Raw genomic sequence first — 40,680 nt, forward strand, 5'->3', positions numbered from 1 at the left:
CAGATGGGGTAGAAGTGGAGTCCAATCGCGTTGGAAGAGGGAACAACCGCACCAGAGATGATGTTGTTTCCGTAGAGTAGAGAACCAGCTACAGGCTCGCGAATACCGTCGATATCTACAGGAGGAGCGGCGATAAAGGCGATGATGAAGCAGGTGGTGGCGGTGAGCAGGGTGGGGATCATGATCACACCGAACCAGCCGACATAAAGACGGTTGTTGGTGCTGGTAATCCACTGGCAGAACTGCTCCCACAGGGAAGCGCTCTCGCGCTGTTGTAAGGTGGTGGTCATTGGTTTATGAGTGCGGTTTTATTGATTTATGATGTTCTCATCTTAAGGGTAATGTAACGGTTTGTAAAGAAGTTTGACGATATTGTTACTTATGCTATTGATAAGCTGAGGTTATGTTAGGTTAGTTGGTCGCACTACCGACAATGAACTATGAAGCACCTTTTGTTTTAAGCCGGATGCGATCGCTTGTCCCGTTCGATCTTACCAGCGATCGCATCTAGTCTTGCTTTGATTCTGGTCATCCACTGGTTAAACTCGGCCGATTGCCGATTGATCGCTTCCTTGCGTTGTCTTATCTCATCGGTTGTTTTTTCGGGGGCCTCTAACCGGATATTTAATTCTGTAATCATCATTGCCTCAAGTATCCATGGATTCTTTACGGCAGGGAACTTGACATATTAATCAATGGGAATCACCCTCTTTACGGAAATTTTGCCGTTGACATCCTCACCACCTTAAAATGGACGGCAATACCACCCAAAAACCATGAAGCGCCTTTTCCTTTTAGCCGTAGGGTGCGTTCCCTAAGATGGCTCATACTACTCCACCGATAGATTTTTGGGAACGCACCCTGCACATTCATTGAAGCTGTGAGTTTAAGTGCGGTCGCTGATCTTATAGCGTTTCCTGTTCGCAAGAGGTACATTATCGATGTTGAAAAGCTTAATTAGCAAAGGTTTAAATGTGCCACACAGGTGTGAGAACTGATATAATAAGCTACATTAACAACAATACTTAAAGAAAAGGCTTAAAGATGATCAGTAACAAGGGTAAAAAAACAAGTCGCTCCTGGTGTTTTTGCCCGACGATAGGCTCTCTTGGGTTTGGTGGGTAAAATGTATTCTAAGATACAGTCCTGCGGGCGAGCGAGTGAAACGAACCACAAAGACACAAAGGACACAAAGATTGATCGCTCTTATATAATTTAAACTTATCACACAAGGTCGAGAAGAGCCGACGATATTGCAGATTATAATTAATGAAACAGGTTTTGTTGCTATAGGGATTCGTTTTGTCCAACCATTACCGATGAAGATGATTGGCAACCTTGCCAGGAATTAGTGGTACAATTACCAAATAAACAGTAATTTTTTCCATAAGTATCTAAGCACAATTAATTACACATCTAAGCCACTACTCCGTCAGACTTCTGCTGTGAGTAAACAGTGAACTGAAAACTCAAATCCGATCCCTAATAGCTTTATCCCGTCTCCCATCTCCCGTCTCCTGTCTCCTGTCTCGACTAGGAAATTAATTTTGCACGACTACTTAACCCTAATCCCTCACCCCCAATAGGATTATGATGCACGGTTTTATTCCCCCTCATCGTTATTTTCCCTATCTTACTTGGACCGATATAGATTCAATGCTGGATAAGGAAAATGTGGTAATTATTCAACCCATCGGTGCGATCGAACAACACGGACCCCATCTCCCTATTGCTGTCGATGCTGCCATTAGTTTAGGGGTTTTAGGCAAAGCTTTCGAGAAATTAAATACAAATGTTCCCGCCTTTGCTTTACCCTGTCTCTACTACGGAAAATCTAACGAACATTGGTCTTTCCCCGGCACGATTACCCTCTCGGCAGCCACCTTATTAACCCTCATTCAAGAGATAGCTGAAAGTCTCTATCGTTCGGGGTTTCGCAAGTTAGTATTAATGAACTCTCACGGCGGACAACCGCAAGTTATGGAAATTGCCGCTAGAGATATTCACCAACAATATACCGATTTTTTAGTATTTCCTTTTTTCACTTGGCGAGTTCCCCACAATGCGGCTGAATTATTCTCGGAATATGAATTAGAATACGGTATTCATGCAGGAGATGTGGAAACTAGCATTATGTTATCATTACTGCCAGAACAGGTCAAAATTGAGCGGGCTGTCCGAGAATATCCCCAGGGTTTGCCAGAAAATAGTTTATTAACTATGGAAGGAAAATTACCCTTTGCTTGGTTAACTAAGGAATTAACTAAAAGTGGAGTGATGGGAGATGCTACTAATGCAAGTAAAGAAAAAGGCGATCGATTATTAGAATCCGTTGCTAATGGTTGGGTACAGGCGATCATTGATGTTTATCGATTCCGTCAACCGAAGTTATCTTAATAGAAGATTAATCAGAATTGTTAATAAGCTGTACTGCACTTAAACTGCCTATTCGTAATTTTCTTACAAAGGATAAAACTCCATCTTCCTTCTCCTTTGATTCGAGCATTTGATCACTATCTTCTATTAGCATCAACAGAGGAAATTTTAACCAGACTTCTGGTGGTTTTTAGCATAACTATATAATCTCAATTATGAGCTTTATTTTTGAGATTTTAGAAATTTTGTAACCAGTAATAAAAAGAAAACAAACGACATTTTTTACCATATTTTTTGTACAGGATAAGAATCGAAAACAGAATCAACACCCAGGATAATTAGGTTTTCTGTAATTGCTTGAGAAATCAATAAACGATCAAACGGATCTTTGTGATAATAAGGTAAGGTGTCTAATGTCCAAATATGAGATAATTTCAGGGGTAAAATCTGCACATCATTAATTTTAGTTTGATCTTTAACTATTTCCGAGAGAGAAATATCTAAATTTAATTTGCCTAACTGTACTTTGATCTGTATTTCCCAGACACTGACCAAACTCAAGAAAAGAAGATTATTTCTATCTTCTAGTATCTTAATTGCTGATGAGGAAAGCTGAGGAGAATTCTGGGAAAATTAGATTAAAGTGTGACTATCTAAGAGAATATTCATGAGTCAAAATTCCAGAAATTATCGGGTAAGGGTTGATTGAAATCATCACTCATCCAAATTTTTCCCTGATGCAACCCAAAGACTCGTTTTTTAGGGGAAGATAAAGGCTCCTTTTCCTCCGTGAGAGCTTCTACATATTCTAAGATTTGTTTTTGTTTATCTAGAGGAATTTCCTGTAGCTTGTTAATAATGCTTTCTGTAATTTTATTGCCAGAAATAGTCATGGTTTTCTCAATATATACTGAAATCTACGATGCAAGCTTCATGATAGCATTTTAAACATAAATAAAGTTAATTTTTGTAGAACCACTTCCCCAACTTGTTTAAGAGAGTTCCTGCAAAAATCAAAAATCTTCCGTGAGGAGACTCCGAGACAGTCCAGAGGAGGAGAAAAAAGACAAGAAACAACTATCCCGTCCATAAAACCCAAGATTATGTCAAATTTATCTGAGGTTTTCGATATTTTGAGCCGATAGCACCTCGAAAACTTACTTTTACAGGAGGTTTAAGCTAAATTAATCCTATTGTTAAGGATATTAGCCACAGCAGTTATCTTAATGAGCAGGTACGAAGTTTTCGTTTTCGGGAGTCGGTCTTCCATACCAAATTAGATTACACTTCATCTTTATGAGAAACACTGTAACAGACAGAAATTAGCTGTTTCAGTCCACTAGGGCTGCTGACTTAGAAAAAATTGCGTTAGAATTAAAGAAATATTACAAGTGATTGACAAAAATGAGCAAGCCTGATATAGAAACCATTGCCCTGCAGTTAGAAAGCAGCAACTCCAAAGATCGTCTGCTGGCCTTGGCATCCCTGCGAGAAGTGACCCCGGAGGAAGCTGTACCCTTGATCAAAAAAGTCCTTTATGATGAAATGCTGCCAGTGCGATCGATGGCTGTCTTTGCTTTGGGAGTCAAACAAACCGAGGAATGCTTTCCTATCCTCGTGGATTTGTTAGCCAATGATGCCGATTATGGCATTCGCGCCGATGCTGCGGGGGCCTTAGGTTATTTAGAAGATATTCGCGCTTTTGAACCCCTACAACGAGCTTTTTACGAAGATACGCAATGGTTAGTCCGCTTCAGTGCTGCCGTCGCTTTGGGCAATTTACGCGATATTCGGGCTAAACAGGTGTTATTATCGGCTCTCGATAGTAACGAAGCGGTTATTCAACAGGCCGCTATTGCCGCTCTTGGGGAAATCAAAGCAGTGGAAACCGTCGAGAAGCTTTTAACCTTTGTTAACTCCGATGACTGGTTAATCCGGCAGCGATTAGCGGAAGCTTTAGGCCAGCTTCCGGCGGAAAAAACGATCGCAGCCTTAAAATTTTTGGTCAAGGACGAACATCCACAAGTGCGGGAAGCAGCCCGTTTATCTTTGCAAAAATTGGCCAACGTCTAGGTATAGGATAGAATAAATAATCTATTCTTCCAGAGCGATCGATCTTTGCCTACAGCCATTCATGGACATTCAAGAATTTATTAATCTCTGTGCGGGTAAATGGTTTTCTCAGCGCACCAGTTATCAATTAGCTGCCCAAAAAGTTGCCAATAATAAAGCAGAAATCACCATCGATTTGCTGGCTGCCGATGCTGCCGATGTGGTGCAATTATGTTTAGGAAATAACTGTCAGTCCCACACCAGTCTAGGGGGATGGAAAACGACTTGGGATAATTCCGTGGACTATGGACAACCGAAAAAAATCGGTTCTAGCTATTTAGTTTGGCTACCCTCAGAAAATTCTTGGCAAGGAAAATTAATCACAGCGGTCGGTAAATCGGCAGCGCTGGGAGAATATCATCTCAGAAGCGATCAAGCTTTAACTTTAACCATCGAGGACAATCACCATCGTATCGAGGAAAGAATCTGGTTTGCTAGTCCTAATCTGAGATTGCGTACCAGTATTATTCAGTCGGCCAATGGCGATCGCCAAACGGTTTTCTATTCGGAAATTCGCAAAATGGTTGCTTCTTAAGTAGCTGCCATCCCCAATCTCTGAGGTGGGGAAGACAGGATTAATCTTCCACCACTCCAGTCAAATCCTCCTAACGTCGGCCGCGTCTGCTGCTGCCGAAACCACTGCGACTAGGGGTACGACGGGAACCAGAGGAACCGAAACTAGGAGAACGTTTGACATTATCAGATTTACCCGAATTCTTCAGGGTACTGGAACCATAACCAGAACCACTGGGTTTTGTGGTGGTGGTGCTGCTGCGATTGGGACTAGAGGGAGTATTGCTAGGATAACGACGTAAATTGCCGGTAGAACGGAGAGTTTGCCGGTTTTTGACTGCCGGAGGTGGACTATTATGTTTAGTCCGGTATTGATCCACTGCCTGATTATAGGTGGAACCGTAACCACCAAAACCGGTCATCACACCCCCCGGAGTATAGAGGGGAGGAACGTAATATTGAGGACGAAAGAGCAAACTACCCAAAGCTTGACCAGCAACAGCACCGAAAAAAGGACTCCAAAAACTCGATTCTTGTCGAATCACCACGGTTTCCTGTTGTCCGGTTTGGGGATTGTTCCGCACTTCCGTGACATTATGGACATACTCAATTTTAAAATCTTCGGTCATGTACAGGGTAGCCTGATCACCGTTGATTTCCACCGCAGTTTTTTCCCCTTTAGCGATAGCTTCATCGCTTAATCTAGCCATTTGCAGGTTAGTGGTGCGAAAGAGGGGAGAAGTCCCCCCGGGGGTGTTTAACAGCATTAAGGTATAAGTGCCATCTCCGTCATCGTAGGTAGCTTGTTGCACCTCGTAGCGACCGCTACTAACCTGATTGGATTCTCGTCTTACACTACTGTTATTAGCTGACGGTGACTGAGTTTGATTTGACGACGAACCACAGGCCACCGTTGTGCAACAAAGGGTAAGAATTAAAAAAATTGTCGTTACTTGGCGCAGCATAAGGGCAAAATTAAGACTATAAAGGCAGCAATTCGGGGAAATTGAGTAATAGTTGCTCATTGGTCAATTCATCTCCCAATTGAGCAGGAGAAAAATGTACCTGAATCGCACGCAGCCGACCTTGGTAGTGAAGGTTAATTATTGATTTTAAACCATCTTCCAGGGCCTCTCGATCGGCTAGGCTAGTTTCTAAAGCAGCACTCTCACCCTCGAAGGCTATTGTGATCATAACAACTAAGTTATCGGTGACGGGTAAAGTTAAGGGTTCGTTTTCCCCCAACTGTGAAGACACCGATTCACTTAGGTATCTGGCCGCGGAATCGGTAAACAGTTCGTTAACGTAGTCTCCCGCTTCCCCCTCATGCCAAAAAACATCGCCCTCATTAGCCACAGAAAACCAATAGAGGTTCATCTGCAGCAGATTTTGACAAATTTCTACTAAACCCTCTCCCATGACCTCTAAATCGCCTTCGGAATCGATCGCCTCCCGGCCGGCACGATTAAGAATACCGATCAGCGGTGCGATTTCTTGGCCGTAGAGATGCAAAAATAAGCGACAGACCACATAGCGAGTTCTACCCGCAAATTTCTTGAAGCGATCGCCTAAAGAACTCATAATAGACCTCTGGTAAAAATCAAAAATTGTCGTTAAGGTTAGGAGTCAGTAGTCAGGAGATAGGAGACTTTTTTTTATTTATTCTTCCCAATTCCCACTTCCCACTTCCCACTTTCAAGTCAGTAGTCTTGAAGCCATCAGCTAGATCAAGATGATAATCAAGTAAACAGCCAAAAAAGCCACCAGCTTTTATTTATTTTGCCATTTTCTAGGGTTCTATGCCTTGATGTCCTGTTAACAGTCTATAATGACTTAGAATCCTATTGGTGTGAGCAAATGGCTGTCCAACTACAACAAGCTTTAGTGGTTGCTTCCTATATCTTGAAACAGCGTCTAGCAGGAAAAAAGCGTTTTCCCTTAGTTTTAATGCTAGAACCCCTATTTCGCTGTAATTTAGCCTGTACTGGCTGCGGCAAGATTCAACATCCCCCGGAAATCCTCCGCAATCATCTTACCCCAGCAGAATGTTTCGCAGCGGTGGAAGAATGCGGAGTTCCCGTGGTTTCCATCCCCGGGGGTGAGCCGCTTTTACATCCACAAATCGATGAAATTGTCAAGGGGTTAGTGGACAGAAAAAAATTCGTCTATCTGTGTACCAATGCCCTGTTATTGGAAAAAAGCCTAGATAAATTTACTCCTTCACCCTATCTTACCTTTAGTGTCCATCTGGATGGTCTCAAAGAACATCACGATCGCTGTGTGGATCGAAAGGGAGTATTCGATAAGGCAGTAAAAGGGATTAAAGCGGCGAAAGCGAGAGGTTTTCGGGTTACTACTAATACCACGGTTTTTGAAGGCACAGATCCGCGAGAAATGCAGGAATTTTTCGATTTTCTTGCTACTTTGGGCATCGATGGCATGATGATTTCCCCCGGTTACAGTTATGAGTGGGCCCCGGATCAAGATAGTTTCTTGAAACGGGAGCAAACTAGAGCTTTATTCCGAGAAATTCTCTCACCCTGGAAATCAGGTCAGAAAAAGTGGAATTTTAACCATAATCCTCTCTTTCTCGATTTTCTCATCGGTGAACAAGACTATGAATGCACCCCTTGGGGTAGTCCTAGCTATAGTCTTTTAGGATGGCAAAAACCCTGTTATCTGCTCAACGAAGGTCATTACAAAAGCTTTCGGGAACTTTTAGCAGAAACCAATTGGGATAACTACGGTCGGGCTAGTGGCAATCCTCAATGTGCCGATTGTATGGTACATTGCGGCTATGAACCGACCGCGGCCATGGCAGCTTTTAAACCGGCTAATATGAGACGTGCCATGCAGAGTTTAATCGGAGTCTAATCTAGGGTCTGCTGAATAAATCTAAAAACCTTGTTGGATAAGAATTTTAGACTTTTTTCCCATCAAAAAGTGCCAGACCTTGGGGGGATCGGGGGGGGAAATTTAGGCTCTTTTTCCCTGAAAATTAGGTAATTGACCCCCTGAAAATGGGTAAAACCCCACACCCCACACCCCACACCCCACACCCTACCCCCAGGAAAAACTTTTTCAGCAGACCCTAATCCTAAACTGATTCTAACCAGACGGCGGGGACTTGACTAGGGCGATCGGGTAATTGCATCCACCCCATTTCGCACAGACGAATTACCGAACTTAATTTTTCTACCAAAGCGGGATCGAAACGAATCCCGCTATAATTTTGACAGCGCTCTAGGGCCTCTCCTAAATCTAGAGCTAGTCGGTCGCCTCGCGGTTGAGTTAATTCCTGAAAATAGGCTGATAATCCTAAAATTCGCGACTCTAGGCTGATTTCTTCCCCTTTTAAACCGTTGGGAACCCCGCTACCATCCCAGTATTCAAACTCATGGTAAATAATCTGTTGAATTGGGGCTAATTCGGGCATAGTGGCGAGTAATTGTGCGCCTAACACCGATCGATCCCGCCAAAATAACGCATTTGCTCCCTCTAACTGACTGGCACGCTGTCTAAAAACTTCGATCGGAGCCTCCGCTAGACCGATGCGGTATAATAAACCAGCTAATCGTAAGCGTCGTAATCTCAGGGTGGGTAAATCGAGCAATTGTCCCAACATTTCCGCTAAAGCGGCCACCTGTAGGGAAGCAAGGGGATTATCAATATCTCTTTCATCGACTTTTTGGGCCATTCTTAGAAAAGCTTGCAGTTTATTAGCGGCTAAATTTTTATTTAAACGGGATGCTTGTCCTTCTAAGTCGCTTAATTCTCGCGCTTGTCTGCTGACGGTGACTAACTGCTGTTGACTGGTTTGCAGATAGGTGACAATGCGAGAGACTACTCCGGTTAAATCCGTGGGAATGGGATTAATATTTTGACTAATTTCCTGCTGTTGTCTGCTTAAATCGGCCGCTAGACTGGGATTATAGGGATGCAGACGCTCAATTAAGATCCTAGCGGCTTTTTCAACTAAATCGCGATCGAATGTCCATAAACCGTAGAATTTTCGCTCCGTGTCTATTTGGGGTTGACTATCGGACCGGTATTCTTCTGGGGATAACTCATGACAGAGTACCATGGAGGCGTAATCGGGGGAAAGAATGATTAAATTCCACTCATTCACCAAACTATCGCTATTATCTAAGTTCACTAGCGAAACATTCTCTAAACTGCCGGTTTTATGCTCAGAAAAACCACTATCGGCCACGGCAGCGATCGCAATATGACGAGAAGAGCGAGCAATATCTAAATAGCGCTCTGCTTCCTGTAAATACCATTTTCCCTGTTGAAAGGTGACTAAAACCAGTGGTTTATTTGTACTGTCTGGGCTGCTAGTTTGCAAAATATGATCTTCAAGAGCATGACAGAGGGCCACCAGGGTATTCTTAAAATAGACCCCGTAACTGCTGGGTAATCTTCCCGATGAAGCTATTTTTAACTGTTGTAAGCTGGATCCTACGGTCATAAGTGGCAAGATTAGGGGGAGTGGGGAGTGGGGTGTGGGGAGTGGGGAGAATAAATAAAAATAATCTCCTGATTTCTGACTCCTGATTACTGATGACTGATGACTGACTCCTCATAGCTTTTTACTTAATTTTATCTCAAATGTCAGGGACTCTTAACAGGTAAATTGGAGGCTTAACAGTTTACTTGGGCCCCTAGGGTATCTAAAGCCAAAATTTTGGCACTGGAGTTAATCCCCACTTCCTCCCAAGCATTGGTCATCTCTGTGGCTGTTTTTTGGGCATTGTCGGGGTTAGTTAAAGCTAATAGGCTCGGACCTGCGCCACTAATTACCATCCCGTAAGCACCCCCATTAATGGCGGCTTTTTTCACCTTTTCGTAACCCGGGATCAAAGATTGGCGATAGGGTTGATGCAGTTTATCCTCTAGGGCAATTCTCAGCCAATCGCCGTTACCCGTCTCTAATCCCCGCAATAATAAACCCAAGCGGGAAATATTGAAAATAGCCTCCTGACGGCTAATTGTTTCCGGTAAAACCGCCCTAGCTTTTGCCGTAGCCAGTTCAAAATCGGGAATCGCTAGGACGGGAATGAGATTTTTTTGCCAAAATACTTGACAAATAGCCCAATTTGTGCTATCACCTGCCGATAGCTGACAGTTGCCCCGTAAAGCCGGCACCACATTATCTGGATGGCCCTCCAAGGCGATCGCTAATGCTTCGATTTCCCCCATAGATAAAGGATTGCCCGCGCATTGATTGGCAGCCACTAACCCACCGATAATAGCAGTAGCAGAACTACCTAAACCTCTAGCCAGGGGAACCCCTAAACCGATCTCGATGGCGATAGGGGGCGGATTCTGTCCTATTTTTTGATAAACTTGCAAAAAAGAAGTGTAGATTAAATTATCAGCACCTTGGCTAACTTTAGCTGATTCAGTCCCCTTGACAATAATGCTGACAGGGTTAGCTGTCGTTGCCGGCAGCAGGGTAAAAGTAAACTGATTATATAGGGTTAAGGCCGCTCCGAGACAATCGAAGCCGGGCCCAATATTAGCAGTGGTAGCGGGAACTGTTACCGTAAAAGTTGTCATGGTTAAGCTTTTGCCTGAAGATAGCGGCGATTTACCTCCTCCCAGTTAACCACATTCCACCACTGTTTTAAATACTCAGCCCGTTGATTACGATATTTTAAGTAATAGGCGTGTTCCCAAACATCATTGCCCATAATTGGCTGTAATCCCATCATTAGGGGGCTATCTTGGTTAGCAGTGCTGATAATTTCTAGTTGTCCTGACTTATTTAAAACCAACCATGTCCAACCACTACCAAAAAGTTTAGTACCTGCTTGGTTGAAAGCGTTTTTAAATTCCTCGAAACTGCCAAATTTAGCGATTATTGCCGCTCCTATTTCTCCTGTTGGTTCGCCACCGCCATCGGGGGACATAATCTGCCAAAACATCGTATGATTAAGATCGCCGCCGCCATTATTGCGGACAGTGGTGCGAATATCGGCGGGTAAAGAGTCAAGATTTTTAATCAATTCTACTACTGTTTTTTTCTGCAATTCTGGATATTTTGCCACTGCCGTGTTGAGATTATTAACGTAGGCTGCATGGTGTTTATCGTGATGAAATTGCATCGTTTCCTTATCGATATAAGGTTCTAGGGCATCATAGCTATAGGGTAGGGCAATAAGACCATAGGGACCAGTAGCAGCAAAGGCCGGAGGCTTCAAACCAGCAAGAGTGGCTGTGCCAAGGGTGGCACCTAAAAGATAAAGAAATTGACGGCGATCGAGAGACATATTCTCAGAGCAGATGTTACAATGATCAATTATCCTATCGATCGGTACTTCGGGAGACAAAAATTTTTATCGACAGACTCCCAGAAGTAATCAGAATCTAGTGGTAGTTCTCCCTAATTACCATAAACGATAAAAATTTTTCAACAAATGCGGCGGAATTTTTAGATAATAACCAATAATTATTAATTGATTAACTAAGGTAGTTTTGCCAACTCCTAATTTTTGCCAACGTCTTGCTGAGGTAATCACCGCAGTAGAAACTATGGCTATTTTACCCCTTTTTTTCAATCTTTGTATTAATTCAAAATCTTCCATAATTGGTAACTCAGGAAACCCCCCTAAATCGGTCAATATTGAGGCTTTTAAAAATATTCCTTGATCTCCGTAGGGAAGAGAAAACCAGTGAGAACGCCAATTAACTAATTTTTCCACTAAACGCAGGTTTTTTTCCTCTCCATCAATTTTTAATTCAAAAGCCCCCGCTACTATCCCAGATTGAGATAAAGTATTGATAATTTGCTCTTGATAATTTTGGGAAAGTAAAGTATCTCCATGTAGAAATAACAAAATATCTCCTTTCGCTATTTTGGCTCCTAAATTCATCTGAAATGCACGACCTTTACTCGGTGAAATAATTACTTTTGCTCCCAATTTTTCAGCTATTTCTCTGGTTTTATCTGTACTTCCCCCATCGACAACAATAATTTCTACTCCTTCACCTATCTGTTTTAACGTTGCTGCAATTCTTAACTCCTCATTAAGAGTCGGAATGATAACACTAAGATAATTCATGAGGTTTTGTACTAACTAAAGTCAGAGGATTTAGGGGCAACCATCGGGTAAATTTTCCTACAGATACCGAGGAATTGATTGGGATTGGTAATAACTGTTTTTCCGATATAAAAGTTAAACATTGCTGCCAGTTCTCCAGAGGGGCTAAAGCTGCAGTTAAAAGTCGATACCAAATTAGGTTACACTTCATCTTTATGGGAAACGAAACTCTGTTCTAAGATAGGTGGGACAATGCCGAATATTAAAGGAGACGATGGTGCGCTCAAAACCATTTTCAGCAATAGTAAAATTATCGCAGTGGTGGGGCATTCTGAGAAATCGAGTCGCGCCAGCTATCAGGTAGCCAAATTTCTGCAAGCGGTGGGTTATCGAGTCTATCCTGTCAATCCGATGGTCAAGCAAATTGATGGTCAAAGGTGCTATCCTTCTCTAGAGGCTATCCCTGAACCCGTGGATATTGTTAACGTTTTTCGTCATCCTGATTATCTACCTGAAATTGTCGAGTCAGCTATTGCTATTCAGGCTGCTACCCTTTGGACACAATTGAAAATTTATCACCCAGTTGCGGAAAAAAGGGCGATCGAGGCGGGTTTAAATGTGATTATGGATGCTTGTATCCAGATAGAATATCAGCGTTTAGGGATTTCCCAAAAATAAACTATAGCGGTTCTCGTACCTGTACGGCACATTTAAACCTTTGCTGATTAAGCTTTTGAACATCAATAATGTACCTCGTGCGAATAGAACACGCTATATACTTTTTGAAAAATGGTATTATCGGGGCTTGGTTGTCAGTCGTTTGAGCGCTGTTGTATCAAGCTTTTTTTGTTTGTGGTCTCTCCTTGGAAAAATTTGCTATGATGTAGAGACTTGTTTAGTATTTGGTAAAAATAACCATAAATCTCACCGTGTTCACAACTGTTCAACCCGCAAATCGATCGAGCTTACCTGATGACCTATTTACGGCAATTAAAGAGCTTAAAAGGGAATTAAACGCCGTTATTCTGGCTCACTACTATCAAAATTCTGACATACAGGATATAGCTGATTATATTGGTGATTCTCTAGGTTTATCCCAGCAGGCTGCCCAAACGCCAGCAGATGTAATCGTATTTGCGGGGGTTCACTTCATGGGAGAGACAGCTAAAATCTTAAATCCGGATAAGTTGGTATTGCTGCCGGATTTAGATGCGGGATGTTCTTTAGCTGATAGTTGTCATCCTGAAGATTTTGCTCGTTTTAAAGCCCAATATCCCGATCATATCGTGATTTCCTATATCAATTGCAGTGCAGAAATTAAGGCCATGAGTGATATTATCTGCACCAGTTCCAACGCAGTCAAAATAGTGAATCAAATCCCTGTCCATCAACCGATTATCTTCGCTCCTGATCGCAATTTAGGCCGTTATGTCAGTCAGCAAACTGGCAGAGATTTAGTTCTCTGGCAGGGTAGTTGTATTGTCCATGAAACTTTTTCCGAACGCAAGATAATAGAATTAAAAGTTGCCCATCCAGAAGCAAAAATTATCGCCCATCCTGAGTGTGAATCATCGGTTTTACGCCATGCCGATTATATTGGTTCCACGACGGCACTATTAAATTATTCCCTGAAAAGTTCCGAAAAAACCTTTATTGTCGTCACAGAACCGGGGATTATTCACCAGATGCAAAAATCCGCGCCAGAGAAAGCATTTATACCCGCACCAGCTTTAAATAACTGTGCTTGTAATGAGTGTCCCTATATGAGACTGAACACTCTCGAAAAATTGTATCTCTGTATGCGAGATAAAACTCCAGAAATTACTATTTTTGAAGATTTAAGAGTTAAGGCACTGTTGCCGATTCAAAGAATGTTAGAAATGTCTTAATCAGTTATCAGTGCGCCAATTCAAAAACGAAAAGCATCAACCCCAAGAGTTAGCTCTTCTGGTGTTTGTCTGGAAGGAAAAAGAATAGGGATAATTTGGGTTAACCACAGAAACCAAAAACCTACCTAAAGCCTTTTAAAGTTACTCATTTCTGTAGCTAGATAACTAAAATAAGTAACTTTGGCCACCGATAGATTTTAAGAACGTTATCAGGTATAATCAAGATATGAAGGTAGTTGAACGTCATATTATCAGTCAAAACCATCCCTTATGGTCAGAAATCGACCATTATGCCTTCTTGTCAAAAAATTTGTTCAATCTAGCTAACTACCATTATCGCCAATATTTCTTTGAAAACTCCCAAAAACTGAGTTTTAATCAACTCTATCATCTGGTATCTAAAACCTCTTAGCTTCACCATGAGTGATTATTGTTGACTGATCACTGAAAAATCTCTCCAACCTCCCACTTAAAAAGGGAAAGAGCTATGCTCTTCCCCTTTTTTTAAGGATTTATTCAAGATGATTGTAGATGCACAGCAGTCGAGGCCGAAATTACATTAAGCCTAACTGAGCAAGGATGCCTTTGTGGGTTAAGTATTCCGTAGCTACGCCAATAACGAAACCGAGCATGGCTAAACGACCATTCCAGTTTTCAGCGAAAGCGGTGAAACCGAGTTTGTTTTCTTGCTTATCCATGGTGAATTGCCTTCCTATAAGAAAATTGCGCTTAAGTCAAGTGCTTGATATTTAATGTAACATAACTTTCCAGACTATGCAACATTTCTTTACATAAATTTTATTGATGTTGGCCATAAACTTTTATGGGGGTAGGGTCAAGGGTGGGCAATGGCGGCCGAAAATCAAGCCTGATCCTAGTTCTCAGACTAAATAACGGTTTTCCCATCCCTGACCGAAAAAGATTACAATCAAGCGAAAGGTCAAGAATCGATCGCCGTCGAGCGAGGAGTGAATATGCGTGCCTTACTGATTTATCCCGTTTTTCCGCCGACTTTCTGGTCTTATAACAAAATTCTGGAATTAGTCGATCGCAAAGTCTTACTTCCTCCCCTGGGTATGGTGACGGTGGCGGCGATTCTACCCCAGGAATGGGAATTTAAACTGGTCGATCGCAATATTCGGGCAGTGACAGAAGCAGAATGGGACTGGGCTGAAATAGTCATTCTTTCGGGTATGATCGTCCAACGTCAAGATTTAATCGAGCAAATTCACGAAGCCAAGCAACGGGGTAAACTGGTGGCCGTGGGGGGTCCCTATCCCACTTCTATCCCCCACGAAGTTGCTGAGGCCGATTTTCTGATTCTCGATGAGGGAGAAATCACCATCCCGATGTTTGTGGAAGCATTGGCAAAAGGAGAAACTAAAGGTGTTTTCCGCACCACAGAAAAACCCGATGTGACAATTACCCCGATCCCCCGCTACGATCTGCTCGATTTTGAAGCTTATGATTCCATGTCGGTGCAGTTTTCGCGGGGCTGTCCCTTCCAGTGCGAATTTTGCGATATTATCGTTCTCTACGGTCGTAAACCCCGCACCAAAGCCCCCGCACAATTATTAAAAGAATTAGATTATCTCTACGAATTAGGTTGGCGCCGGGGCGTGTTCATGGTGGATGATAATTTTATCGGCAACAAGCGCAACGTTAAATTACTCCTCAAAGAATTAAAAGTTTGGCAAGAAGAACACCAGTACCCTTTCCGGTTTAACACGGAAGCATCGGTGGATTTAGCCGCCGATCCCGAATTAATGGAAATGATGGTCGATTGTTATTTTGACGCGGTCTTTTTAGGGATTGAAACCCCCGACGAAGAAAGTTTACAATTAACCAAAAAATTCCAAAATACCCGTAGTTCCTTAACCGAGACGGTAGAAAAGATTATTAAAGCCGGATTGCGCCCCATGGCGGGATTTATCATCGGTTTTGATGGCGAGAAAAAAGGAGCGGCCGATCGCATTATTAATTTTGTCGAAGAAGCGGCCATTCCCACGGCTCTCTTCGGAATGTTACAAGCTTTACCGAATACCGCCCTATGGACTCGCTTGGAAAAAGAAGGACGACTACGATTAACGGGGAAACAGGACATTAACCAAAGTACCCTGATGAATTTCGTTCCCACCCGGCCGATCGAAGATATTGCCACAGAATATATTGAAGCCTTCTGGAAATTGTACGATCCAGAGGTATTTCTCGATCGCACCTATCGCTGTTTCCTGAAATTAGGCGCACCTAAAGCTAAACCAGCCTTTAAACTGCCTCGTCGGGCCGATCTCTATGCCCTAGCGGTAATTATCTGGCGACAGGGCTTTAAACGTTCCACTCGCTGGAAATTCTGGCAGAATTTATTCGGTATTTTGCGCCATAATCCCGCCAATGCCGAACACTATATCACTGTCTGCGCCCACAACGAGCATTTCCTGGAATACCGTCAGATTGTTCGGGATGAAATTATGGCACAATTAGCCGAATTTCAACGCCAAGAGGCATTAATAGCGGAAAAAACTGCCATAGCGGCCTAATTATTCCGAGGATGGGTTATTTACCCATCCTGAACATTTTCTGTCCTGATGGTGGGCGATCGATAAATCAATAATATTCCTAGTTTTCTGGTTAAAAATTCCCTCAATCTCTGCCAAAGCAATTCAGTATAATTTCTTAATTTTCTAGATATAATTACATTTTTTCCCTAAAATGTTAGCTGGAATACTGAATAAATCGAGAAAATCTGGATAAAGCCAGTATTTTTAGTTCCTTAACCCTATCAATCAAGCTAAAATCAATGATTACTCGTCAAGAACTTAAGAAACTACAATCCCTAACTCAAATACCCGCCCTTTCCATTCTCTTACCTACCCATCGCACCTCACCGGATAACAAACAAGACCCTATTCTCGTTAAAAATTTGGTCGATGAAGCAAAGCACCGATTATCGGAAGAATTCTCTAAGCGTGAAATCGAACCTTTGTTCGATCGCCTCGATAGTCTAGTAGCTGAAATAGATTATCCTTATACTCTAGATGGATTAGCTCTCTATATTGGTCCGGATATTGCCAAGCTTTATAACCTGCCTTTTTCTGTCCAGGCAAGAGTTATCATCGATAAAACCTTTGCCACACGGGATTTAGTTTATGGATTACATCGAGAACAACCCTATTGGCTGTTACTATTAAGTCAGGGTTCTACTCGTTTAATCTCAGCTACAGGAGAAACTCTTGAAGAAATTCGCGATCAGAATTTTCCCCTAGAAATGACTGGACCGGGGGCCACCGCACCACTGCCCTTTGATGCCGATACCAGTTATCTAGATGATAGAATCCGGCGATTTTTCCAACAGGTAGATAATGCTCTGGGTGAATACATTGACATTGATGATTCTTCCCCTTTGATTGTGGGTGGAGTGGTTCGTCAAATTTCCTTCTTTCAAGAAGTTTCACAGTACACATCAGCAATTGTTGGCACTTTAACCGGCAATTTTGACAAAACCTCACTGCCAGAATTAATTCCGCAAGTATTGCCGATTATGCATTCAGTGCGTCAGAATCAAAAAACTGAAGCTCTGCAAGCTTTGGATGCGGCAGTCAGCGCTCAAAAAGTTATCTCTACCCTGGGAGAAGTGTGGCGTTTAGCGCAGGAAGGTCGAGGAAAATTGTTATTAGTGGAGAAAAATTACCATGTACCCGCAGTTTTAAGCGAAAATGGTGACTTGATACTGGTGGAAAACGTCGGTGGTACGGAGGTAATTGATGACGCAGTGGATGAAATTATCGAAGTGGTATTGGCCAAGGGAGGACGTGTAGCTTTAGTCGAGGAGGATTCCTTGAACGATTACCAAAAAATTGCCTTGATTTTACGTTATTAGACCTAACACTCCGTTTCACAGGCCCCAATACTAACCCATTGACTAGAACCATCAGACCAGTATTCTTTTTTCCAGATGGGGGCATTATGCTTGAGAGTATCAATAGCATAACGACAGGCTGCGAAAGCTTCCCCTCGATGGGGACAACCCACCGCTACTAAGACGCTAATTTCACCGATTTTGAGCTTACCAGTGCGATGGTGAATGACAACTCGATTGGTATCGGGCCAGGTTTGCCGAATTTGCCGAGCAATTTGCCGGAAAACCTCCATCGCCATGGGTTCGTAGGCCTGATAATCAAGATAAATAACTGGTTTACCGTCGGTTTGCTCCCGTACAGTACCACTCATTAGTACAATAGCCCCATTAGCCCCATCATCGGCTAATTGATATACTTCCTGCAAAGATAAAGGAGCAAAACTGATGCGAAAACTATCTTGAGTCATGGATGAGGTGATGGGGTGTGGGGGAATTATGAATTATGAATTATGAATTATGAAGTGGGAAGTGGGAAGTGGGGTGTGGGGAGAACAAAGCTGCCTTTTGCCTTTTGTATCCTGACGACCGTATCCTGACGGCCGAGAGCTATATTAATCGAGGGTGCAACGAATTTGAAGACAGCACCATTCTTGACGTTTCCACAGGGCAGCCACTGTCCAGCCTTGGGGTTCTAAAATATCTGTAACTGCTTGTGCTTGGGTGACAAGAATGCCGCTTAAAATTCCCCAAGTGGTGGGTTTTGCCAGACGGGTGATTTCGGGCATTAAAGCGATAATTGTCTCGGCTAAAATATTACAAACGATGCCATCAACACCATCGGGAATTAATTCTAATAACTCCTCGACACTACCCTGATTAACAGCTAAATTTTCGGGGTTAATCCCGTTGAGATGGCGATTACTGTACGTCGCATTCACCGCCAGGGGATCTATATCGACAGCATAAACTTTTTTAGCCCCCAATAAAATCGCCCCGATCGCCAGTATGCCGGAACCACAACCGATATCGGCGATAATTTTATTCTCTGGATTGCTACTTAAAAGCATTTCTAGGGATTCTAGACATAATTGGGTGGTGGGGTGGGTTCCTGTGCCGAAAGCGGAACCGGGGTCAATTTTAATCACCAATCTCCGGTTATTTTCCGGGGGATTTAACCAAGCAGGACAGATCAAAAAGCGATCGCCGATCTCGCTAATTTGCCAATGTTGTTTCCAACTGCTGGCCCAGTCTTCCTCGTCCATTAACTGCCAATAGCTGACAGGTTCAGAAAAACCTAAAATCAAAGCATCCTGCTTTAACCAGAGGCTTAGTGCCTCTAAATCGGGCAATTGCGCTTTAATTTCTGGTATATAGGCCTTAACCTCTAAAGAGGATTGTTTTTTAGCAGTGGCCGTTCCCGAACAGCCAAAATCTTCCAGTCTCCAGAAAACCGTTTCTTCGAGACTAGGTTCGCACAAAACCGTAATTTCCCACCAACTATTAGACATATATCAGTTATCAGCTTCTGAAGGCAAGAGGCAACAGGCAAGAGGCAAAAGACAGAATCTGACAATTCTCCTACCTAAAAAGAAGGTTAGAAACTAAGCACATCAAAGCTTTTAGCTTAACCAATTAGGTCTGAGATTCGGCCCTTGTTATCAGTTATCAGTTATCAGATTTGGGTTTTCAGTCAACAGTATTAAGTGGCAAGTGCAGAGCTTTCCTTTCACTGATTACTGTTGACTGTTTACTGATAACTGATTTAATCTAGAGTTTCACTGTGTAAGCATCGCGGATACCGGGGACTTTAGTAATTTCCGAGAGAAGACCTTCCGGTAGAGGATCATCGAGACTCAGGGCCATAACTGCATCACCGCGAATAATTTTGCGTCCTACCTGCATACTGGCGATATTGACATTAAAACTGCCTAAAAGTGCGCCAATTTTGCCGATAATACCGGGCATATCCTGGTGAAGGGTAAATAACATATGATTACTCGGTGGCACGTTAATGGGGAACTCATCGAGGTCAGTAATGCGGATTTCTCCCGTACTTAACAGCGCTCCGGTGACGGAATGGGTACCCATGGAACCATTAGCTTCCAAATGAATCGATCCCGAATAGTCGCGGGTGGAAGCATCCCGGGTTTCGATTACCCGGATACCGCGTTCCTTAGCTTCGATCGCCGCATTAACATAGTTTACCCGTTCCCGGAGGGCTTGGGAAAGTAAGCCCTTAATTGCCGCTACCACCAGAGGTTGACTGTCTTTAGTGGCCAATTCTCCCTGTAAACGGACATTTAACGAGTCACAGCGACCTCCTGCCAACTGACTGACAAGATTACCCATAGTTTCCGCTAATTGCAGGTAAGGGCGCAGTTTTTCCATAACATCGGGAGTTAGTCCGGGGATATTAACGGCCGAACGCGCTGGCAAACCGAGGAGGACATCGCGAATTTGTTCGGCCACATCAACAGCTACACCCACCTGTGCTTCCGTAGTCGATGCACCTAGGTGGGGAGTGAGGATGACGTTAGATAATTCTCTTAATCTAGATTCGCCTAAAGGTTCCTGTTCAAATACATCCAAGGCTGCCCCGGCGATTCTACCGGATTCGAGGGCTTCAATTAAAGCCAACTCATCGATAATGCCGCCTCTGGAACAGTTAATGATGCGAACCGTGGGTTTCATCTTAGCGATGGTTTCCCGACCGATGAGATGCTGGGTTTCGGCAGTTTTCGGGACGTGGAGAGTGATAAAGTCGGACTCAGCAAAGAGTAATTCTAGATCCACCAGGGTGCAACCGAGTTGATCGGCGCGTTCTTTGGAAATAAAGGGATCGTAGGCGAGAATTTTCATGCCTAGGGATCTAGCAACGGTGGCGACGTGGGAGCCAATTTTACCTAAACCGACGACTCCTAGGTTCTTTTTATAAACTTCTGTGCCGATAAAGCGATTTCTTTCCCATTTATTCGCTTTTACCGACTGATTGGCATTGGGAATATGACGGGAAAGGGATAACATCATGGCCAAGGCGTGTTCGGCAGCGGCGATCGTGTTACCTTCGGGAGAGTTAACGACAATAATACCCTGACGAGTGGCCGCAGGAACATCGATATTATCGACTCCTACCCCCGCGCGGCCGATAATTTGCAGTTTGCTGCCCGCTTCGACGATTTCTTTGGTGACGCGGGTACTGGAACGGAGCATCAGTGCGTCGTATTCGGGGATAATTTGAATGATTTCCTCAGCGGATAGTCCTGTTTTCACGTCCACTTGGGCAACCTGTGACAGAATTTCTACTCCTACCGGATCGATCGAATCGGATACCAGAACTTTGGCCATAATCTTTATAACGTGCTTTTTTCAGTCTACGGGCAAATGCTAGACCAATATTGGTATCTAGCCGCAATAGCCCATTTTAGAAGCAAAGGGTGCAGTCTATGGCAAAATTAGCGAAAAGATTTTAGGTTGTTATTCTTAATTGTCGTCCATGGGGTTGATGTCAGGCTCTTGCCGTTGTCACTGAGATATGCCTAATTTAATCACGGTGGCGATCAAGTTTTTCGCTCCTTTTTCTAAGGCTTTTTCTAGGGCTGTCATTGCTTCTATTTGAAAATTTCTAAGTAGCTGGTTATGATTAAATTAAAAATGGATTTTAAGTTCGATCCCCCCTGCCCCCCTTGATAAGGGGGGTTTCTGATAATTTTTAACGCCTACCTACTTATGATGTTCACACAGTAGAGAAAAAGCCAAAAACCTCCGTTATACTTAACGGAGGCTGGTTAATTAATTAACAATTTTCAGCTACAATTTCGCCCCACATTCAGGACAGAATTTATTATTCCAACTGTTAACCGCGCCACAACTGGGACAATTGTGCATTTCACAACCCCCGGTGACAATTTTCGGTAAACCAATCATACGGGCATTACTTTGGCCGGGGGCAACCATGGGATAACAATTTTCGTCTTTAGTCACGATCGCATTGACCAAAACTGGACCATCATGGGCCAACATTTCGGCAATTTTTGCGGCTAATTCATCTCGATGGCGAATAGTAATCCCTTTAATGCCGTAAGCTTGGGCTAACAGTTCCACATTTGGCATTCCCGCTTCCATATTGGAATTAGAATAACGTTCCCCATAGAAAGCTTCTTGCCATTGACGTACCATACCCTGCCAACCATTATTAATAATAATCGTCTTGGCATGAATATTAAATTGGGTTAGGGTGGCCAATTCCTGTAGATTCATTTGGAAACTGGAATCACCACTAATACAGATGACCTCCTCATCGGGAATAGCCACCTTTACCCCCATCGCAGCGGGTAAACCGAAACCCATCGTCCCCAATCCCGCGCTAGAAATCCAACGTCGGGGGCCATTTTTGAGGAATTGGGCCGCCCACATCTGATGCTGGCCCACATCGGTGGTATAGTAGGCGTGGGGTGCCTGACGGCCCACCTCAACGATTACTTCTTGGGGGGAAAGTCTGCCTTCCGGTAGGGGGACTTGCAGGGGATAATCTTGGCGCCAGCGCTCGATCTGGGCTAACCAAGCTTGGGTGCGATCGGAATTAGTGGGATAATCAAATTCTCTGGCTTTTTGGAGTATTTGTTCTAAAACTACCCGCACATCCCCGACAATCGGCACGTCAGGGGCGCGATTTTTGCCCACTTCCGCCGGGTCGATGTCCACATGAATTACCTTAGCTTTTGAGGCGAATTCGTCCAATTTCCCCGTTACTCGGTCATCAAAACGAGCGCCGACGGCAATTAATAAATCACACCCGGTCACGGCAAAATTAGCGTAGGCAGTGCCGTGCATTCCTAACATTCCCACCGAGAGGGGATGATGTTCATCAAAAGCACCGATCCCCATTAACGTGGTGGTGACGGGTAACTGAAAACGCTCGGCAAACTCGGCAATTTGGGCGTGGGCATTAGCCGCGATCGCACCTCCGCCAACGTAAAGTAAGGGTTTTTCGGCGGTTTCCAAGAGGTGCAAAGCGGCCTCGATTTGACGGCGATTACCCTTAACCGTGGGACGATAACCGGTTAGTTTCACATCTCCCGGTTCGACGGGGATATAATCGCATAGTTCTAAACCGACATCTTTGGGAATATCGACTAAAACCGGTCCCGGTCGTCCTGTACTGGCGATGTGGAAGGCTTCAGCGACGATTCTCGCTACTTCCCGGGCATTTCTAGCCACATAGGAATGTTTAACAATCGGGAGAGTAATACCATAAATATCGGTTTCTTGGAAAGCATCGGAACCGATGGCCGCCCGGCTGACCTGACCGGTGATAATTACCATCGGGATGGAGTCCATGTGTGCGTTAGCGATGCCTGTCACCAAATTGGTCGCCCCGGGGCCGGAAGTACCGAAACAGACCCCGACTTTGCCGGTGGCCCTAGCGTAGGCATCGGCGGCATGGGCGGCCGCTTGTTCGTGGCGCACTAAAATATGTTGTAATTCTCCCCGCTCTTCAAAGCGGTAGAGTTCGTCATAGATGGGCAGGATCGCACCTCCGGGATAACCGAAGATGTGCTTAACGCCATGACGTTTGAGACTGTCCATCAAGGCATAAGCACCAGAACAACGCTGGGGAACCGTTGTTAAAGAGTTATTGGGCTTGGGAAGTGATGAAACCACAGGGCAAACCGTCCAATTTCTAACTAGAGGGATAATTGCAATTCTGTTGCCTAGGATGCAACTTGAAAAATAGCAAAATTGATAACCTTATACTTTTAGTGTATTCCATCTCACCTTTTTGGCTGCAGTTTTTTTTCTTTTTGCATCTTACCCATGCAATATCTGGGAAGTGGGGTGTGGGGTGTGGGGTGTGGGGTGATGGGTAAGAGGGGAGATAAGATAATAAATATTGGTGATTTCACCTGATCTTGACTGAGCCTGGGAGTTTTATGAATAGTCTTTTGATTGCGGCTACGGATACCGATGCGGGTAAAACCGTTGTCACCACTGCTTTAGTGGCTTATTGGCAAAAATACTATCCATCCAAGGCCTTGGGGCTGATGAAATTAATGCAAACGGGTCAAGGCGATCGAGAATGGTATGAGGGCTTATTTCAGGGTCAATTAGAAATGATCACACCGCTGCAATATCAAGCACCCTTAGCGCCTCCTGTGGCTGCTGATTTGGAAGGTCGAGATATTCCTTTAGGGACAGTGTGGCAAGCTCTGCTGAACCTACAAAAAAGCCAAGATTTGGTTTTAATTGAGGGTTTGGGGGGTTTAGGTTGTCCTGTCACCCACGAGCTAACTTTGGCGGATTTAGCGGCTCAATGGCGGTTAAAAACCCTTTTGGTGGTGCCGGTGAAATTGGGGGCGATTTCCCAAACGGTGGCTAATATTGCCCTAGCAGAGCAAAAAAAGGTCAATTTGGGCGGAATTATCCTTAATTGTCTCGAACCGCGCACGGAGACGGAAATAGAGCAGTTAACACCGATCGATTTAATTCAATCCTTGACTAATTGTCCGGTTTTAGGTGTTTTTCCCTTTATCGAAGATCGTCGGGATTTGGATAAATTGGCCTCGGTGGTAGCTAGTTGGCCAGAAATTATCTAGAGCAGGAAACCGTACCAGATTTTGGAATTTTTGTCAAGAGATATTTGTTAAATATATATTATTTCTGATAAAAATATATATTTATTTGGAAAAGTTTAAGTTCTTTGGCAAAAATACAAAGTCTTATGAAAATTCTTGAAAAATTATGGCAAAAATCGGCAAATACGAGCAGAATTTCGGGACAATGGGAGCTAGAGGGATGGATTCGTCAATTAGTTAGCCGCACATTAGACCTCTTGTGAAAACTAAAAATTGTTGTTAGGGTTAGGAGTCAGTAGCCAGTAGTCAAGAGAATTAAGAATGAATAATAATTAACTAAATAGTCTATTTACAGATTTTAGGCAGTTTAGTTCTTATTTTTGCCGTTTTTGAACCCTCAAAAATTAATTATGCAAGAGGTTTAATAAAACGCATCCGTTCATCGCTGTTTGAGTTGCCTTTTTTCTTCTTGAGCATCACCAGAGAATGGGTATGACTACCAAATGACCAATTGGTGCGGTCAATACTCAATAGCCAGGGTTGAGGGATAGGGAGCCACTGGACTACAATGGGAGCTATTTCAATGGAGCGAGTAAAGAGAGTCTTGCTCCGTGCCATCCCTTTAGGAGGTTTGAGAGCTTGTTTCAAGGCGTTATACTGGGGAGCATCTCATTTATGCAAGTGAGTAATTATACTTGTCCCTAAAACTGGTTTCTGGCAAGGCTTTTAAAATAGCTTGACATAAAACCTGATTTAGGGGTTACAAAGGTGAGATGCTCCCTTATACTGGTTCACGGGGATTTCGAGATTAGTGCTATTTCTCATAAAACCCTACTCCCGCCTACTTTTCAAGTTTTTCCTCCTGTACTTAGATGACTATTAACTATGGTGATCTGCAAGAACCCTTTAATAAATTCTCAACCCTAGTTGAATTACTCCGTTATCGGGCAAGCAGTCAACCGGAACGCCTCGCCTATATTTTTCTGCGAGACGGAGAAATCGAAGAAGCTCGTTTAACCTATGGGGAACTGGATCAAAAGGCTAGGGCGATCGCCGCTTATCTACAATCCTTAGAAGCCGAGGGCGAAAGGGGTTTACTGCTCTATCCCCCAGGACTAGATTTTATTTCAGCTTTTTTTGGTTGCTTGTATGCGGGAGTCGTTGCCATTCCCGCCTATCCACCCCGACGCAATCAAAACCTTTTGCGTTTACAGGCGATTATTGCCGATTCTCAAGCCCGATTTACCTTCACCAATGCCGCTTTATTTCCCAGTTTAAAAAACCAATGGGCTAAAGACTCTGAATTAGGCGCAATGCAGTGGATTGTTACCGATGAAATTGACCATCACCTCAGGGAGGATTGGCTAGAACCAACCCTCGAAAAAAACAGTCTCGCTTTTCTACAATACACCTCTGGTTCAACGGGAACTCCAAAGGGAGTAATGGTCAGTCACCATAATTTGTTGATTAATTCAGCCGATTTAGATGGTGGTTGGGGCCATGATCAAGATAGCGTAATGGTCACTTGGCTACCGACCTTCCATGATATGGGTCTGATTTATGGGGTTATTCAGCCTTTGTACAAAGGATTTCTTTGTTACATGATGTCCCCTGCCAGCTTTATGGAACGACCGTTACGTTGGTTACAGGCCCTTTCTGATAAAAAAGCGACCCATAGTGCAGCCCCCAACTTTGCCTATGATCTTTGTGTGCGGAAAATTCCCCCTGAAAAACGGGCCACGTTAGACCTAAGCCATTGGTGCATGGCCTTAAATGGGGCTGAACCCGTCAGAGCGGAGGTACTAAAAAAGTTTGCGGAGGCTTTTCAAGTTTCTGGTTTCAAAGCCACGGCCCTTTGTCCTGGCTACGGTTTGGCAGAAGCCACCCTGAAAGTTACGGCGGTTAGTTATGACAGTCCCCCTTACTTTTATCCCGTTCAGGCTAATGCTTTAGAAAAAAATAAGATTGTGGGAGCCACTGAAACCGATACCAATGTGCAGACCCTCGTGGGCTGCGGCTGGACAACGATTGATACTCAAATCGTCATTGTCAATCCTGAAACCCTGAAACCTTGCTCCCCTGAAATTGTCGGCGAAATTTGGGTATCAGGTTCAACAATCGCCCAAGGCTATTGGGGAAAACCTCAAGAGACTCAGGAAACCTTTCAAGCTTATTTGGCAGATACAGGAGCCGGGCCTTTTCTGCGAACAGGAGACTTGGGCTTTATCAAAGACGGTGAATTATTTGTCACAGGTCGGCTCAAGGAAATTATTCTGATTCGAGGACGCAATAATTATCCCCAGGATATTGAATTAACCGTCCAAAATAGTCATCCCGCTCTGCGTCCCAGTTGTGGGGCTGCTTTTACCGTTGAAAATAAGGGCGAAGAAAAGCTCGTGGTCGTTCAGGAAGTGGAGCGCACCTGGCTCCGTAAGGTAGATATAGATGAGGTAAAAAGAGCCATTCGTAAAGCTGTTGTCCAGGAATATGATTTACAGGTTTATGCGATCGCGCTGATCAGGACTGGCAGTTTACCAAAAACCTCTAGCGGTAAAATTCAGCGTCGTAGCTGTCGGGCCAAATTTTTAGAGGGAAGCCTGGAAATTTTGGGCTAAGAAAATTTCTCGATCGGCACTTAATGTGTTAAATTCGTATGTCGATTGAAACTTCGACCAATTCTTTCTCTCCCCTTAAGTCCACGTCTCTGGATTTGAAAATTCCTTAAACTTTAACTACATTTCTAAAGAAAGCAAACTGAGTCTAATGTCCACAGAAATCCCAAACGACAAAAAACAACCGACCCTAACGAAAATTCAAAACTGGTTAGTAGCTTACATGACAGAGATGATGGAAGTGGACGAAGATGAGATTGATCTGAGCGTTCCCTTTGATGAATATGGTCTCGATTCTTCTATGGCAGTTGCCTTGATCGCTGATCTAGAAGATTGGCTAGGACGAGATTTAGATCGCACGCTGATCTACGATTATCCGACACTAGAAAAGTTGGCGAAACAGGTTAGTGAACCCTGACATTTTGGGCTGATGGGGTGGCAAGCCGCTTGAAAATGAGACAGGGTGTGGGGTGTGGGGGGTAGGGAAAAAGCTTGGGACTTTTCCCGAAAGTTGGCTAAAAAATAACAGTTTTAAAAAACTTGCGTTTTTTGGATCATCCTAGCAAAGATGGATGATTATACTGAGTTCTGGTAAAGTGAATTGTTCGCCAATCCAAAAACGAAGTGTCCCACTAGGGAGTATTCCCTAAAGGAATCCCATCAAGGTAATCTGACTTCTGACTTGTACCATCAAGAAAGGAAAACCTAGATGAATCCCCCAACAGCTTAACCCAGAACAACTCATTCAAGTTTATCGACTTGAGCAAACTAACAGCTTGAATTGGCCAAAACAAAAATCATTACTACTATTGAGAAATCTAAAATCATGTCGGACAGTAACCCTATTGACAATCAGCAATCCCCTAGAACTCTCAAACTGAATAATACTAATTATCGTCACAATCTCGAATCTGACTATACCGAAAAAATTGAAACCCTTGCAAAAAGCTTTGATTATGCCAGTAATAGTGAGCATCTATGGGGAGACCCTGAACTGTCGATTTTGTATGGAACTCCCCTCTATGAACAAGCTTCCGCTTCTCAAAAGTTAGCTCTCAATCATTTATATTGGGGCGCACAGTATGATTACATTGCTGCTAGTGAAGCCAGTACGATTAACTACAATCAAGTGACGGCGGGTGTCTTTGCTAAGGTCGGTGGCTACGATTCTCTTTGCTTGACCTTGGATCATGAAAGCAATCAAGAAAAATACCATATCCATGCCTTTCAAACTATTGGTAGTAAAACAAAATTTGCTCTTTTAGGCAAACAGGCTTTTAAGCTGAAACCCAACAAAAATACTACCAGTAAAGCGGATAAAAGTAAGAAAATAACCTCAAGAGTGGGAGAACAAATTTTAAATCTTACTTCGGTTTCCTCCTACTCAGAATTGCAATATAAAGGTTTACGTTCTTTAAGTAAAGCTCTGCTCAACAACTCATCAAAGTATTATTCTTCTCATTTGCTAGATTTAGAGAAAAAAGGTGTATTTCTAAATGCTTCTAACAAAGGCTACTTTGGGGTGGCAAATCCTCAGTTTTTGCTGCAATTTTTTGCCTTTCATTGGGGCAGTTCTCCCTTTTTAGCCTGTCAGCACTATACCTATCGTTTAACGGGTAATATGGGCTTAAAAAACTATGAATATCAATATTCTCGCTATTTGAGAGAACTAGAAAGAAAAGGGGAGTTTATTCCTGTTCCTACAGCAGTTTCCCATTATCATCTTTTAGATGAAGCTTTTCATACCACGACTTCCCAATTGATTGGCCGTGATTTATACAAAGAGTTTTCTAAGCCAACAGCCTATGAACAGTTTATCGGCAATTTAGTTTTTTATCGGATGCAACAAGGCTTTTTAGGAAGTTTATCCTTGGGGATGGTGTCTATTTTCCGACAGGATGCTGCTTTTTTATCCTATTACGATAAGATTTTGCGTTCTCCTTTGTTTGGAATGTCAGCAGAGGAGTCTCTATATTGGCTAGAAAGATGTTTATGTCAAGAGCATCAGGGCTTCGATGTACAAGTTAAGTATCATCAAAAAATGCTGAAGAATATGTTACGTTTGACCGATAGTTTGGATTATCTATGGCCAGTTAACCGTGAAATGCGGCTCATGAAAGCTGGGGGGTCAATTGAACGGGCGATCACCAATAACATTAAAGCTTTTCTTCAATTTAAAGAAACTGTAACCGTATTAAATTAGAAAAACCGCAGTGAGGAATTTGAGAGGAATTTGAATGGAACCCATCGCAATTATTGGTCTTGGTTGCCGCTTTCCAGGGGCTGACAATCCAGAGGCTTTCTGGCAACTCATGCGAAATGGGGTGGATGCGATCGCCGATATTCCTCCTGAACGTTGGGATATTGAGCGTTTCTACGATCCCACACCTGCCACTGCCAAGAAGATGTATAGTCGCCAGGGCGGTTTTCTAAAAAATGTCGATCAATTTGACCCTCAATTTTTCCGAATTTCTCCCCTAGAAGCCACCTATCTAGATCCTCAACAAAGACTGCTACTGGAAGTCACCTGGGAAGCCTTAGAAAATGCTGCCATTGTGCCTGAAACCTTAGCTGGTAGCCAATCAGGGGTTTTTATTGGTATCAGTGATGTGGATTATCATCGTTTGGCTTATCAAAGTCCTACTAACTTGACCGCCTATGTGGGTACAGGCAACAGCACCAGTATTGCGGCTAACCGTTTATCATATCTGTTTGATTTGCGTGGCCCCAGTTTGGCCGTAGATACCGCTTGCTCTTCTTCCCTCGTCGCCGTTCACTTGGCCTGTCAGAGTTTGCAAAGTCAAGAATCGAACCTCTGCTTAGTGGGGGGAGTTAATCTCATTTTGTCGCCAGAGACAACCGTTGTTTTTTCCCAAGCGAGAATGATCGCCCCCGACAGTCGTTGTAAAACCTTTGACGCGAGGGCCGATGGTTATGTGCGCTCGGAAGGCTGTGGAGTAGTCGTACTTAAACGTCTTAGGGATGCCATTCAGGACGGCGATCGCATTTTAGCAGTGATTGAAGGTTCCGCGGTGAATCAGGATGGTTTAAGTAATGGACTCACGGCCCCTAATGGCCCTGCTCAACAGGCGGTGATTCGTCAGGCCCTGGCAAATGCCAAGGTAAAACCGGCCCAGATTAGCTATGTCGAAGCCCATGGCACGGGGACAGAATTGGGGGATCCGATCGAAGTTAAATCTCTGAAAGCGGTTTTGGGTGAAAAGCGATCGCTCGATCAAACCTGTTGGCTCGGTTCTGTGAAAACCAACATTGGTCATTTAGAAGCGGCGGCGGGAATGGCGGGTCTGATTAAAGTCGTTCTCTGCCTACAACACCAAGAAATTCCCCCTAATCTCCACTTTAAAACCCTTAATCCCTATATTTCCCTAGCTGACACAGCTTTTGCGATTCCCACTCAGGCTCAACCCTGGCGGACCAAACCCCCTAAGTCTGGTGAAAACGGTGTCGAACGACGTTTAGCCGGTATCAGTTCCTTTGGGTTTGGGGGGACAAATTCCCATGTGATTCTTAGCGAAGCTCCTGTCACCGTTAAAAATAATCAACAAAATGGGCAGAAGTTGATAGAACGTCCCTTGCATTTGCTAACTTTATCTGCCAAGAATGAAGAAGCCTTAAAAGCCTTAGTCCGTTGTTATCAAAAGTATTTAGCTGATCATCATGAAATTCCTCTCGCTGATGTTTGTTTTACGGCCAATAGTCGGCGATCGCACTTTAATCATCGTTTAGGAGTAGTGGCTAGAGATCGCTTAGAAATGTTGCAGAAGTTAGAGAACTTTAGTAACCAAGAAAGGATGAGAGAACCGAAGAGTATTAACAAAAAGAAAAAACCTAAAATTGTTTTTCTATTTGCCGGTCAAGGTTCTCAATATGTAGGTATGGGTCGTCAACTGTACGAAACCCAACCCATCTTTCGCCAAACCTTGGATCGCTGTGCTGAAATCCTGCGACCCCATTTAGATCAACCCCTCTTAGAAATTCTTTATCCTGCTGACCTAGAACCGGAAAAAGCGAGTTTTTACCTGGAGCAGACTGCCTATACCCAACCTGCTTTATTCGCATTCGAGTATGCCCTAGCACAGTTATGGCGTTCCTGGGGAATAGAACCAGCGGCAGTAATTGGTCATAGTGTCGGTGAATATGTGGCGGCTACTGTTGCCGGAGCCTTAAGCTTAGAAGACGGATTAACGCTAATTGCCAAGCGAGGAAAACTGATGCAATCTCTCCCTCAAGAAGGGACAATGATCGCCGTTTTTGCCGCAGAAGAGCGGGTTAAAGCTGTTATTGAGCCTTATACAAACGAAGTAGCGATCGCTGCTGTTAATGGACCAGAAAATTTTGTTATTTCAGGAAAAGCGCCGATTATTGCTGAGATTATCATTCATTTAACGGCAGCAGGAATAGAAGTTCGTCCTCTCAAAGTTTCCCATGCTTTTCACTCGCACCTGTTGGAGCCAATTTTAGATTCCTTAGAACAGGAAGCTGCTGCTATTTCCTACCAACCCCTGCAAATTCCCTTAGTTGCTAATTTAACGGGGGAAGTTCTACCAGAAGGAGCAACGATTGAGGCTTGTTACTGGCGAAATCATGCACGCAACCCTGTACAATTTTATGGGAGTATCCAAACGCTGATCGAGCAGAAATTCAGTCTTTTTTTAGAAGTTAGCCCTAAACCGACTTTATCTCGATTGGGTCAACAATGTTGTCCAGAAACATCAGCTACCTGGCTATTTTCCCTCGCCCCTCCTCAAGAAGAAGAACAAAGCCTACTAAATAGTTTGGCGATTCTCTATGATTGCCAAGGAGCCGAAATAAACTGGGAAGGTTTTAATCAAAATTATCCCCACCATTTACTGGCTCTACCGACCTATCCTTTTCAACGTCAACGCTATTGGCTTGAAACCATTAAACCGACTTCTGAAGAAACAACCATGACGACCAATGCCACTAATGTCCAAGCTATCTCCAGCAATCAAAAACAACAGGAGATTCTAATCACATTGCAAACCCTAGTGGGAAATTTACTGCAATTGTCCCCTGCTGATGTCAATGTTCATACACCTTTCCTGGAGATGGGGGCAGATTCCATTGTCATGGTTGAGGCGGTCAGACGGATTGAGAATACCTATAACGTTAAAATTGCTATGCGTCAGTTATTTGAGGAGTTATCAAATTTAGATGCTTTAGCTATTTATTTGGCTCAAAATCTGGCTAATGATTTCCAGAATACTCAAGTTAATACCGAGGTGTTTTCTGCGCCCATTGCCTGCTCAAATAACCGATCGCCCAATGTCGTGCTGAGTTCTAATACCAACGGCTTTCAAGGTCAAACGGCTTCTCCAAAGGTTTCGGCGATCGCCCCAAATAGCACAGTTTCTCAAGAGCCTGTACCACAGCCAAGGGTTCTGGCAGCATCAGGTTCAAGCGTTCCTAGTTCTGCCCTGGAAAATATTATGGGTCAACAGTTACAACTGATGGCCAAACAGTTAGAGGTCTTGCAAACGGCCAATTTTGCCCCGACTATCCCCATCAGCAAGGAAAATCCCCCCTCTGCGGTTGATCAAAATAGAGCCAACGGGATTAATCAGAAGTTGATTCCCCCCCAGCAATTAGCGGCGAACCTAGGGCCAATAGCCAGTCGCACCCGTCAAACCAGTAATCAAGCTTCTGCTCCCCAACCGACAGTAACAGCCACTCCCTGGGGGCCGAAAAAACCACCCACAGGTGGATTAACTCCCCAACAACAGCAACATCTAGACGCATTAATTGCTCGCTTTACGGAACGTACCAAAACTTCTAAGCAAATTGTGCAACGCGATCGCTCTGTTTTAGCAGATAGTCGAGCCTCGGTCGGATTCCGTATGTCCATTAAAGAGATGCTTTATCCCATTGTGGCCCAACGTTCTCAAGGGTCAAGAATTTGGGATGTGGACGGTAATGAATATATTGATATGACGATGGGGCAAGGGGTAACGCTGTTTGGGCATCAACCTGACTTCATTATGTCGGCCCTACAAAGCCAACTCGCCGAAGGTATTCATCTCAATCCGCGATCGCCGATAGTGGGAGAAGTGGCCGCCTTAATTTGTGAACTAACAGGAGCCGAACGAGCTTGTTTTTGCAACTCTGGAACCGAAGCAGTCATGGCTGCCATCCGTATTGCTAGGGCAACAACAGGTCGCAGTAAAATTGCCATCTTTGAAGGTTCCTATCATGGCCATGCGGACGGAACCCTTTTTAGAAACCAAATTATTGATAATCAACCCCACTCCCTTCCCCTAGCTCTAGGGGTTCCCCCCAGCCTTGGTTCCGATGTGGTGGTATTAGACTATGGCAGTGCGGAGGCTTTGGATTATTTAACAAGCCAGGGACAGGATTTAGCGGCGGTCTTAGTAGAACCGGTTCAAAGTGGCAATCCTCTACTACAACCCAAGCAATTTCTCCAAAGTCTGCGACAAATTACCAGTCAGATGGGCATTGCTCTAATTTTTGATGAAATGATTACGGGTTTTCGCTCACATCCAGGGGGAGCGCAAGCTTTATTTGGAGTACAGGCGGATATTGCCACCTATGGCAAAGTCGTTGGGGGGGGAATGCCCATTGGGGTCATAGCGGGTAAGGCCGATTATCTGGACGGCATTGACGGGGGAATGTGGCGTTATGGCGATAAATCCTATCCTGGGGTGGACAGAACCTTTTTTGGCGGAACCTTTAATCAGCATCCTTTAGCGATGGTGGCGGCTAGGGCTGTTCTTAGCCATTTGAAGGAGCAGGGGCCAGGTCTGCAACAACAATTAACAGAACGCACTGCGGCCTTAGCCAATACCCTCAATCGCTATTTTCAAGCAGAAGACGTTCCCATTAAAATTGAACAGTTTAGTTCTTTCTTCCGGTTTGCCCTCTCTGGCAATTTGGATTTACTTTTTTATCACATGGTAGAAAAAGGTATTTATGTCTGGGAATGGCGTAAACATTTTCTTTCGACAGCCCATACGGAAGCTGATCTTGCTCAATTTGTCCAAGCGGTTAAAGATAGCGTCACAGAATTGCGTCAGGGAGGTTTTATCCCCGCAAAAAAGCCTTCCTGGTCAGTGCCAACGCCTCAAATTGATCCCCCCCTAACCCCCCTTGATAAGGTAGGGAGTGATCAAGTCCCTCTCACCGAAGCCCAGCGACAACTGTGGATTTTGGCCCAATTAGGAGACAACGGCTCGACTGCCTATAATCAATCAGTGACATTGCAATTAAGCGGCCCGTTAAATCCCGTTGCGATGACCCGGGCGATTCAACAAATCAGCGATCGCCATGAAGCGTTACGAACCAAAATTAATGCCCAGGGAGATAGTCAAGAAATCCTGCCCCAGGTCGAAATTAACTGCCCTATCTTAGACTTCAGTCTTGACCAAGCTTCGGCCCAACAGCAAGCAGAACAATGGTTAAAGGAAGAAAGTGAAAAACCCTTTGATTTGAGCCAAGGTTCTCTGGTGCGTTGGCATCTACTTAAATTAGAACCAGAATTACATTTATTAGTATTAACAGCCCATCACATTATCAGTGACGGTTGGTCAATGGGGGTAATTCTCCGAGAATTAGGAGAGTTATATTCAGCCAAATGTCAGGGTATTACGGCTAATCTTAAAACCCCAAAACAGTTTCGAGAATTGATTGAATGGCAAAGCCAGCCCAGCCAAGGGGAAGAACTGAAAAAACAGCAAGCTTATTGGTTAACAACGCTTGTCAATCCGACCGTTTTGAATTTACCCACTGACAAACTTCGTCCAGCTTTACCCAGTTACCAAGCCAATCGTCAAAGTCTAACTTTAGATAGCCAATTTACAGAAAAACTAAAACAATTTAGTCGTAAACAGGGCTGTACTTTGCTAATGACTCTGTTATCAGTTTATAACATTCTCATTCATCGTTTGACGGGACAGGATGATATTCTGGTGGGTCTGCCAGCGTCTGGACGTGGCCTTTTAGATAGTGAAGGAATGGTGGGGTATTGCACTCATTTTTTACCCATTCGTAGTCAATTTACAGGGAATCCCACTTTTGCTGATTATCTCAAACAAATGCGGGGGGTTTTGTTGTCGGCTTATGAACATCAGGACTATCCCTTTGCCTTGTTGCTCAATCAGTTAGATTTACCGCGTAATACCAGTCGCTCTCCTTTAATTGATGTCAGTTTCAATTTAGAACCAGCCATTAATTTACCCAAAATGAAAGGATTAGAGATTAGTTTACTGCCTCAAAAGGTTAGTTTTAGGGATCGAGATTTGCACTTGAATGTGACAGAAATAGGCGGAGAAGCTCTGGTTGACTGTGACTACAATACGGATTTATTTGAGGATGAAACGATTCAGCGTTGGTTAGGCCATTTCCAAACCTTACTTGAGGCAGTTATTAATGATCCGCGACAAAATTTGCGGGAATTGCCCTTATTAAGTCCTGCTGAACGACAACAGTTATTAGTGGATTGGAATGATACCAAGACCGACTATCCTCAAGATCTGTGTATTCATCAATTATTTGAAGCGCAAGTTGAACGGACTCCCGATGCGATCGCGGTCGTCTTTGAAAACCAACATTTAACATACACCGAGTTAAATTGTCGAGCCAATCAGTTAGCCCATTATTTGCAAACTTTAGGAGTCGGGCCAGAGGTCTTAGTCGGCATTTTGGTAGAACGTTCTTTGGAAATGATTGTTGGCTTATTAGGAATTCTCAAAGCTGGGGGAGCCTATGTACCTCTTGATCCTGACTATCCCATTGAACGTCTTCAATTTATGTTAGAAGATAGTCAGGTTTCATTTTTGATTACCCAACGTTCTTTATTGGCCGTATTACCTCCTTCTCAAGCTAATGTTATTTGTTTAGATGAGATTGAAGAGCAGGTTTCTCAATATCCTCAAGATAATCTTCAAAATGGATTAACTATTGCTAGTTTAGCGAATGTGATTTACACCTCTGGCTCTACAGGAAAACCGAAAGGGGTAATGGTTGAGCATAAGGGTTTAGTTAATTTAGCTCTTGCTCAAATTCAGCGTTTTGGAGTCAACCATAAGAGCCGTGTGCTGCAATTTGCTTCTTTTAGTTTTGATGCTTGTATTTCGGAAATCTTGATGACTTTTGGCTCTGGAGCGACTCTTTGTCTTGCTCCAAAAGATGATTTGTTGCCAGGTCAGCCATTAATTGAACAGTTAGTAAAGAATGGAATTACCCATGTGACTTTGCCGCCTTCAGCTTTAGCGGTTTTACCCAAGGAATTGTTACCCAACTTACAAACCTTAATTGTGGCGGGTGAAGCTTGTCCTCTGGATTTGGTGAAACAATGGTCGGTGGGAAGAAACTTTTTTAATGCCTATGGTCCAACGGAAACAAGTGTTTGTGCTTCGATTGGACAATGTTATCAGGATGATTTGAAAGTCACGATTGGTAAGGCGATCGCCAATGCCCAAATTTACATTTTAGATTCTTATCTTCAGCCATTACCTATCGGGGTGGTCGGAGAATTGCACATTGGCGGGGTTGGTTTGGCGCGGGGTTATTTAAACAGGCCTGAGTTAACGGCGGAGAAATTTATTGCAAATCCGTTTGCTTCCCTTGATCCCCCCCTAACCCCCCTTGATAAGGGGGGAGAGCAACCATCAAAATTGTATAAAACGGGAGATTTAGCCCGTTATTTACCCGATGGCAATATTGAGTATCTGGGACGGATTGATAATCAGGTCAAAATTCGCGGTTTTCGCATTGAGTTAGGAGAAATTGAAGCGGCTTTACTTTCCCATCCTCAGGTACGAGAAGCGGTAGTTTTGGTGAATGAAAGCGATCGCCCTGAAGATCGGGCTTTGGTAGCCTATGTTGTCCTTAATGATCCTGCTTGTACGACTCAATCATTACGAGAGTTTGTTAAACGGCAACTTCCCGACTACATGATTCCCGCCTATTGGCTTGTGCTAGAAAATTTACCGTTAACCAACAATGGCAAAATTGATCGTCGTGCGTTACCGTTGCCCAATCCAGAGTTACATCGTTCGGTAGATTATGTGGCTCCTGACAATCCTACCCAGGAGGCGATCGCCGCTATTTTTGGTCAAGTTTTAAAACTGGAAAAAGTAGGAATTGATGATAATTTTTTTGAGATTGGTGGTAATTCTTTGCAAGCCACTCAAGTTATTTCAAGGTTACGAGAAAGTTTTGCCCTAGAGTTACCCCTGCGTCGTCTGTTTGAACAACCGACTGTGGCGGATTTGGCTTTAGCCGTAACGGACATTCATGCCACTTTACAAAAACTACAAACCCCTATTGATAACTTATCAGGCGATCGCGAGGAAATTGAACTATGAAATCTATTGAAACCTTTTTGTCAGATTTAGCCAATCAAGATATTAAACTCTGGATGGACGGCGATCGCCTGCGTTGTAATGCTCCCCAGGGCCTATTGACCCCAGAGATTCAAACAGAACTGAAAAACCGTAAAGCAGAAATCATTCAATTTCTTGAGCAACTGGGTTCAGAGGAGCAGGTTAGCTCTAGAACCATTCTTCCGACTGCCCGTGATACCCAATTACCCCTCTCCTTTGCCCAGGCGCGACTTTGGTTTCTGTATCAATTAGAAGGAGCCACAGGAACCTATAACATGACAGGGGCCTTGAGTTTAAGCGGGCCTCTTCAGGTCGAAGCCCTCAAACAAGCCCTAAGAACCATCATTCAGCGTCATGAATCACTACGTACCAGTTTTCAATCGGTTGACGGGGTTCCAGTGCAGGTGATTAATCCCTATCCTGTTTGGGAATTAGCGATGGTTGATTTGACAGGAAAGGAGACAGAAGCAGAAAAATTGGCCTATCGGGAATCCCAAACCCCCTTTGATTTAACCCAGAGTCCTTTACTGAGGGTAACGCTCCTCAGATTGCAACCGGAAAAGCATATTTTATTAATTAATATGCACCATACTATTTCTGATGGCTGGTCAATCGGTGTTTTTGTTCGTGAATTGTCCCATCTCTATGGGGCTTTTGTTGCGGGTAAAGAACCAACTTTACCGACTTTACCAATTCAATATGCCGATTTTGCTGTTTGGCAGCGAGAGTGGTTACAGGGTAAGGTTTTAGGGACTCAATTGGAATATTGGAAGCGACAATTGGCAGATGCTCCTCCTCTGCTGGAACTGCCCACTGATCGCCCTCGTCCCGCAATCCAAACCTTTCAAGGCAAGACAGAAAGATTTGAGCTAGATAGGAAACTGACCCAAGAATTAAAGGCATTAAGTCAACAGTCGGGTTGTACTTTATTTATGACTTTGTTGGCCGCTTTTGGGGTGGTTTTATCCCGTTATAGTGGCCAGACTGATATCGTCATTGGTTCGGCGATCGCCAACCGTAATCGCCAAGACATTGAGGGGTTAATTGGCTTTTTTGTTAACACTTTGGCGTTGAGGTTAGATTTATCAGAAAAACCCAGCTTTGCCGCTTTTTTAAAACAAGTACAGGAAGTCACTCAGGATGCCTATGAGCATCAAGACTTGCCCTTTGAAATGTTAGTGGAAGAATTACAACTAGAGCGCAAATTAGACCGTAATCCCCTTGTTCAGGTGATGTTTGCCCTTCAAAATGCGGCCAATGAAACCTGGAATTTACCTGGGTTGGCTATTGAAGAAGTGTCTTGGGAGCTTGATTCTGCCCGTTTTGACTTAGAGATTCATTTATCAGAAGTTAACGACGGCATAGCTGGATTCTGTTGCTACAACATTGACTTATTTGATGGCTCAACGATCGCCCGTCTATTGGAACATTTTCAGAATCTTCTCAGGGCGATTATTGTTAATCCTCAAGAGTCGGTAAGCCTATTACCTTTATTGTCAGAACAGGAACAAAAGCAACTTTTAGTTGATTGGAATCAAACCCAAGCCGATTATCCTAAAGATAAGCTTGTCCATCAGTTATTTGAAGCTCAAGCAGTCAGTCAGCCAGAGGCGATCGCGCTCATCTTTGAAAATCAAGCTTTAACCTATAGAGAATTAAACAATCGTGCCAATCAGTTAGCCCACTATCTTCAGTTATTAGGGGTTAGTCAAGAACAAATCGTCGGAGTCTATTTTGACCGTTCTTTAGAGATGGTAATCGGACTTTTAGGGATTCTCAAAGCAGGAGCGGCCTATCTCCCTATTGATCCAGAATATCCCTCAGTACGCACCCAATTTATCCTCGAAGATACTCAACTTTCGCTCCTCTTAACCCAAGCGAAACTGGCAGAAAAACTCTCCCAAACTCAAACCCAAATTATCTGCCTAGATAGAAACTGGCCAGAGATTGCATCCCGGCCTCAGACAAACCCAGACCTAAAGGTAGAATCCAGTCATCTAGCCTATTGTATTTATACCTCTGGTTCCACAGGACAACCCAAAGGCGTACTAATTCCCCATCAAGCCTTACTCAATTTAATCAGTTGGCATCAACAAACTTTTCAGCTTAGTTCTTTAGATAAAACGACCCAATTAGCTGGAGTTGCTTTTGATGCTATGGTTTGGGAATTATGGCCTTCTCTCGCCGCAGGGGCTTGTATTCATCTGGTTCCCCAAAATATTTTGGTTTCACCAACAGATTTACGCGATTGGTTACTTAATCAAGAAATTACCATTAGTTTTGTGCCAACCCCTGTAGCCGAAAAATTATTATCCTTGGATTGGCCTGAGCATTCTTGCCTCAAAACCCTGTTACTGGGGGGTGACAAACTTCATTTTTATCCTGCTGCGTCCCTTCCCTTTCAGGTGATTAACAACTATGGCCCAACGGAAAATACAGTGGTTGCGACCTCTGGACTGGTCAAATCACCAACGTTCGATCACTTTTCGGCCCCGACCATCGGTAAGGCGATCGCCAACGTCCAAATCTATTTACTAGACCAAAACCTACAACCTGTACCGATTGGTGTACCAGGAGAATTACATTTAGGCGGAGCAGGGTTAGCACGAGGTTATCTCAATCGCCCTGAGTTAACGGCTGAAAAATTTATTGCCAATCCCTTTGATCCCCCCCTAACCCCCCTTGATAAGGGGGGAGAAGAACCCTCAAAACTCTATAAAACGGGAGACTTAGCCCGTTATTTACCCGATGGCAATGTAGAATTTTTGGGACGTATTGACAATCAGGTAAAAATTCGGGGTTTTCGCATCGAAATTGGAGAAATTGAAACCGTTTTAAGTCAATATTTCCTCTTAGCTGAAAGTGTAGTCGTTGCCAAGGAAGATAATACTGGGAATAAACGTCTCGTTGCTTACCTGGTTCCTGCCCTGCAAAATGAGGCCCTACCAGAGCAATTAGCTCAATGGCAAAATGAATATATCAGTGATTGGCAGAGTCTCTATGAAAGAACCTATAGTCAAGGGCAAGACAGCCTAGCTGATCTCACTTTTAATATCACGGTTTGGAATAGCAGTTATACCCGCCAACCGCTTCCTGCTTCAGAGATGCGAGAGTGGGTTGAAAACACTGTTAGTCGCATCTTAGCCTTGCAACCAGAACGCGGTTTAGAAATTGGTTGTGGTACAGGTTTGTTACTCTCCAGGGTAGCAAAGCATTGTCTTGAATATTGGGCAACGGATTATTCCCAAGGGGCGATCCAGTATGTTGAACGGGTTTGCAATGCCGTTGAAGGTTTAGAACAGGTTAAATTACGCTGTCAAAT

30 protein-coding genes and 2 pseudogenes are annotated in these 40,680 nt (G+C 43.7%); 15 read left to right on the plus strand and 17 right to left on the minus strand.

Annotated elements, in window-relative coordinates:
- The 3 genes and pseudogenes from H6G40_RS14865 to H6G40_RS23970 all read right to left on the minus strand — a co-directional run.
- A pseudogene (locus tag H6G40_RS14865) lies at nucleotides 1-290 on the minus strand (photosystem II q(b) protein); the annotation flags it as partial.
- A 167-nt stretch (nucleotides 291-457) separates the two neighbouring features.
- Complete coding sequence (locus H6G40_RS14870) at nucleotides 458-643, minus strand: hypothetical protein (RefSeq protein WP_042790318.1); 186 nt, start codon at nucleotides 641-643, stop codon at nucleotides 458-460.
- A 405-nt stretch (nucleotides 644-1,048) separates the two neighbouring features.
- The gene (locus H6G40_RS23970; RefSeq protein ID WP_306307484.1) at nucleotides 1,049-1,228 is read right to left on the minus strand and encodes a hypothetical protein; all 180 of its coding nucleotides are present in this window, start codon (nucleotides 1,226-1,228) and stop codon (nucleotides 1,049-1,051) included.
- 362 nt (nucleotides 1,229-1,590) lie between these two features.
- Here H6G40_RS23970 and H6G40_RS14875 point away from each other — a divergent pair, with 362 nt between their 5' ends.
- A complete protein-coding gene (locus H6G40_RS14875; protein WP_002752208.1) occupies nucleotides 1,591-2,397 on the plus strand; it encodes a creatininase family protein in 807 nt (268 codons plus the stop codon).
- Between the two features lie 261 nt (nucleotides 2,398-2,658).
- Here H6G40_RS14875 and H6G40_RS14880 read toward each other — a convergent pair whose 3' ends face one another.
- Nucleotides 2,659-2,973, minus strand: a complete 315-nt coding sequence (locus H6G40_RS14880) for a type II toxin-antitoxin system VapC family toxin (RefSeq protein WP_323132084.1) — start codon at nucleotides 2,971-2,973, stop codon at nucleotides 2,659-2,661.
- A gap of 68 nt (nucleotides 2,974-3,041) precedes the next feature.
- A complete protein-coding gene (locus H6G40_RS14885; RefSeq protein ID WP_002734460.1) occupies nucleotides 3,042-3,269 on the minus strand; it encodes a DUF2281 domain-containing protein in 228 nt (75 codons plus the stop codon).
- A gap of 511 nt (nucleotides 3,270-3,780) precedes the next feature.
- Between H6G40_RS14885 and H6G40_RS14890 the strand changes: the two genes are divergently transcribed.
- Together H6G40_RS14890 and H6G40_RS14895 are read left to right on the plus strand one after the other, a co-directional pair.
- Entirely contained in the window at nucleotides 3,781-4,449 is a 669-nt protein-coding gene (locus H6G40_RS14890) for a HEAT repeat domain-containing protein (RefSeq protein ID WP_002733567.1), read from the plus strand.
- A 61-nt stretch (nucleotides 4,450-4,510) separates the two neighbouring features.
- The gene (locus tag H6G40_RS14895) at nucleotides 4,511-5,023 is read left to right on the plus strand and encodes a phycobiliprotein lyase (RefSeq protein ID WP_002777155.1); all 513 of its coding nucleotides are present in this window, start codon (nucleotides 4,511-4,513) and stop codon (nucleotides 5,021-5,023) included.
- A 70-nt stretch (nucleotides 5,024-5,093) separates the two neighbouring features.
- On the opposite strand, the gene H6G40_RS14900 is transcribed toward H6G40_RS14895, so the two are convergent.
- Complete coding sequence (locus tag H6G40_RS14900; RefSeq protein ID WP_081330894.1) at nucleotides 5,094-6,026, minus strand: hypothetical protein; 933 nt, start codon at nucleotides 6,024-6,026, stop codon at nucleotides 5,094-5,096.
- A complete protein-coding gene (locus H6G40_RS14905) occupies nucleotides 5,983-6,582 on the minus strand; it encodes a DUF1517 domain-containing protein (RefSeq protein ID WP_002731690.1) in 600 nt (199 codons plus the stop codon). Before H6G40_RS14905 ends, H6G40_RS14900 begins: the two co-directional genes overlap by 44 nt.
- A 276-nt stretch (nucleotides 6,583-6,858) precedes the next feature.
- On the opposite strand from H6G40_RS14905, the gene hpnH reads away from it, so the two are divergent.
- Nucleotides 6,859-7,875 carry an adenosyl-hopene transferase HpnH gene (gene hpnH, locus H6G40_RS14910; RefSeq protein WP_069475179.1) on the plus strand — a complete coding sequence of 339 codons (1,017 nt, stop codon included), beginning with the start codon at nucleotides 6,859-6,861 and terminating at the stop codon, nucleotides 7,873-7,875.
- Nucleotides 7,876-8,098: 223 nt separating this feature from the next.
- On the opposite strand, the gene H6G40_RS14915 is transcribed toward hpnH, so the two are convergent.
- The 4 genes from H6G40_RS14915 to H6G40_RS14930 form a co-directional block, all read right to left on the minus strand.
- Nucleotides 8,099-9,472, minus strand: a complete 1,374-nt coding sequence (locus H6G40_RS14915; protein ID WP_002752229.1) for an HD domain-containing phosphohydrolase — start codon at nucleotides 9,470-9,472, stop codon at nucleotides 8,099-8,101.
- Nucleotides 9,473-9,645: 173 nt separating this feature from the next.
- Nucleotides 9,646-10,563 (minus strand): homoserine kinase, encoded by a 918-nt coding sequence (gene thrB, locus H6G40_RS14920; RefSeq protein ID WP_069475180.1) that lies wholly within the window; start codon nucleotides 10,561-10,563, stop codon nucleotides 9,646-9,648.
- Between the two features lie 2 nt (nucleotides 10,564-10,565).
- On the minus strand, nucleotides 10,566-11,276 hold the full coding sequence (locus tag H6G40_RS14925) for a superoxide dismutase (RefSeq protein ID WP_002732557.1): 711 nt from the start codon (nucleotides 11,274-11,276) through the stop codon (nucleotides 10,566-10,568).
- 117 nt (nucleotides 11,277-11,393) lie between these two features.
- Complete coding sequence (locus tag H6G40_RS14930; protein WP_069475181.1) at nucleotides 11,394-12,068, minus strand: TIGR04283 family arsenosugar biosynthesis glycosyltransferase; 675 nt, start codon at nucleotides 12,066-12,068, stop codon at nucleotides 11,394-11,396.
- A 231-nt stretch (nucleotides 12,069-12,299) separates the two neighbouring features.
- Between H6G40_RS14930 and H6G40_RS14935 the strand changes: the two genes are divergently transcribed.
- From H6G40_RS14935 to H6G40_RS14945, 3 genes are all read left to right on the plus strand, one after another.
- Nucleotides 12,300-12,725 carry a CoA-binding protein gene (locus H6G40_RS14935; RefSeq protein WP_002733015.1) on the plus strand — a complete coding sequence of 142 codons (426 nt, stop codon included), beginning with the start codon at nucleotides 12,300-12,302 and terminating at the stop codon, nucleotides 12,723-12,725.
- Between the two features lie 251 nt (nucleotides 12,726-12,976).
- Complete coding sequence (gene nadA / locus H6G40_RS14940; RefSeq protein WP_002731625.1) at nucleotides 12,977-13,936, plus strand: quinolinate synthase NadA; 960 nt, start codon at nucleotides 12,977-12,979, stop codon at nucleotides 13,934-13,936.
- 226 nt (nucleotides 13,937-14,162) lie between these two features.
- Nucleotides 14,163-14,348: a transposase gene (locus H6G40_RS14945; RefSeq protein ID WP_069475183.1), complete on the plus strand. Its 186-nt coding sequence runs from the start codon at nucleotides 14,163-14,165 to the stop codon at nucleotides 14,346-14,348.
- A gap of 142 nt (nucleotides 14,349-14,490) precedes the next feature.
- Here the strand turns inward: H6G40_RS14945 and H6G40_RS14950 are convergent, their stop codons facing one another.
- The gene (locus H6G40_RS14950) at nucleotides 14,491-14,634 is read right to left on the minus strand and encodes a high light inducible protein (protein WP_002734821.1); all 144 of its coding nucleotides are present in this window, start codon (nucleotides 14,632-14,634) and stop codon (nucleotides 14,491-14,493) included.
- Nucleotides 14,635-14,910: 276 nt separating this feature from the next.
- Here H6G40_RS14950 and H6G40_RS14955 point away from each other — a divergent pair, with 276 nt between their 5' ends.
- Together H6G40_RS14955 and H6G40_RS14960 are read left to right on the plus strand one after the other, a co-directional pair.
- Entirely contained in the window at nucleotides 14,911-16,473 is a 1,563-nt protein-coding gene (locus H6G40_RS14955) for a B12-binding domain-containing radical SAM protein (RefSeq protein ID WP_190537894.1), read from the plus strand.
- Between the two features lie 260 nt (nucleotides 16,474-16,733).
- Nucleotides 16,734-17,813 carry an AOC03_06830 family ribosome hibernation factor gene (locus tag H6G40_RS14960; RefSeq protein ID WP_190537896.1) on the plus strand — a complete coding sequence of 360 codons (1,080 nt, stop codon included), beginning with the start codon at nucleotides 16,734-16,736 and terminating at the stop codon, nucleotides 17,811-17,813.
- 2 nt (nucleotides 17,814-17,815) lie between these two features.
- On the opposite strand, the gene H6G40_RS14965 is transcribed toward H6G40_RS14960, so the two are convergent.
- The 4 genes from H6G40_RS14965 to ilvB all read right to left on the minus strand — a co-directional run bounded on the left by H6G40_RS14965 (nucleotide 17,816) and on the right by ilvB (nucleotide 23,453).
- Nucleotides 17,816-18,259, minus strand: coding sequence for a molybdenum cofactor biosynthesis protein MoaE (locus H6G40_RS14965; protein ID WP_002746835.1), 444 nt, complete (start codon nucleotides 18,257-18,259; stop codon nucleotides 17,816-17,818).
- A 144-nt stretch (nucleotides 18,260-18,403) separates the two neighbouring features.
- Nucleotides 18,404-19,300, minus strand: a complete 897-nt coding sequence (prmA, locus tag H6G40_RS14970) for a 50S ribosomal protein L11 methyltransferase (RefSeq protein WP_069475186.1) — start codon at nucleotides 19,298-19,300, stop codon at nucleotides 18,404-18,406.
- Nucleotides 19,301-19,559: 259 nt separating this feature from the next.
- Nucleotides 19,560-21,137, minus strand: a complete 1,578-nt coding sequence (gene serA / locus H6G40_RS14975; RefSeq protein WP_002733093.1) for a phosphoglycerate dehydrogenase — start codon at nucleotides 21,135-21,137, stop codon at nucleotides 19,560-19,562.
- 462 nt (nucleotides 21,138-21,599) lie between these two features.
- Nucleotides 21,600-23,453, minus strand: coding sequence for a biosynthetic-type acetolactate synthase large subunit (gene ilvB, locus H6G40_RS14980; protein ID WP_002752240.1), 1,854 nt, complete (start codon nucleotides 23,451-23,453; stop codon nucleotides 21,600-21,602).
- 269 nt (nucleotides 23,454-23,722) lie between these two features.
- Here ilvB and bioD point away from each other — a divergent pair, with 269 nt between their 5' ends.
- Entirely contained in the window at nucleotides 23,723-24,385 is a 663-nt protein-coding gene (bioD, locus tag H6G40_RS14985) for a dethiobiotin synthase (RefSeq protein WP_002733082.1), read from the plus strand.
- A 393-nt stretch (nucleotides 24,386-24,778) separates the two neighbouring features.
- Here bioD and H6G40_RS14990 read toward each other — a convergent pair.
- Nucleotides 24,779-25,012: pseudogene (locus H6G40_RS14990) on the minus strand (IS4 family transposase); the annotation flags it as partial.
- A 224-nt stretch (nucleotides 25,013-25,236) separates the two neighbouring features.
- On the opposite strand from H6G40_RS14990, the gene H6G40_RS14995 reads away from it, so the two are divergent.
- The 5 genes from H6G40_RS14995 to H6G40_RS15015 all read left to right on the plus strand — a co-directional run.
- Nucleotides 25,237-26,979 (plus strand): fatty acyl-AMP ligase, encoded by a 1,743-nt coding sequence (locus H6G40_RS14995; protein WP_190537898.1) that lies wholly within the window; start codon nucleotides 25,237-25,239, stop codon nucleotides 26,977-26,979.
- Nucleotides 26,980-27,127: 148 nt separating this feature from the next.
- Nucleotides 27,128-27,394 (plus strand): acyl carrier protein, encoded by a 267-nt coding sequence (locus tag H6G40_RS15000; RefSeq protein ID WP_002804145.1) that lies wholly within the window; start codon nucleotides 27,128-27,130, stop codon nucleotides 27,392-27,394.
- 408 nt (nucleotides 27,395-27,802) lie between these two features.
- Nucleotides 27,803-29,179, plus strand: coding sequence for a hypothetical protein (locus tag H6G40_RS15005; RefSeq protein ID WP_069475188.1), 1,377 nt, complete (start codon nucleotides 27,803-27,805; stop codon nucleotides 29,177-29,179).
- A gap of 34 nt (nucleotides 29,180-29,213) precedes the next feature.
- Nucleotides 29,214-37,340, plus strand: a complete 8,127-nt coding sequence (locus H6G40_RS23345; protein WP_069475189.1) for a hybrid non-ribosomal peptide synthetase/type I polyketide synthase — start codon at nucleotides 29,214-29,216, stop codon at nucleotides 37,338-37,340.
- Nucleotides 37,337-40,680, plus strand: a 3,344-nt coding sequence (locus H6G40_RS15015; RefSeq protein ID WP_190537900.1) for an amino acid adenylation domain-containing protein, incomplete at its 3' end; no start/stop codon positions are given. The genes H6G40_RS23345 and H6G40_RS15015, both read left to right, overlap by 4 nt.

It is taken from the genome of Microcystis viridis FACHB-1342 (assembly GCF_014698335.1).
GTDB lineage: Bacteria > Cyanobacteriota > Cyanobacteriia > Cyanobacteriales > Microcystaceae > Microcystis > Microcystis ichthyoblabe_A.

Coding starts and splice junctions, on each gene's coding strand:
- H6G40_RS14870 (WP_042790318.1), bottom strand. CDS start 643: ATGATGATTACAGAATTAAATATCCGGTTAGAGGCCCCCGAAAAAACA.
- H6G40_RS14875 (WP_002752208.1), top strand. CDS start 1,591: ATGATGCACGGTTTTATTCCCCCTCATCGTTATTTTCCCTATCTTACT.
- H6G40_RS14885 (WP_002734460.1), bottom strand. CDS start 3,269: ATGACTATTTCTGGCAATAAAATTACAGAAAGCATTATTAACAAGCTA.
- H6G40_RS14890 (WP_002733567.1), top strand. CDS start 3,781: ATGAGCAAGCCTGATATAGAAACCATTGCCCTGCAGTTAGAAAGCAGC.
- H6G40_RS14895 (WP_002777155.1), top strand. CDS start 4,511: ATGGACATTCAAGAATTTATTAATCTCTGTGCGGGTAAATGGTTTTCT.
- H6G40_RS14900 (WP_081330894.1), bottom strand. CDS start 6,026: ATGAGCAACTATTACTCAATTTCCCCGAATTGCTGCCTTTATAGTCTT.
- H6G40_RS14905 (WP_002731690.1), bottom strand. CDS start 6,582: ATGAGTTCTTTAGGCGATCGCTTCAAGAAATTTGCGGGTAGAACTCGC.
- hpnH (WP_069475179.1), top strand. CDS start 6,859: ATGGCTGTCCAACTACAACAAGCTTTAGTGGTTGCTTCCTATATCTTG.
- H6G40_RS14915 (WP_002752229.1), bottom strand. CDS start 9,472: ATGACCGTAGGATCCAGCTTACAACAGTTAAAAATAGCTTCATCGGGA.
- thrB (WP_069475180.1), bottom strand. CDS start 10,563: ATGACAACTTTTACGGTAACAGTTCCCGCTACCACTGCTAATATTGGG.
- H6G40_RS14925 (WP_002732557.1), bottom strand. CDS start 11,276: ATGTCTCTCGATCGCCGTCAATTTCTTTATCTTTTAGGTGCCACCCTT.
- H6G40_RS14930 (WP_069475181.1), bottom strand. CDS start 12,068: ATGAATTATCTTAGTGTTATCATTCCGACTCTTAATGAGGAGTTAAGA.
- H6G40_RS14935 (WP_002733015.1), top strand. CDS start 12,300: ATGCCGAATATTAAAGGAGACGATGGTGCGCTCAAAACCATTTTCAGC.
- H6G40_RS14945 (WP_069475183.1), top strand. CDS start 14,163: ATGAAGGTAGTTGAACGTCATATTATCAGTCAAAACCATCCCTTATGG.
- H6G40_RS14950 (WP_002734821.1), bottom strand. CDS start 14,634: ATGGATAAGCAAGAAAACAAACTCGGTTTCACCGCTTTCGCTGAAAAC.
- H6G40_RS14955 (WP_190537894.1), top strand. CDS start 14,911: ATGCGTGCCTTACTGATTTATCCCGTTTTTCCGCCGACTTTCTGGTCT.
- H6G40_RS14960 (WP_190537896.1), top strand. CDS start 16,734: ATGATTACTCGTCAAGAACTTAAGAAACTACAATCCCTAACTCAAATA.
- H6G40_RS14965 (WP_002746835.1), bottom strand. CDS start 18,259: ATGACTCAAGATAGTTTTCGCATCAGTTTTGCTCCTTTATCTTTGCAG.
- prmA (WP_069475186.1), bottom strand. CDS start 19,300: ATGTCTAATAGTTGGTGGGAAATTACGGTTTTGTGCGAACCTAGTCTC.
- serA (WP_002733093.1), bottom strand. CDS start 21,137: ATGGCCAAAGTTCTGGTATCCGATTCGATCGATCCGGTAGGAGTAGAA.
- bioD (WP_002733082.1), top strand. CDS start 23,723: ATGAATAGTCTTTTGATTGCGGCTACGGATACCGATGCGGGTAAAACC.
- H6G40_RS14995 (WP_190537898.1), top strand. CDS start 25,237: ATGACTATTAACTATGGTGATCTGCAAGAACCCTTTAATAAATTCTCA.
- H6G40_RS15000 (WP_002804145.1), top strand. CDS start 27,128: ATGTCCACAGAAATCCCAAACGACAAAAAACAACCGACCCTAACGAAA.
- H6G40_RS15005 (WP_069475188.1), top strand. CDS start 27,803: ATGTCGGACAGTAACCCTATTGACAATCAGCAATCCCCTAGAACTCTC.
- H6G40_RS23345 (WP_069475189.1), top strand. CDS start 29,214: ATGGAACCCATCGCAATTATTGGTCTTGGTTGCCGCTTTCCAGGGGCT.